Origin of the sequence: Treponema sp. UBA7567 (assembly GCF_002476655.1) — a bacterium.
Taxonomy (GTDB): domain Bacteria; phylum Spirochaetota; class Spirochaetia; order Treponematales; family Treponemataceae; genus Treponema_D.
Map to the genome: position 1 here is coordinate 1 of NZ_DLLH01000049.1, position 57,671 is coordinate 57,671.

Sequence of the window (57,671 nt, forward strand, 5' to 3'; positions counted from 1 at the left end):
TGCTTGACACGGCAATCTTGCAAAAAAAGTGCAATAGATTATCGGGTCAAGCCCGATAACGACATAAAATCATAAAACTCGAAGTTTGGGCTAAATAAGTTTTTCTGCAACCTTTAAAAAAAATTCGTGTCTAACTAGGAGGATGCACATTAAATATAATTTTAGGACTAAAAATGAACTTTTACAAAGATTTCGTTCAGGACGAAACAGTATACAGTAATTACGAGGATTTAAAGAAAAATTTTAAACTTAAAATTCCTGCAAATTTCAATTTTGCCTACGATATTGTAGACCGCTATGCGCAAACTGTTCCTTCAAAACTGGCAATGGTTTGGTGCGACGACACTCTAAAAAGCCATTACTTTACTTTCAGCCAAATTTCGGAACGTTCAAAGCAAACTGCTGATTTTTTGAAGTTCCACGGAATCAAAAAAGGCGACACAGTTATGCTTATTCTGCGCCGCCGCTACGAATTCTGGTTCTTTCTGCTTGCTCTGCACAGAATCGGAGCAATTGCCGTTCCTGCAACAAACCAGCTTTTAACAAAAGACATTGAGTACCGAACAAATGCCGCCGAAATCAAAATGATAGTTTCGTACGAAGATGAGGAGGTTCAGACAAGAATTGAATCTGCCCTCAAAAATTCACCGACAGTCAAAAATGTTGTAACAGTCGGAAAAAATCGCGACGGCTGGCTCAATTATTATGACGAAATTGAAAATTTTAAGGCCAGAGATTTTGATTCAGAAAACACCCGCCCGACAGAAAACAGCGACACAATGCTCGTTTACTTTACTTCCGGCACAAGCGGAAACCCAAAAATGGTTCAGCACAACTTTACCTACCCTCTTGGACACATTGTTACTGCTAAATACTGGCAGAACGTTATGGACGGAGGACTTCATCTTTCGGTCGCAGAAACCGGCTGGGCAAAGGCTATGTGGGGAAAACTCTACGGACAGTGGATCTGCGGTTCTGCGGTAATGGTTTACGATATGGCAACTTTTTCGCCATCAAAAACAATCGAAATTATTTCAAAATACCGCGTTACAACTTTCTGTGCGCCTCCGACAACTTTCCGCTTTATGGTTAAAGCCGACATAAAAAAATACGACTTGTCAGCCTTAAAGCACATTGTGACGGCAGGCGAAGCCCTTCCTCCAGAACTTTACGAGAAAGTATATNNNCGAAATGCACGAGGCATTTGGCCAGACAGAAACCACCGTTCTTGCAGGAAATTTTCCCGGAATGAAAATAAAACCAGGCTCAATGGGCAAGCCTGCTCCTGGCTATGATTTGGAAATTGTCAGGTCAGACGGAACAAAATGCCCTCCAAACGAAGAAGGCTCTATTGTCATCCATCTGCACGGTCAGCGCCCGACAGGACTTTTTTCCGGCTACTATAAAAATGAAGAACAGACAAAAAAAGCATTTAACGGAGACGACTATTACACTGGCGACGTTGCATATTACGATGAAGACGGCTACATTTGGTTTATAGNNNACTACAGAATAAGTCCTTTTGAAGTAGAAAGCGCAATTCTTTTGCATCCAGCGATTCTGGAATGTGCAGTAACTGGCATTCCAGATGAAAAACGCGGCCAGGCAATAAAAGCAACCGTTGTTTTAAACAAAGGCTTTGAACCTACAAAAGAGCTAAAACTCGAGCTTTTTGAGTTTATAAAGTCAAAAACGGCGGCATACAAACATCCCCGCATAATCGAATTTGCCGAAACCCTTCCAAAAACAATTTCTGGCAAAATCCGTCGTGTAGAACTGCGAGAGAAAAACTGATTTTAAGCGGCGTGCAGAAAAAAACAGCACAGGCTTTTCCTGCTACGTCTATTTAATGTCTTGTTTAATTGAATAAGAACTTTTTTTATGATAAAATTAGTGCCGTTTGTGAGAACCCTTGCAGAGGCGACACAAATTTAGTTTTTTGTTTTGCAGGAGCTTTTTATGAAGGTCGTTGTAATTGGTGCCCAGTGGGGTGATGAAGGAAAAGGCAAAATCGTTGATTACCTTGCCGAAGATGCTGAATACGTTGTTCGCTACGCAGGCGGTCCAAATGCAGGTCATACAATCGTAGTTGACGGAAAACAGTTTGCGCTTCATCAAGTTCCGAGCGGAATTCTTTATCCAAACAAATCTGTATTTTTAGGCGCTGGAATGGTCATCGATCCAGAAGCACTTTTTAACGAACTCCAGATGCTCAAAGACAACGGAATCAACTGGGAAGGACGTGTTTTTATTTCTGACCGTGCACACATTATTCTTCCACGCTACCGCCAAATGGACAAAGATCGCGATTCTCAGCGCAAACGCCCGATTGGAACAACAGGCCGCGGAATTGGAATCGCCTATTCAGAAAAAGCACAGCGCGACGGCATTCGTCTTGCAGACCTCGACTGGAAACAAAAAATGGATGAATTTGAGGGCGAAGATTTAGAATTCATCAACAAATACAAAGATCAGCTTATAAAAATGCGCGTTGACCTTACTCAAAAAATGTACGAATACCGCAAAAGCAACATTCTTTTTGAAGGTGCGCAGGGCGCAATGCTCGACATTGATTCAGGAACATATCCTTATGTTTCTTCTGGAGCTTCATGCTCTGCTGGCGCTGCAACAGGTTGCGGAATCGGTCCACATGATTTAGACAAAATCTTAGGCGTCTTTAAAGCTTACGAAACTCGCGTAGGAAACGGTCCAATGCCGACAGAATTCAATGATTCGGACGAAGCAGAAAGCGAGCTTTGCCGCAAAGTACGCGACACTGGACGTGAATACGGTGTAACAACAGGAAGAGCACGCCGTTGCGGTTATCTCGACCTTGTCGCATTGCGCTATGCCTGCCGTGTAAACTCAATCGACAGCCTTGTTTTGACACATCTCGATATTTACGATCCAATGGAACAGATTGAAGCCTGCATTGCCTACGACATCAACGGAAAAATCGTGACAGACTTCCCGGCAAATGTTGAAGACATGGAAAACGCAAAACCAGTTCTCCAGAAATTTACAGGATGGAAAAAATCCCTCAAAGAAATCCGCAAATATTCAAAACTTTCAAAAGAAGCGCGCGAATATGTTGAATTTATCGAAGACTACTGCAAAACTCCAGTCGGAATAATCTCCGTAGGATACGAACGCGACGAGACATTCATCCGCAAAAATCCTTGGAAAAAATAATTAAGTATTGACAAACCATAAAAAAATGGGCGTCCAAAGATAGAAATTGTCTTTAGACGCCCATTTTCGTTTTAAATACCCTTAATTTCGAGTTTTATAATTTAATGCCATCATCGGGCTTGAGCCGATAATCTTCTATTGAAAAGTTCCGACAAATTCCTAACCGAGTTTGCTACGTAAATATCGCAGTGTCGCAGCACGGAAATGGCTCTTAAATGACTGTTCCTTTCAAAATTCGACATTCTGGCTAAATCATCAAAAATCTTAATTACAAAAAACTTACAGAATATATTTTTCTATAAAATCTGCAACACCGTCATCATTGTTTGTTTTTTCCGTCACAAAATCCGCAATACTTTTTATGTGCTCGTTTCCGTTCACCATTGCAACTCCGTAACCGCATTTTTCAATCATGCTTTCGTCATTCATGCTGTCGCCAAAGGCAAGAGTCGTGCTGTGGTCAATGCCTATAAAAGAAGAAAGCCATTCAATCGCCTCGCCTTTTCCACAATCCGGCGGCAAAATTTCCAAAAAATAAGGTTTGCTCGTAAAAATTACAGCTTTTTCACCAAGGCTGGCCTTCAATTTTTTTTGCAGTTCCTGAATTTTTTCAGGTTCTCCAGGAATCAGCATTTTAAAAAATGAATTCTGGTTCTCAAGCAAAAATTTTTCAAAATCTGGAGCTTCCTCTCCATTTAATCCGCACATTCTGACATCGCGCAAGGTCCAGTCCGTCTCCTTGCTGTAAAAAACCTTGCCGTCAGAATAAACTTCTGTTTCAAAACCTTCTTCAACAGCAATTTTATGCGCTTCCAAAAGGACTTCGCCACTCACAGTTTTTTTGTAAATCTGAATACGCTTGTGCATGTCAAAAATAGAGCAACCGTTTATTGCAATTACATATTTTCCGCTTTCCAAGGCAGCAATATTCAGTCTGCTTACAAAAGGCTTGATTCCGTCTTCTGCCCTGCCAGAACACAAAACAACGTAAATTCCGCGCTGGGCGCATCGCTTTAAGATTTCTGCATTTCTGTCACTTATCTTGCGCTCGTCGTTTAAAAGAGTGTCGTCCAAATCAAGGGCGATAAGATTTACATGCAGTTTTCCAGTATTTTTCATGGCTATTTTTTTTCTCCAGGACTTGTATTCCGTCTATATAAAAATCTCGCGGACTTTCGCCTTAAACTGATTTCCGCGATCAAATTCGTTCATAAACATTCCAAAACTCGTAGAGCCCGGACTAAAAACCACAACTTTTTCACCGGAACAATTCTTTGACAAAATATCGGTTTTTAGAGACTTGAGCATTTCGTCAAGATTTTTAAAAGGTCCGTTAAACGAAATATTCGCCCTGTTAAAATCGCAGATCATCTTGTCGCTGGCGCTTCCTTCAAGCATATAAATCGAAGAAGGTTTAAAAGCCGTACTTTTAGAAATCGCATCGGCAACAGGACTTAAATCAAGCCCCTTGTCCGTTCCGCCAGTCAAAAAAACAACAGGTTTTCCAAAAGCCTGGGTTGCTTCCGCCGCCGCCTCAGGCACAGTCGCCGCGCTGTCGTTGTAAAACCTAAAGACACAGGAATTTCCCGACTTATATTTGACCGTGTACGAATGAAAAAATTCAAGACGGTGTTCAATTCCGTGCCATTTTCCCAAAATCTCGACAGTCTGCTCAGGAGCAACACCCATAAGCTCAAGAACAAGGGCGGCGTTTAAAACATTAAGACGCATATGTTTGCCAGGAACAACAAGCTCCTTCAAAATTGTATCGGTTGTTTTTCCGTGTCCTTGCGCATAACGGCTCAAAAGTTTTTCCGGCAGACGGCAGATTCCATTTCCATTCTTATCCTGCCATACGCCAAAAACGCCTTCCGGCAATTTTGACTTAGAATATCTCAAAACCTGGGCCTTTGTCTCTTTTGCAAAAATATTTCCCCAGTTGTCAATCAAAGTTCCGCCGTCACAAGCCGCATCATCATCAAAATCAAGAATCGTAAAGTCCTTCTTAGTCTGGTCAGCATAAATCAGCTTTTTGTCAGCGACATAGGCAAGCATCGAATGATAAAAATTCTGATGGTCAGGCATAATTTTCGTAATAATCGCAATGTGCGGTTTTAGAGCTTTTCTTCCGTGCAAGTCGGCAAGCTGCCAGCTCGAAAGCTCAAGCACAACAGGAGTAGTTCCGCTCGTTTTTTCAAGAAAAGTCAGCGGACTTACAGTAATATTTCCGCCAAGAAACGCCTCAAAACCAGCTTCCCTCAAACCATAGTAAATCGCGCTCACAGTCGAGCTTTTTCCCTTAGAACCGGTAACCGCAATAATCGGCGCCTTAGTAAAATGCAAAAACAGGCTGATGTCCGTTTCAATCGCCTTTGCAGCAGCCAAAAATTTATTTCCGTCGTATTTTACGCCAGGATTTTTAATTACACAGTCCGCATTTTCAAAATCTTCGATTTTATGCTCGCCAAGACGGTAGGTCAGCCGGTTTTTATCAAGTTCCCGGTCTTCCGAAATCGATTTTATTGTCGGAGCAAGCTGTTCAGCCGTCTTCATGTCCGTAACAAGAACGTAAGCCCCATGTTTAAGCAAAAAACGCACGCTCGCTTCGCCGCCACCGTTGAGCCCAAGTCCCATAACAACAACGTGCTTTCCGGCAATGTCCTCGATTTTGTCAAAAAAACAGCCTTCCGGATAAATTTTCGGAACAGGAGGAAGAGGTTCATTCAAATCAGCCATTTTTTGTCTCCAATAAAATTTTTAAGACGGGCGTTTCCTGCCAGTTTTGGCAGGCCGCGTGTTGCGTGGTTTCATTCCGGCGCAAAGCCCCGGAACGGCACAGCCGCCACTCCACCCGCTAACGCAGAATTTTTTCTAAAAAAATCAGCGCGATGTCTTTAATTTAGAAGCCGCTTCAAATTTTGACAGAGCTTCGTTCATCAAAAGTTCAGTCAGCGCAGTAAAATCAAGCCCAAATTTTGCGCACATCTTCGGGAACATCGAAATTTGCGTAAAACCAGGCATTGTATTTATTTCGTTCAAATAAATTTCAGAAGAATCCTTGTCCATAAAAAAATCAACACGGCTCAATCCGCACAAATCAAGCGCAGCATACGCTTTTTTTGCCAAACTCCGAATTTCTTCCAGCTTATCTTCTTCGAGCCGCGCAGGAATCAAAAGCTCAGCGCCGTCAGGGTCATTGTACTTTGCGTCATAATCATAAAAATCATGCTTAGGAGCAATTTCTCCAGGGCCATAAGCCGTCAAAACCTCAAAACTTTTCTGTCCATCACAGATTGTAGGATTTCCAGTTACAGAACATTCAATTTCGCGGGCATTTACAGCCTTTTCAATAAGAATTTTATCGTCCCAATCAAAAGCATCAATAATTGCGCTGTTCAAATGACGCAGGTCAACGGCAAGATTAGCTCCGTCAGAAGAACCTGCAGAACAAGGCTTCACAAACATCGGAAAACCAAGCTTTTTTTGGGCGTTCTCCAAAATTTCATCGTATTTTTTCCAGTCAGCAAGGTCGCTTCTTCTTACGCAAATTCCAGGAACAACAGGAATTCCGGCATTTTCAAGCACAGCTTTTGTTTTTTCTTTGTCCATCGTAATTGCAGAACCCAAAGGACTGCATCCGACATAAGGAACGCCTATCATTTCAAAAAGCCCCTGAATCGTTCCGTCTTCGCCAAAAGTTCCGTGCAAAACCGGAAAAACCACATCGCACGGAATTTCGCATCCGTTTACGACAAAGGCTCTTTGTTTTCCACCGCCAGGAATTGCAAAAACCTCATTTATTTTGTCTTCGGTTATTTCAAAATGAGATTTTTCATCGTTTCTGATTCTTTCAAGCTCAGTTTCCGGCTGCAAAAACCATTTTCCGGTCTTTGTAATTGCAATCAGGGTGATTTTATGTTTTTTGTCGATATTTCTAGCAACAGAAGCCGCAGAAACCAGAGAAACCTCGTGTTCGCCAGACTTTCCGCCGTAAATAACAGTCACATTCATTTTATTTTTTATCTCCCATAATTCGCATTGTAGCCCATTTCTGCAAGGGCCTTTTTTGCTTCAGAAATTTCATCGTAAGGATGAGGTCCGTCTTTATAAATGATTGAATTTTCATGGCTTTTTCCAAGCAAAAGAACAATATCATTTTTTTTAGCCATTTTAAAAGCCTGACGAATTGCCGACGGACGGTCAGCAGTTATAAACAAATCCTTATTCAAAACTTTGCCCTCTTTTTTTGCACCAACAGCAATCTGCTCAAGAAGAGCAACACTGTCTTCACCTCTCGGATCTTCATCAGTCAAAATCACAACGTCGCAAAAACGAGCGGCAATAGCGCCCTGCAAAGGACGTTTTTTTAAATCGCGTTCGCCGCCAGAACCAAAAAGACTTATAATCTTTCCAGAAGCGCGTCTTTTTAACGGCGGAAAAATAGTTTCAAAACTAGAAGGAGTGTGGGCGTAATCCACGATAACTTCAAAAGGCTGGCCTTCGTCAATTTCCGTCATACGGCCTTTTACAGGCACAAGTTCAGAAACTTTTTCTGCAACTTTTTCGAGCGGGGTCGAAGTCAGACGGCTAACGGCAATCAAAGACGCCATAATATTGTATGCGTTAAAAGCACCAGGAAGAGAAGCCTTGATATGGATTACGCCTGCGGCAACAGGTTTTGAATTTTTATCGACAAGATTCGGCTCAACAATGCTAAACGAAAGCCCATAAGCCGCGCTCGCAATGTTACGGCCAACAAGATAAGGAATAGAAGGAGGAACTGGAGGAAGCGGCTTTTGTTCTTCAAGACCAGCGACAGCCTGTTTTCCGGCCTTGCCTTCCGTTGTAAAGCCAATAACCGGCTGTTTTGTAGCTTTTATAAAGAAAGAGGCAGATTCGTCCTCGAGATTTACAATTCCAAAAGAAGGAACAGCAACTTTTTTTCCTAGAATAGTTTTTTGGTGAGAATTTTCGTCAAGTTTTCTAAAAAGATTAGCCTTGTCGTCGCGATACTGCTCAAAAGTTTTATGAAATTCAAGATGCTCGAGAGTAACATTCATAAAAACACCACAGTCAAAATCAATATTTCCAGTACGGTTGAGCTTAGGAGAAAGACCATGGCTTGAAGTTTCGATTACAGCGTATTCACAGCCGTTCTGAACCATTTGAGCAAGATAATTTTGAATTACAGGAGCTTCAGGAGTTGTAGTATGCTGAGGATTAGCAAGGGCTTCACCGCCAACAGAATACTGAACGGTAGAAATAAAGCCAGTCTTATGACCGTTAAGACGCAAAAGCTGCCAGATAAAACTTACAGTTGAAGATTTGCCTTCAGTGCCAGTAACACCGATAACACCGAGTTTTTGAGAAGGATAATCAAAAAAACAGGCTGCAACAGGCGCCATAACCTTACGGCTGTCCTTTACGCGTAAAAAAACAGGTTTATTCTTGGAATTTTGAAGGGCATTCTGAATTTCCAAAGCCGTTTTTTCATCAAAATCGTCCTGAAAAATAACAGCCGCCGCACCTTTTTTAATGCAGTCACTGATAAAAATATTACCAGTAGTATGAGTTCCCGGAAGCGCAAAAAAAAGCGACCCCACAGAAACATCGCGACTGTCAAAAGCAAGGTTAGAAATTACACAGTCCGAAGAAAGGATACATCCAGTTTTTCCGTCACCTTCCACGGAAATATAGTCAAAAGAGCCCAAAAGCTCCGAAAGATTCTTAGCCATAATATTTTTATTTTACCGCTAAGAAATGGTTTCTTCAATGGGAAAAATAAAGTTGAAAACCAAAGAAATGCGTGTGCAAAAAAACGGCTTCGGCAACAAAATGTTACCAAAGCCGTTGAGTTACAAATAATATCAAGAATCCAAATTGAAATCAGTACTGTACGACAGTTTCTTGTTAAGAAGAGTCAGTATTATAATTACTAAAATCACAAAATAAACCAGAACCACGAGAAATAATATCGGCATCTTAATCAAATTAAAAGCAGTAAGACCTCTAAGATAAAAGCGACTATATACAATAGCCAGCAAAAAGTTAATCGCAATATCGCAAAACATCGACTGTTCTTGAAAAATTGCCTGTTTACATTCAGAGAATTTTTTATATGCAAATTCATTATTTTTCCGCTCTGCAATTCTTATAGCATTTTCAACAGAAAGATTTTCTTTTGCATTAGAAATATATTCTTTTTTCCAATGTGCCAAAGCAATCCTGCAAATTCCACCTATTATGATTTTTACACAAAAACATATAAGCGTCCCTAAAAACACTAATCTGACTAATGATTCAACACATTCTATTCTATGTTTATCAAATGAAAAATAAAACAAAATCAAATTTTCTTGAGCAGCAAGGACTGAACTAATGTCAAAAACTATGGCTATCGAAAGAAATTTGATAAGATAAACAGGTTTATTAAAAACGTCTTTTATATTGTTAAAAAGGTCGGTTATTTCCAAAAATATTTTCTCCTTAAATCTACTCTTCTATTGCTGATAGAATCGGCAACATAATATAAAAAGAAATCAAAATGCCATCAAAAATCACTTTTCAAATATCAAAAGTATTTTATTTGTGTCATTAACGGAAAATCCATTTTTTTTATAAAAATTTATTAGTCTTTCAAAGTTTAATGCACAATTTCCACAAGGTATAGCTTCACCCGCAATATATCTAATTTTTCTTAAATATTTTAACATCTGATACGACTCTGTTTCTATAAATTTGTTATACTCGATAATGATATCCACAATGCAGCCCCTGCAAATCCTTTGTGTTGATATTCTACCGGAGTTTCCAGCATAACAAGTTTACAATAGCCACATATCAAACTAAAACTAAAGCAATAATTATCTTTAGCAGTACAAGTTTCCAATTACCATTTTTTAATATTTTTATCCCGTCCAAAGTTTCAACTATAAAAGAAGGATGAATACAATCATTTTTTGAATAATCAGGATATATAGGCAATATGCAAGTCATATAAAAAGAAAATGATTTTCCACTATATTTTTTTATCAATTTCAACTGAACACTAGACGACAGCGGCTCAAGAACAAGTTTTCTATATGCATATTCATTTGAACTATGTTTTAAATTATTATAATTACCGACTTCAACCAAAATATTTTATGATTTATTTCTCCCAAAGATTTTCATCAAACAACCATCTAATACAATAAAAGAAAACAACAATTAAATATATAAAAAAGGCTTCGGTAACTAAACAATATCGAAGCCTTTTACTTTTATTTTGCTAAAAAAAATGATGTTTACTTTCGCACCTTTCCATGCAGAAAGTCGTCATAACTGATTTCAATTCCCTTGCGGACCTCGACTTTTGCCTTCCAGCCGAGGTTGTTCAGGCGGGTTACATCGCAGAGTTTTCTTGGAGTTCCGTTCGGTTTTGAGGAATTCCACTCAATCCGGCAAGTTCTTCCGTCTTTTGCGACATCAGCATAAACAACCGCTCGGATTGTCTCGGCAAGCTCCCTGATTGTCAGCTCCTTTCCGGTTCCAACATTCACGAAGTCTCCAGTCGGAGTTCGCAAATCTTCTGCGTTCTTGTTTTCCATAAGGTAGACAACCGCATCCGCCAAGTCGCCTGCAAAAAGGAATTCGCGCAACGGAGAGCCGTCGCCCCAAAGGTGAACGACATCCTCGCCGCTCGCCTTTGCCTCGTGAAATTTCCTAATCATCGCAGGGAAAACGTGGCTTCCAGCAAGCTCATAATTGTCGCCGATTCCATAAAGATTCGTCGGCATCACAGAAAGGAAGTTTGTTCCGAACTGCTTGTTGTACGCCGTGCAGAGCTTTATCACGCTGATTTTTGCAAGAGCGTAAGCGTCATTCGTAGGCTCAAGCGGACCTGTAAGAAGAGACTCTTCCTTTATCGGCTGCTCAGCCATTTTAGGATAGATGCAGGTCGAGCCGAGGTTCATCAGCTTTTTTACGCCGTTTTTGCGCGCCGCCTCAACGACATTGAATCCAATCACCATGTTCTGATAGATAAAATCCGCAGGATAAGCTGAATTCGCCCCGATTCCGCCAACATGAGCCGCAGCAAGAAAAACGTACTCCGGTTTTTCTTCCTCAAAGAATCTGTTAACATCCGCCTGATTCAGAAGGTCAAGCTCGCTGTGAGTTCTTGTAATGATATTCGTATAGCCGCGCGCCTGAAGTTCACGGAGAATCGCACCGCCGACCAGTCCGCGATGTCCCGCTACGTAAATTTTTGATGATTTTTGCATTTTTATTAATCCTGATAAGCTTTATTAAAATCCGAACAAAGACTTTTCAAGTTTTGAAGCCCTGATTATAGAATAAAGTGTTCCGATAGGCAGCTGATTATTTCCGTGGCAAGGCACAATTGTTGTCGCGCCAAGTTCCGCATTATGCCACTTCTGATGCGAGCCTTTTTGTCCGATTAATACAAATCCATTGTCCTTCAAGATACGGACAATTTCTTTTGAAGACAGTCTGACCGGCATCTAAATAACCATCTGCAGCACTTTTGATTCGGCAGGCACTTGAAAATCTGACGGTTCAAAGAAAAGTTCCGCAGCTTCCTTGAAATTTTCAGAAGCTTCCTCCAAAGTCGCTCCGCATGAATTTATTCCAGGAAGCTCCGGGCAATATGCCGCCCAAGAATTAACAGCGTCGTCGTATTCCAACACAACCCTTAATGTCATTTTTAGCCTCCTATTTTTCATTAATATTAACATGCGGAAAACGAAATGACAAGAATTACCTTTTGTGCAGAGTCCTTTCCTTTTCAACGTAATCAAGGTCGTGCTGCATCATTATGTGCACAAGCTCCCTGAACGATGTCTTTGTAGGATTCCAGCCGAGGGTTTTCTTTGCCTTTGTCGGGTCGCCAAGAAGTGTCTCAACTTCCGCCGGGCGGAAATATTTCGGGTCAACTTCTATAAGACATTCGCCTGTAGCCTTGTTATAGCCCTTCTCGTTAACACCTTCGCCCTTGAACTCAATCTCGATTCCAGCCTCTGCAAAAGCGCACTTGCAGAATTCTCGGACAGAATGCTGCTCGCCTGTCGCAACAACAAAATCATCCGGCTTTTCCTGCTGAAGAATCAGCCACATACATTCAACGTAATCCCTTGCGTATCCCCAGTCGCGGAGCGCGTTCAGGTTGCCAAGATAAAGACGCTTCTGGTATCCCTTTGCAATACGGCTTGCGGCAAGAGTGATTTTTCTTGTGACAAAAGTTTCTCCGCGGCGTTCCGACTCATGATTGAAAAGAATTCCGTTTGAACAGAACATTCCGTAGCTTTCACGGTAGTTTTTCATAATCCAGAATCCGTACAGTTTTGCAACGGCATAAGGCGAGCGCGGATAAAACGGCGTGGTCTCTTTCTGCGGAACTTCTTGAACAAGCCCGAACAGCTCGGATGTAGAAGCCTGATAAATCCTGCAAGTTTTTTCCATTCCAAGGAAATGAACCGCCTCAAGAATGCGAAGAACGCCTGTCGCGTCAGTGTCCGCAGTAAATTCCGGTACCTCAAAAGAAACCTGAACATGGCTTTGAGCTGCAAGATTGTAGATTTCATCCGGCTTGATTTCACGGATAAGACGTATCATGCTCTCGCTGTCGGTAAGGTCGCCGTAGTGAAGATAAACCTTGCGGTTCTTGTGCATATCCTCAATCAGGTCGTCAATGTAAAGATGCTCAATCCGGCCTGTGTTAAACGACGAGGAACGGCGGATAATTCCGTGAACCTCATAACCTTTGTCCAAAAGGAATTCCGCAAGAAACGAGCCGTCCTGCCCGGTAATCCCAGTGATAAGCGCTTTTTTCATTTTATTCTCCTATGAAAAATGAGATGTGTATTTCTAAAAATTAGCTGACGACAACAAAAATGACCTGCCGGAAATGTGGCAGGTGAATGGGAGAGAGAAAAAATTATTTTTTGTGTAAAAATTTACAAGTTAATGTTTATTTTCAAAACAAATCGGAGTGAGAACCTATTGCATTTTGTAAAACAGAGGTGAAACTTTATTCCTTCTTTATAAGAAAATCCAATAACATTTTTGGTGAAAATATCAAGGGATTCTCTATATCTGCTTCCAAAAAGTCTTTGTCTCCCGAAAGAATTATATCTGCGTTATTAAATATTGCATCGCTCAGAACTGGAATATCTTTTTTATCCCTTAAAGTTCCAAACTGTTTTTCTGTACTTTTACAGAATTTTATTGGCAATGTATGATACAGTTCATAAATTGTGCTTGCCTTATCTGGCCACTTTAATTCGAGTTTATCTTTGAATTCCTTGTCAACATATTCAGAAACAAGAAGCTCAAATTCATTATCAAACAACAATTCAAAAAGTTTACCAGCCGTACCGCCAAAAACAAAGGCTGAAACAAGGACATTTGTATCAATAAAAATTTTCACTTCGCCCTGCTCTGTCTGAACTGTCTCATATCCTCAATCATTTCTGATTCGGAGTTCCATCCTTTATCTTCTTCAAAAAGAGATTGAATCTTTTTCAATGTGGCAGAAGGCGATGTTTTCGACAAAACAATGTTATTAGAAAACTGTCCGGGATTAGAAGTATTCTTTCTCAGAAGAAAATCAATAAAATCATTCACTTCTGATTTTAACTCATCTGTCAGAATATTATACTTCTCTAAAATTGCATAAGACATAAAAGCACCTCCTGTAAGACAAGAGCAATTAAAAGATAGCACAAAGTTTTTACCAAAGCAACGAAATGCTATTCTATTTACCAAACAAATCGGAGTGAGAGCCAGTTTCAACCAATACCAGAGTAAGCGTGCTTTTTGTCTTTCGATAGCAAAAAGCTTTTCTTTGCCAGCTTATATGATCTTTTGAACTGACTAGTCCAGATCACTTCATAAATCACTTGTCCAAGTCCGCCCACATTTTTTCCATGTCAGTATAGCGAGTTGTTTCTTTTGAATTCTCCAATTTTTTTGCCTCCTCAACAGCTGAAAGCAGTTCCTTGGAATNNGGATATTCAACTTTGAACGGAAGCCCATTACGCAAAACAGACTGGCGGAGAAAAAGAGTTATAGCCTGAGACAAAGAAAGCCCCAATCCTTCAAAAAGAGGAATAACCTCAGATTTTAACTGTGAATCAATTCTTATGTTTGTCGCTGTTGTACTCATATTAAACAAAATAATACAAAAAGTTGCATTTGTAAAGCAAATATGAAATAAAAATTAACTACTCGCAGCTGAAAGTATGCCCCTGCACTTTCTTCACGAACTCATAGTCAATCGTGCGACGCAAGCCTTCTTCAAGTTCAACCGGGGCGACAAAGCCTGTCTTTGGAACTCTTGACGACTTGAAGTAAGTGTTCGTGCAAACAAGTTTGCCTACAGAATTTCTTTACACGGATTGAGTTGATTGCGAACTTTTTGTGCAGGATGAACGCAAGCAGATCGAAACATTTTCCGCCGAAGTATGCAAGGCCAGTACGGAAAATGCACAAGATGCTTTTTTGGCTTTCCAAGGTGCTTGTAGCAGTCAAGGACAAGGTGGTTCATATCGTAGAATTTCATTCAATTTGAGAGTCAATATCATTATAGATTTTTTGAAATATTTGTCTTTCTTGATTTCTAAAACATTTATTAAAAATAGCTTCATTTAAATTGTTTGCTTCATTTATTCCATGTATATTTGCATAACATAAAAAATATGAATCAGGATATTTTCTTAATTTATCGATATATGCTAAAAACTCTTTTTTATGATATTCATATCGTTTTATAATATCAAAAGCAGTTGCTTCTTTTTCGAATAAAATTGACTTTTTCTCATCAAGTTTTTCAAATTCGATATCAAAAGAATCCTTCATTTCTGAAAATGAAAAACTCTTTGTGGCTTGCTGATATAATATTTTCTTTGGAATTATTCTGAATCTTAAATAATCAATATATTTATAATTTTCATTGGATGGGAACAACGTCTCCAATTGTTCTTCATTGCATTCCTTGTAATATTCACCAGCCTGTTTTATTCTTGAATTACATACTTGGCAACTTGGCACAAAATTATATAAGCTCAAGGAAAACAATGGGCATCTTGATTTAGGAATAAAATGATCAATATCAAACTGACTTTTTTTCATATTCCCAATTTCATATGAATTTATATAAGTTTTATTGCAATAAAAGCAAGTATTGATATTTATTATTTTTTCATTATCCGGCAGTGTAAAAAATTGTGCGATACTTCTAGAAAATTTTGAAAAATCTAAGAGAAGGTGTTTTCCATTTTTTGCACCGTAAACCATTCCAAATTCTTTATCGACAGTCTTTCTAAAGTTTTCATTCTTCTTATATGCTATATATATTGAAGCAATTTCTCTTGGTGATAATATTAATAATTTTTCAAAGTTTTCAGGAAAATCAGAAACATAACTTCCAAAGTTTTCATAAATTCTTTTAATTTTGGAATCTATTAAACTATATAATTTTACCAATTTCGCATTTTTTCGTGATTTTACATGAATCTTTTTCGCAATTTCTTTTATTAGAGAAAAATACCTTTCTTCAAATTTTCTTCTTTGTCCTATATCTTTATAAAACAAATCTATATATACTCTAAACATTGATAAATTCTTTCCTCTTCTTGTTCAGCATATAAGTTAATGTATTTTTAAAATATGAATCTCCCAAATTGTTTATGATAGAATCATATATTCGAATTTTTTCTTCTATATCCTCATGACTTGTTTCATTTTTACAAAAAGAAATAATCTCATTTATTCTATTTTTTGCAATTTCCCCAATAGGTGCTGTCATAAAAAATTGCTTTTGCAATAAATCATATATATTAGCAGCAAAAGTTTGGTCTTCAAACAAATTTTTTGTCTGAATCTCTCCATTATCCAACAAGAGAACATTCTGAAGCGGAACATCACTTAATATATAAGGAGAATGCGTTGCTATAAGAATTTGAATTTGTGTTTTAGTATTAAAATTACAATTATTTATCATTTCAATAAGTCTATATAAAAATAACCTTTGATACTCTGGATGCATATATAGTTCCGCTTCATCAAAAATTAGAAAAAAATTTTTATAATTGGGATAATCAATGTTATTTTTATTTGTTAATTCAGTTTTATCACATTCAAGATTTTTTAAATGATAAAGAACATAACTAAAACTATTCAGCAGCTGCAATTCTCCACTGCTAAATGATGACAAATTTATTTCTTTTTTTGTAAATTCATCTTCAAATATTAAATCTGTTTCAAAAATTGACGGTGGTAACTGCAAAAAATAATCATCAATACATTTCTCTTCACCACAAGAAATTTCTGCTATTTTCTTATAATTAGTTTCATACAAACCATTTTCATATCTATAATCTAAAGAGAAGAAATTAAAACACTGCCTAAGTTTTAAGGTAATGAATGTATTATCTTTTAATATTTCGTCTAATACTTCATCTGCAAATTGTTCATTTTTTCTAAAATTAATATATTTTATAAATAATCCATAATGAGCACAAGTTTTTAATGTCTTAAAAGCCAAATAATGCAGCAGAGTATCTACCATCTCTTTATCAATATCAAATTCCGAAAAATCTTTTTTCTCATTTTTTTGTAAAATTCTTTTTGCCCAAGAATTCTTTAGAGAATTAAAATATTCATCATATTTTAGTTGATTGCAAATTAAGTTTTTTCCATATTTCTCCATAGTTTTTAAATCAGTATTTAAAAAATCATTTATTTTATTTTGTAATTCTTCGAACAATACCTTAATTTCTTCCGCGCCATGATTCTCAATGTAAGTTTTATCAAATCGATAAGATACTTTTAATGGTATTTTATTTTTAATAATTTTATGATTTCCATTCTGGTAATTATATAAAAAAATTTGAAGTGCAATATTTCTTTGTCTTGCTAAGTCTCGTTCATTATCTATTAAAATTACTCCATTAGAATCCCTATAAGGTAATAAAACTATTGGAGTTATATAAGCGTCGTTTTTATGAAAAATTCCTTCCGGATAAAAATCATTAGTTTCAAAATCTTCAGGATTAAAAGAGTGCATACTATAATTAGTTACAATTGTATAAAATAAATCTTGTAATTTTGACAAAGAAAAGTTTTCACCATTGAGACTAGAGGCAACATTAAAAATACCTTTGTTATTTTTGACTGATATTTCTAATTCCTTTTCTTTTGGAAGTTTCACAATAAGTTTTTTACTATCAATATTTTTTATATATCCGACATACTCTTTTCCATCATCTTGCAAAATCGAAAAATATAAAGCAGCAGAAAATCCTGAAGAATATATTAAATCACAGCCATTATATGGAAATATAGACTTAATACAAAACGCGAAATTATTTATAATTCTATAAAGAACATCTAATAATGTTGATTTTCCAGAACCATTTTTTCCAACAATACAACTTATATTTATATTTGTATTGGAGTTCTTAAATTTATAAAAATTATCTGATACATAAAATACGATATGAGAATCAATTTTTGGAGGTTTCTCGCAAGAATCATAACCACAAAATGAATACCATCCGTTAAAATTTGAGTTCTTATGCTTTAAATTCTTAAAAATATTTTTTTTATCGTTTAATAATTCTATACCAATAATATGCATATCTTAAAAGCTCCTCATTTTTATGTTCTATCTATTTGCAACTTTTCTCATTAGCTTCAAGCCCTTTTATCTCTCCCAACGCCCTCTCATTCATATTGGCAACTTTTTATCTAAAACAAAAAATTGCGGAGTCTTTCTTAACTTTTTCAAAATCACTGTATACCAATGCTTTTTTAGACCGTTTACTTTCCATGCTAATGAGTCGTTTTTTATTCCGGCAACTCTTGATTTTATTCCATTATTGCTTGTGCCGCCGGCTTCCATGCAGGTTATGATTTTATCTAGCCAGAATGAAGAGAGTTTTTCTTTTTCAAAAAAGCGGAGCATAAGCTCGTAGTCGGCATTTATTCCGCAGTCGAGCCTGAAAACTCCGTTATTTTTATAGACTTCAGCTTTTACAAACAGAGCAGGATGAGGCGGCATCCAGCCAAATTTAAATGTTCTTGGCTTTCCGCTCTTCCAATAGCGATACGGTTTATTATTCTTCACATAAAGAAGATTTCCAAACACCATCTCAACATTGTTCTGTTCAAATACACTTATAATAGACGAAAGTGAATCAGTTGATGCATAATAATCATCAGAATTCAAAATTCCGACAACATCTCCAGTCGCCATAGAAATTCCTTTGTTCATGGCATCATAAATTCCCCTGTCCTTTTCGCTTACAAAGTGTATGCAAGGATTTTTTTCCGCATAGTTTTTTATAATGCCAAGCGTTCCGTCCTTTGAAGCTCCGTCAATAATAAGATATTCAAGGTCGATATTTTTTTGCGCAAGAACGGATTTTATCGTCCGCTCGATTGTTGCCTCGCTATTGAAGCAGACTGTGATGATTGAGATTTTCATGATTTTTTTAGAGTCCTGTTTGTATAAAATTTGTTTTTAATATCTATATGTTTTTTAGAATTATTATTCTGTCAGATATTCTTGAAAGCAGTTTTCGATGGCTGTGTTCGGATGTTATGCTTGCATTATTTCCATGACGGCGATAGTGAATAAGCTTGTCTTCTATAAATTTTATTCTATAGCCATTGAACGCCGCAAAGTTTCCAATATAAATGTCATGCATAGGAAGCTCTTTCGGAAAAGGCAATAAGGCTTCGCAAAGTTTTTTAGAAAAACACATACAGCACCCAAGATAGCCGTTTTTCAGAAGGTTATAGAACTTTCCTTTTTTGGTATGGTTCAGCTTGAAAAAAGATTTTGCAGTCTGAATTCCGTTTCCGTCAACAATGTCTGCATCGTGAATCAGAATGTCGCAGTCTTTAAGTTTTTCCATGCAGACTGAAACCTTGTCCACCGTCCATTCATCGTCCTGGTCAGAAAGAAAGATAAAGTCGCCTTTTGCGTTTTTCAGGGCATTTTCAAGATTGTAAACCGGAGAATGAAAAGAATTATTTTCTAGCAGATGAATGCGGCTGTCGTTGAAAGATTTTATTATCTCAACAGTTTTGTCAGTTGAAGAGTCGTCGGAAATAACAATCTCGTCATCGTTTCCAAGCTGAGAGAGAATAGACTCCAGCTGAATCCGTATGAATTTTTCGCCGTTGTAAGTCGGCATACAGACAGAAATCATAAATTTATTTGTTCCTTAGTAAAGTGAGTAGAAATGAAAGATTTTTGTGAATCAGAGAAAGTTTTATTGCTCTTGGAAAAATAACCAGTTTATAGCTTTTATCAAACCATTTTTTGTAGAAAACTTTTGCATCTTTCATATAAATGCAGAACCGTGAAAAATCCTGCTTATATGTATTTTTTGTAACTCCAGAAAAGTTCTGATTTAAAACAACTTCCTTGCATATTTTTATTTTGAATCCATTTTTTTTCGCGCTTATAACAAAATCATGGTCAACAAAATCCAAGAACATATTTTCATCATATTTTATCTTGGCAAAAACACTGCGTTTTATGCACATTCCTGAATTTATAAAAGAATAAGCAAAAATGTTCTTTTCGTTTATTTCAGAAATTGAAGCAATGTGCCTGAATTTCGTTCCGCACGCAATGCTTGGAGACATAACGCCGACAGAATCAAGAACAATGGGACAAATTATGTCAGCGTCTTTGTTTTCTGAAATAAAATTTTCATATTGAAACTGCAGATTCTGCGGAATTACAGTGTCCTGATCAAAAATCACGACAAAATCATTCGCATTTAATTTCAAATTTTCAACTGCGGAATTATAAGCCTTTGAAAGCCCTTTGTTTCCGTGCATATCAAGATAAAAAAAATTGTCATTTTTTAAATTTTCTGCAAACGAAACATTAAAGCTTTTTATTTCTGCGTCAGTAGAATTATCGCAAAAGACAATTCTTCCATTAAGCATAGAAAATTTTTCCGCAGAAATTTTCTGGTTGTAGAGTACTATTATGAAAGTGAGCATAGAATTTTTAGAGGGTTATAGATTTTTTATTGTTAGATTTTTCAATATATTTCACAGAAGATTTGTCTGAAACAAGCAAAATATAAACTGCAATTACAAGCATTCCTGTCGAATTAAAAATCAAAGGATTTGTAAACGCATTTATATAGTAAAATAAGAACGGAATAATATACTTTAAACTGATTTTTTTCTGAGGAAGAGCGATAATAAAAATAAACAGGATGCAGCCGAATATTCCCCAGTAACGCAAAATGTCAAAAAATGTGGCTTCTGTCTGCCAAACTACCCTGTTAAATCCTTTTGAATAATATGACGAGCCTGTACCTTGCCCGAACAAAAGTATAGACGGATGCTCGTTAACAAGTTCATTAAAGGATTCTATATGTCCAATCTTTACAGAGTTAGATTCTTCTTTTGTATCAAACACATTTGTACTTGCTAATAAAAAAGACAATGCAAAGGCTGCTGCAATTGTAAAAAGAAAAAAGAACTTTCTGTATGTCTTTTTATTTATATTAAAGAAGCATATCAAGTAAATTGATAAGAAAGAAAATAGAATAAGTCCTCTTGAAGCTGACAAAAGAATAGCAGCTCCTGTTAATCCAGTAAAAGCAAAGAACTTGAATTTTCTCTTGTCGCAAAAATCTATAAAATACAACGAAAATGTAATAAGCAATATCGGAGAAGTTCTGAAATGTATCATTGTAAGCCTTATTGAACCAAAGGTTCTTTCTCCAAGAAAACCGGAATTCAGTTTTAAGAACAAAACGTTTGCTCCGATACTAAGGGGCTTTGAAATGATAGGAAGTACAGCCAGTAAAATTACAGCTAAAGAAAGTATACATCCCATTATTTTTATGCATTTCACACCGTCCACCGTATCTTTTAAGAAAATGCAAAGCAAAAAAGGCAAGCAGGATGTTATCAAAAAAATAGGATTTCCGTTGCTATCAGACAATGAAAAAATTGCTCCTTCTAGTAGTATAGAAAACAACAAAAAAAATCTTTCAATATTGCAATTATTAAACTTAAAGTCTCTTTGCAAAAAAACAAAAATAATGGATATTGCAAGCAACATTGCGAACACAATTTTCTTACTGAGAATTAAATCTGCAGCAGGCAGCAATAAACAGAGAAATGTATATATGTAAAATAAAAAATTGATTATTTTTTTCATATCTTTTTAATTCAGATTTATATTTTCATTTCACACTTTTGTTTTATATCTAACTAATGATGAATGAAAAATATAGAAGAGGAGATATTATTTTTGTATTAATTTGCCTTATGTATGTCATTTTTGTAAATCACTATTTTTTTTGCAATCCCATCAATTTACAAAACTTATAATATCCATAAATTTTGTAACATTTATTATCCGAATGCGCAGAGATAACCGAAGCAATTTTATTCGGATATATACATTTTTTTCCATTTATTTTTATGTACTTTTTATAAAAATCATTAAGTTTTTCAGAATTCTGGTTTTCATAAAAATAAAAAAGATCTAAGAAATTTAAATTGCGAGAACGCTTTATATGAATAAGGTCTTTAGGCAAAATACAATTTCTCATTGTTTCATAATAATCGATTTCATAAGTGGATTTTCTATAATTTTCAAAGGCTTGTTTTGATACAGCTTCAAACAAATTATTAAAATCTTCATTTACATCACCTGTATTTTTTAAGTTTTTTTTCACTTCTTTTACATCTATTCCATAAGAACCCGAAATTATATCCATATCTTCCCTGGAGCGAATTTCAAAACTTTTCTTAATATTTTCTTCATCAAGCACTTCTTTAGTTATTTTTTGACAGAAAATTTCATCAACTTGACTTCCTGTATACTCTTTAGATAACAAAATATAGAATTGAAATGTACTGAACAATTCTATATAAGTAAACAAAAATTTATCACAATTAAACAATCTAACCAGATGAAACATAGCGTCCGTATTAGATTCCATAAAAACATCAAAAGAAGTTAATGGAATAAATGGAATTATTGTTATTTTTTCTTTTATAGTCTTATTATGAATGTCAAAAATTTCATCTAGTGCAGTCGTTGATAGACCTTTTTCTATTGCAAAATCAAATGAGATTTTCGCAAGACCTCTTTTAAATGCATTATTATCAAGATTAAATTTACACGCTAATATCTTATGTTTTTCTGGATCATATATTATAGTTTTCTTATTCTCATCAAACATTGAAGTAATTTTTCCATTCTTTATGTTTGCTTCATATATTTTTTTACTGAATTTATCAAAAACAAATCCAGAGTAACTTCCACCTTTAGTTTTTCTATCTCTATCAATTTTTACAAAGTCTTGTATCGGCTGAAATATTTTTACAAAATTACTGTCTATAGTAGTACCAAAATTACTATTACATTGCTTGCAAAAAATATTTTTGCTAGTTAACCGCCCTCCAATTGCATTTGGTATAATATGCTCAATAGAGGTATTTTCTCCTGTTAATTCAACACCACAAATACAACAATTCATAAATTCCTCCATTTAATCATCAAAAGTCCAAACAAAATCTCAAACGAGCAAATCAGTTCATAAGCTCTAACCTTGAAAGTCTGTTCTCTGCTTTGTAAAAATTCTTTCTTGGCAGCTTTTCTGTCACTATTCCGCAAATAGATATACGCTAAAACTAAATGCTCATCAAAAGCAGGAATCGTTCTATTCAGATATTTTTCTGAAAAAAAGTTCTTTATTTCCCAGTAGGACTTTTCAAAAACCAGCTGCTTTTTTATATCCTTGCTATGGCTCGCCGAATTCTCCAGCACTCTATAAACACTTGTAACTTTATCAATAAATTTTATTCTGCTTTCATGTGCGAAATACAACCACATAGGATAATCGCCCATCAGCCAGCCTTTGTCTTGCGGATATATTTCTTTCAAGTAACTGTTTAGCAAGTCTTTTCTAAAAACGGTTGTGAGTGTTGGAACTCTATTTCCATTAAAAAGCAAGTCTTCAAAATCTTTTACATAAAAGCCAAATTTTGTTCTGGAAAACTTCATTTTTTTCTGAATAAACTGTTTTGCCTTTGTGTAGCACATCCCATACTCAGGATTATTCTCCAGACAATCCACCTGCATCTGCAGCTTGTTCCCGTCAATCCAGTAGTCGTCGCCTTCGCACATTGCAATATACTTGCCTTTCGCACGCGGAAAATTCCAAGTTTCAGAAATCTCACGCTTTCCTTGCGAATACTGGTTTTCTTTCTGATAAATCGGTTTGATAATTTTTGGAAACTTTGCTTCATAGTCGCGGATAATGTCAGCGGTGTTATCTGTAGAAGCGTCATCGTGCATCAGAACCTCAAACGGAAAACTTGTTCTCTGCATCAAAAAGCCGTCAAGTGCCTGCGCGATATATGGCTCATGGTTATAAGTTATGCAGCACACGGAGACAAGCGGAATCTCTCCGTTCCAGTTCTGCATAATTTGCTCTTGAGTAGTGTCAATCATTATTAAATTCTTCCTGTTTTTTTTATTATCTAAATCATCTGAAAAATAACCGAAACTCTTGTCAATTTTTGTATTTCATTTGAATTTTTATAAGTTTTGAATTTATTTTTCTGAATGATAGTCACTGATTTTTTACCAATTACTATTTGACGTAATAATTAATCTAGTTTTATTTAATATTTCTTGCCAAAAACTTTTCTGTTGTTTATTCAATTTCTCAACTAAATTGTTTGCCAAAAATGAGTCCATAAAATTTTTTATTCCAATTGATTTATTGTTGTCTCTTCTATAATCATCATTATTGTATGGAGAAGATAAAGCTATATCTATTGAGTTAATAGCTTCAAAAATATTATCCTTATTGACATAGTTTTCAGCCTTACAAATATCACAATAGATAGTTGCAAAAGTATATTGAATATGAGCAAGAGTAATAGAAAGATTTTCATTTCGGGAATTTTCCAATATGACTTCAACTTGACTTTGCGAAACTTTTACATTATTTAGAGCAATCTGCAAATATTTCAATTTATCAGAATTATTCTTTAAGGTTCTGCTATAATGCAGGCAACTTTTTGCATACTGATGCATATATTGATAATCTTCTGCAACAATATCTTTTAAGTTTCCATAAATTTCCATAATAAATTCTGCAAAATCATGTCTTTTTGTATTGGTATTTTGTAAAAATGTATTATTTATTACATCAAATAAAATGAAGTCTTTGTATTTTTTCGCAGCATCAATTTTATCATTAGATTTATTAACACATTGCCATACCAAATACCTATAAGAATTTATAACAAGCTCTTTTCTTCCTATACTATCTACAAAAGTGCCCAATTCTCTCGTTAACCAATATTTTGAATTTATAACTATTTTTGATTGTGAATTCGAAGATGCTTTTTTCTCAAAATTAAATTCATCACAAACTTCAAATATCATTTGATATTTTGATATAAACAAATATGCTTCTTGTGCTATATCAAAAAAAACTAAATCATAACTTGTAATTTTTTCTTTGGCAGCAATAATTATTAGAAATGTCATTACTTTTTCAGAATTACATTTAAGAACCTCTGAATTAAATTTACTTTTTTTATTCATTATATCTGCGACAATAATCAAATTGTCAAGAATAGTCTTCTTAAAAGAAAAATTAGGAATAGTCAATTTTGATAATTTTGTATTAATCAAATAAGTTTCTTTATCAGATAATTTATTCGAAATTTCATAACGTTGAATTGCACTATCATTTAATTTGTTTTTCATAATAAGCATCTTTAGAACGCCGAAGAAATCAGAAGAATTATTTCCTAAAATTACCACTATATTAGTTTCATTCTGATGTATATTGCCGTAGAAATTTATAAGCTTTTTGAACTGTTCCCGTGTTATAGAGTTTATATCAAAAAGCACAATAGAATTTTTGAGTTTTAAAAGATAGTTAAACGCCTCTTCATTCAATGAAGAAAATCCATTAAATATAAAAACCTTTTTTGATGAATAAAAATCATTATAAATATCAAATAATAAATAACTTCTCCCAGATATTTTATTTCCACACACCAAATGTATTGTATTACTTTTAAAATTTTTTACAATTTTTTGTTTTATTTCGCGATTTATAAAGTAAGCAGGAATAGTTATTTCATTATACTTATTATCATATAAATTTTTACCAAAATAAAAATATTTCTCATTCTCGTCATTCTGAACTTCACTAATTTTTATATTAGGGTATTTAAAAATATCTGTAGACGATGTTTTTTTTGATTCAATATAAGCCTCATAAATATCTCTATAAAAATCATCATAACTTTTTGAAATTATTACATCAGTTATATTATATTGTTCTAATTCTGTTTTTCTATATTCATCAGGTTCAGAATCGGATATAAAAATCCTCTTAACATTTAAATATTTTTTATCGTCAGGTATCACATTTTGAATAGATAATAAATCAAGCTCATCATCAAAACTACAACCAAGTATAATAAAATTACAATAAAACCAATCATGTTTTAATTTTGTAAGAAGTAAATCATTTTTTTTCAAACTAGATAAATATTCTTCAGAAGTGAAAACTTTTAGACTTTCACCATCTTTATATTTTATGTAATCAGAAACATCACCATGAAGCTTAATTACACATTTCTCCTCATCAAAAATTTGAGAATAAACTTTTCTGTTTGCAACTACAACTTCCTTAAATTCACTACTATTTTCAATAGCATCGTCAAAATTCAAAGAATAGATATAAGACCAATCTATTTTCAAAAAATTTGTATAAGGTTCTTTCAACAGAACACCTTTAAAATTCTCTCTCAAAATTTTACGTTTTACTTCATCTGTTATCTTCTTACACCCTTCATAGAAAGTGCAAACTTTTGAAAATTTATCATTATTAAGTTTTTTTAATGTTTCACAGGTAAAAGCAGATTCTTCTTTTAATTTATTTAGCATTATAGTTTTATATTCTGTTCCAGAAGGAACTTTTCCATTACTTCTAGTTTCTGCTCCTTTTGAAAATCCAGAGCCTAGTAATGGAAGAAGTTTTTTATTTCTAAGACAATCCACTATTTCATCTTTTAAGTCAGAAAACGTACAAACATTCAATTTAGAACCTCTTTTGTCTTATTTTTTTTATATTTGCAAATAACAACAAAATAACAGTAAAGATGTCATCACATATCAAGACTACAAGTGCTCTTATGTTTCAGTATTTTGTTACTACCTCAGCACTTTTTTTCATGGAATTTTCAAATTTTTATCTTGTTTATCAAAAACTTTTTAAGAATTACTTAAAATTCTTCAAAAGAATTTCTTTCAGGAACTTCATATAGTTAATTTTTTATCAGCTGATAATTTTTCTCATATGATGACTTTGGAATTCTGTTCTCTTACCAATAAATACAAATCCATTTTTTTTATAAAAACTAATTGCCTTTTCATTTTCATCATCAACTTCAAGTTCTATCGCAACTCTATTTGTTTTCTTTGCAATTTCAACACATTTGTCTAACAAATTTTGACCGACACCTTTTCCTTGAAATCTTTCTTTTACAGCTAATTGAGAAATATAAGCAGTTTTTGAATCATCATCATTGTTATAAAAACAAATAAAGCCACAAATTTCACCGTCTAAAACTGAATAATACACATTTGCAAATTTTTCTAATTTTTCTGCATATTCTGACAAATTTGAAATTCTAGTAGTTAAAGGAGGACTAAAAACATTCTTCATCTCTTCAAGAAGATGTTCTATTTCTTCTTTTTTAGATACTAGTTCTATCATTGTTTTTGTCCACCATAACTTTTATATAATCATCCATATCTTCTATCATTTCAAACATTTGCGTAGTATTTTCATACTTAACTATCAATTCCCCTATACAGTCCTGTGCATCCCGAAATTTATGAACTTTATCTCCTGCCTTTATATCAGTTACATATTCAACAAGATTATTTCTCTTAAATTTTTCATCAACCCAAACATCCCTAAACCTTCCTGTTGTATTTGAATGAACCATATAATTTGACCAGCATCCATGAGCTTCTTTCATTTTTAACTCAGAGCAATCCTCTCCCATGGCAGCTTTTATGACATATGTAACCATATTTACACCTGTTGCATATTCTGTAATCTGGGGAATCAAACTGCCTCCACTTCTAGCTCCCAGTTCCAATATATAAACCTTGTCATCTTGCCCGACAATTGCTTCAACATTATACGCATTTGATTTCATATTTAGGCTAGAAATAAGCCTTTGAAGATCTTGTTCAAGAATATCAATATACTTTTTGTCCATCATAAAAGGCCAACATTCACCCAACGGGGCAAAATTTTTGCTTACATTATTACTGTAATATTCATTTCCAAAACAATGAAATACAAGTTTTCCGTCAACGCTAAAAGCATCTCCTGATATTTGATAGCCTTTTTTTTCGATAAATTCTTCAATCAAAAAACGTTTATCACGAGAATAACTAAGCGCATCATCAACAAATGTTCTTAGTTGAGTCCAATCTGTAAGTTTGTTAATACCTTTGCTGCCAGAAGAATCTACAGGTTTCACCATCACAGGAAGCTTAAAATTATCAATATCCGCTAATGCATCCTCATATTTTGTATATCCTCTTGCTTTAGGGACATTAAATCCATTTTCTGTTAGATATTTTCTAAAAAGGTCTTTTTTAGAAAGAATTTCAACCGACTTAAATGGACTTGTTGGCAATCCGAGCTGTTCACAAACATATGCGGCAGTAGGAGCAGCTGGATCAGAAGCATATGCGACAACTCCGTCAACTTTTAGTTTTTTTGCTAATGCTAACACAGCATCTTTATCTGTTGTACTTACATTATAGTATTCGTTAGCAAATTTATGTCCAGGATTATTAGGCAAGTAGTCACATGTGATAACATAATAGCCAAGACGAACAGCCTCCTTTATTGCATATGTTTGGTATAAAGAACCTCCAAGCATCAAAATTTTTTTCATTTTTTATTCTCCAAAAAGGCAACCATAAAACTATTTATTCTTTTCAGCCCTTCTTCAATTTTTTCTGCCTCAAGAGTAAAGGCAATTCTTACATAGCCATCACAATTTTTCCCGTAAGCAATTCCAGGAACAACTGCAACATGAACACTTTCTAGAAGCCTTTCAGCAAAATCAATTGAATTCATATTTGTTTTAGAAATATCAACCATAAGATAAAAAGTTGCTTCAGGAGTTATACAGGACAGTCCAGAAATTTTATTAATACCATAAACCAATTGATTTCTTCTCAGAGAGAAAATTTTCTTCATGTTTTCAGAATAATCTGTTTTGCTACTAAACGCCTCAATTGCAGCGTATTGAGATGGCAAAGGAGCACAAGCACAAATGTTTTCTTGAAGCTTTACCATTGCATCAATAATCTCATGAGGTGCCAAAACATAACCAATTCTATAGCCTGTCATACAAAATTCTTTAGAAAAACTGTTGACAAGAATTGTTCTCTCTCTCATTCCTTCATATGAAACAATGCTTTTGAAAGAACAATTATCATATATTAAGCACTTATACACTTCATCAGAAATTACAACTAAATCATTTTCTATAGCTAATTCAGCTATTTTCTTTATTTTTTCCTGAGAAACAACTTTTCCAGACGGATTTGCTGGAGAATTCAAGATAATTGCTTTTGTTTTCGGGGTAATCGCCCTTTTTATTTTTTCTATATCAATTTCTAATTTATTATCAGATTCTTCTCCTGTAATAACAGGAACACCACGACATAACTGAACCATCTGAACATAGTTGACGTAATACGGAGCAGGTATAACAACTTCGTCCCCATTATCAAGCAATGCCAACAAAGCTAAAAACAACCCCTCCATAGCTCCAACTGTAACTATGCACTCTGAATTTGGATCATATTTTAAACCTTCTCTGCTTTTATACTTTTTACAAATAGCCTGTCTAAGCTCTAATAATCCTGCATTTTGTGAATATCTAGTCTTGCCATTGTTTATAGCAGTACAGGCAGCTTTTTTTATAGCGTCGTTAGGCTGGACATCGGGATCTCCTAATGTAAAATCAATGACATCAGGATAGTTTTTAGCTAAATTAAAGAGTCTCCGAGTAAGTGACGGAGCTACAGAATTCGCTATTGTCGATAATTTCATGCGGTCCTCCTGACAGGAAGGCCGCACATCTTTGTCCGCAGAAAGTTTACTCTACAGTTGTACCCCCCCGTCAAATTTCCGTTTATTTTGTGTTGTCCGGATTTCAGGCGTTCCCTTCACATAGGAATTGTCCGGAATATCCTGAACAACCGTGCTTCCTATTGTCACAAAGCAGTTGCCGCCGATTTTTGTATGCGGCTTTACGCAGCACATCGCGCCGAAGAAAGTTCCGCTTCCTACAGAGACATAGCCTGTAAGACGTGTTCCTGTGCTGAGCGTCACAAAATCTTCTATATAATTGTCATGCCCGATGTAGCCGTCCACGGTGACAAAACCGCCCACACTTGCATTCGCGCCGATTTTTGAGAAAGGGCAGACAATGCAGCCCTCTCCGATTTCTGCATATTCACTTATGACAGCAGAAGGATGAATCAGGGTTGCGAACCTTGCGCCTTTTGCCTTCAGCTTTCCTGCAAGAACATATTTTGCCGCAGGCTCGGCGGCTCCCATCAGGAATTCCTCGTTCTTATCCGGAACCCATCCGTCAACTGTTCCAAGAATGTCATATTCGCCGTCCGTAAGCTTTTTTATGTCGACACCGCTGTCCGCGATGAATCCTTTTATGATGAACGTCGGCGAGACTTTGTTTATGTCTTTCACGAACTGCAGGTAGTCACGCGCCGCGCTGCCTGCTCCCACGATTATAAGGTCTCTCATTTTCCGCACCTCACACATTCAATAACCCTCTCCACGTCCGAATCTTCCATGAACGCGTACATCGGAAGGCATATCACGCTTGATGCGAGCCTGTGCGCGACCGGAAGATTCTCAGGAGCGGCGGACTCAAGCCCGCGGTATGTGCTGAATTCGCTTATAAGAGGATAGAAGTATCTTCTGCCCAAAATGTTGTGCTCCTTGAGCCTTGCATAAAGCTCGTCGCGGCTCATTCCAAACTTCTCCTCATCCACAAAAAGCGGAAAGTAGCTATAGTTGTGGCGCACGCCGTCAATGTCACAAAGCCAGCGCAGCCCAGGAACATCTTTAAGGCCGTCGCGGTATTTATTCGCAGTGCTTTTCCGGCTTTCAATCGCCCTGTCCGCCTGCCTCAGGTTCAGAAGCCCGTAGGCGGCGCGGATCTCGTCCATCTTGCTGTTTATTCCCGGGGCAACGACCGTAACCTCGTCCGCAAAGCCGAAGTTCTTAAGATAGTCAATGCGTCTCTTTGTCGCCTCGTCGCGGCAGACCAGGGCGCCGCCCTCGACCGTGTTGTAGACCTTTGTGGCGTGGAAGCTGAGCGTGGAGATGTCGCCCTCCTCAAGAATTGATTTTCCGTTCACCTTTACGCCGAATGCGTGCGCCGCATCATAAATCACCTTGAGGCCGTACTTGTCCGCAATCTCCTTTATCCGCTTTGTGTCGCACGGAGTTCCGTAGACGTGGACAGGCATGATGGCAGTCGTCCTCGGAGTGATTGCCGCCTCGATTTTTTCCGGGTCGATATTTCCGGTCTCCTCGTCAACATCGACAAAGACAGGCTTTATTCCGTTCCACCAGATTGAGTGTGTAGTCGCCACAAAGCTGTACGGTGTCGTAATCACCTCGCCTGTGATGCGCAGGGCCTGCAGAGCCGTAATGAGCGGCAGAGTTCCGTTAGTAAAAAGGCTCAGGTACGGAACCCCTAGATACCCAGAAAGAGCCTTCTCCAGCTCCCTGTGGTAGAAGCCGTTGTTCGTGAGCCACTTGCGGCTCCAGATGTCCTCAAGATATTTCTCAAATTCCTTCAAATCCGGCAAAAGCGGACTTGTTACGGTTATTGTTTTTTCCTCACTCACTTTTGAGCTTCCTCTATAATTATAAAAATCTATTTACTAAAAATGCGAAAAATTCTGTCTGTAAAAAATTTTCTGACTATATCAATGCTTACGCAGGCAATATAAACAACGAACGTACAGCAGACTGCATGAAAAATAAAAACATCTTTTGAAAAGACAACAGTATTCTTGCACACATCTTGCCAAAGCCAGCGACGCATTGTATCGCTTGAGGCATGAATCATAAGAACACCAAAAGTTGACGCCGCCAGTTTGTTTATAAGTTTGTTTGAACCAATGTTTATATTCTTAAAAAACAAGAACAAAGATATTGCCGTTGCTATGGCAAGAACCTTATTCGAGTCTGCCACAAAATAGTAATATGGAAGATTTCTATTTATTTTCTCTGCCACAAAACGAATGCAAATCACGCTAAACCAAGAAAATGCTAAACTACAACCACAAAGCAAACCTGTAATGCGACGGCTACTCATCCAGTTCATCTCATAAAGCCGCAGATAACTTCCAATAAGATAAACTGTCACATACCAGCCGATATATTCAAAAGATGTATTAAACAGGAACGTTGAAAATCCAGTAAAAAATACAAGCAATACACAGATAAGTTTTTCAAGCTCCTTTTTATCCAACACAGAAAGTAGCTTGTTTATAAACGGAACAAGAATATACAATCCCACGAACGACGAGGAGAATCCCAAGCCAAAATCATAAGGAATCACAAGAATCGTTTTTGCAAATTCTTTTAAGCTAAAACTTTCATATCCGCTTACAAGGAAACTTCCGTATATTATCCAACGGTACAGAACGATTTCCAGAGCAAGAAAAACAACCTTTCTCCACTTGAACTGCTGTCGGCACATAAAATAGCCGGTAATCAGTACAAAAACATTTATCGCAGTCTTTCCACCCCAGCCAAACACCAATGCAAAATAAACGTTAAACCTATTTATCTGTAATGAATGGGGGGGGGAGAAACTATACACTGAATTACGCCACTGTTCACAATATAATGATGTGCGATAATGACAAGCATCATAAGGATTCTCAATAACTCAATATTCGAATTCCGCTGTTTTTTCAAGAGTTTTTCCATCTGTCTGTTGTTTGTTTTTAATGTTTATTTATGAAGAAATTTCTTTGCAAGAATGTTTTCGATATAATAGAAAGAATCTAATCTGAAAAGTTTTGAGCCAAGGATATAGACCGCAATTCCTACGACAATCTGAATAACAAGCTGAACACCTTTTACCACAGGAATATACGTTCCAAATGAAACTACAATTCCCATAACAACTGCCATAATTATTCCCGGAAAAATATCTTTTAGCTGCTCAATATATCCGTAGCCAAGCAATTTTTTATTTGGCCAAGTATTTATTATCTGGCTTGCAACACTTGTAAAAAGCAGGCTATAAGCCATAACTTTTACACCAAACCACATTGTTAAAAAAAGGACTGAAAGTCCAACAATTTTCTTTGCGATTTCAAGTTTAAGGAACAAATCGCTTCTTCCCATTGCTTTAATCGCATTAAGATTTGCTGTATGAATCGGATAAAACATATAAGTTATGCAGAAAATCACAAGATACGGAGCGGCAGGAAGCCATTTATCTGTAAGCAAAATAGAAATAACGTTATGTGAACAGCCTGCGAGTCCCATCATTAACGGGGCAATGCAGAACGAGCTTGTCTTTATCGCGCGACGTGTCATCTGTTTAACACGTTCTTTATTATCCTGCTCGCTCGCCATCGTTGGAAGCAGAACACTGTCAATCGCATTGTTTATATTTCCAACAACCGCTTTAGGGAACAGCTCTCCCTTTGTGTAAAAAGCTAAATCATTCGCCGAATATTTCTTGCCTATTACAAGGTTGTAAAGATTCGTATAAAATGTATCGAGCAAGGCAGAAACAAGAAGTTTCCAGCCATAACTGAACAGGCTCTTCAACCTCTTAAATGAAAATACAAGTTCAGGCCGCCACTTTACAGTTATCCACAAAATGATTGTATCCATAGAAAGATTTGTAACCTGCTGTGCAACCAGTGCCCAAACTCCAAATCCATGATATGCCATCCATATTCCGGCAACAGCGGCAATAATTGTTCCAGCCAAAGTTGAAAAAAAGAATTTTCTAAACTGCAATGTCCTCGAAACATAGGCCTGCTGAATATTTTTTACACCAGAAACAAGTATTGTAATACTCAAAACCCTTATAATCGATGCAAGCTCCGGTCTGTTATAAAACTCAGCAAGAAACGGAGAAAAGACGAACATCAAAATATACAAAGCGATACAAAAAACTACATTTGTATAAAAAACAGTAGAAAAATCAGTATTATCAGCGTCTTTTTTCTGAATCAACGCACTTCCAAGTCCGCTGTCAACAAACACGTTCAGAATATTTATAAAAACAGTTATGAGTGCAATCGTTCCATAGTCTTCCGGCGAAAGAATTCTCGCAAGAAAAATTGAAACAACTAACGCAACAAACTGCGCCCCGGTTCGTTCCAAAAAACGCCAGATTAAATTTGAAAAGATTTTTTCTTTTGAAAATGACAAGAATAGATTCTCTTAAAATGGATTTTTCTTAAACAAAAGGACAAAAAAAATCAGCCTGCCTTACATTTTTCCGCAATGCCTACACCCTCTCCCTTTCTGGCAAGCCGTGTTTTTCCAAACCGAAGCTTCCATAGCGGAACAGTTCTCTCACTCTTGTTCCCGGAGTTTGTAGACATTGCTCTTATTTATGGGCCGAACGCCCCTCGTAAACAGCCTGCAATTTGATATTGATAAGATTTTATTATGCAAAGTTTTATCTGTCAAGATGTTCAAAAATAAAACAATCCTCGCATTTCACCTACTTTTCGATCACCTGAACGCACTCGAATGCCAAATCTATTTTCTTTCCATCTGGATTTAAGGTTGTAATTATTGTAACTCGGCCTCGCTTTTTGTTCACTTTGTAAATTTTACCTTCCAGTCCCATAAGAGGTCCGGAAATTACCCGAATTTTTTTTTCTGGCATAAATTCAACTTTTGAAATACCCCAATGCTCGCCATTTCCGATAAACAGTCTTAATTCTTCCAGCTGTGTTCCTAAAATTTCTATCGGATTTATATTATCAAGGAGAATTCTTATAAAACCGTCAATTTTTTTTAATGTTTGTATAATCTGAGGTGTCAAACTTTCTGTCTGAAAGAACAAGTATCCCGGAAAAAGAGGTTTTTCATACGGTTTTCCCTGATTTGTTTTTAGAGTACGTTGAAAATAATACAGTTCCGCCGTACAAGCCTGCTCACAAAATGCTTTCTGCGCCTTCTTTTTAAATTCTTCCTCTTCGCCGGTTCTTACCATTAAGCAATAGTATTCCATAAAACTCCCTGTAAAAAAAAATCCTAAAAACTTTTCTTTAAAAAACCTTATCTTCGGACGAGTTTGTCTGTATCATTTCCAGAATATCCGTACAGCCTGCCTTTAAAAGCCTTTCTTTTGTTTCTTTATCATTCATTTCACCGGCAAGGGCATATTCGTTGTTTTTTATCTCATGCTCTTTTAATCCAGACACTTTTTCAAATTCAATTTTATTCTTTGTACAGGCGTATTCCAGAAGAAACTTTACATAGCTTTCTCCGTAAAGCACAACCTTCGTTTTTCCATGCTTTTTTGCAAGCGCAACTTCGTCTGTCATTATTTGATTATACGAATTTGCAATTTTAAAAGTTTTTTCTACAAAAATCTTTCCGCGTTCCCGAAGTTCTCTCATTCCTTCGCTTGTCAAAGCATAAGCGAATTTTCTTTTATTCACGTTTGTAAGCATTATCCAGCCACGTTCGGCAAACCGCCCCAAAATCGCATTCATCATTCCCAACGATACATTTGTTTTTTTTGCCAAAACCCGCTGACTTGCGTTCGGATCTTCTTTGAGCGTATTAGAAATAAGCTGTAATGTAGCAAGGTCTTGTTCCATAATTTTTCTCCGCGAGCAAAATTTCAAAATCCATTTTATTAAAAAACACAGAATTGTTGAATACAAAATTTTTCGCGAATATTCGTAAATATCAGCAGACTTTTTGAATAAAATTTAAAATTACAAAAAAAAGCCCGAATTCGACAGTTTTTATATGACGAACCGGGCTTTTGACTAGCATATATTCAACTAAAAAGAAAAATTTAGTTTTGAACGCTTGTTGTATTTCTTACAGTCACATCGTGAGCTGAACCTTCCTGAATTGTAACTGGCGAAACAAGTGTAATTTTTGCTTTTTCCTGCAATTCTGGAATAGAAAGCGCTCCACAGTTGCACATTGTGTGCACAACCTTGCTCAGAGTCATTCCAACTCCGTCGTGCAAATGTCCAGCATAAGGAACGTAAGAATCCACGCCTTCTTCAAACGCCATGCCTTTTTTGCCGCCAAGGTCGTATCTCTGCCAGTTGCGCGCGCGGTTTGACCCCTCGCCCCAATATTCTTTTACATAGTTTCCGTTGATTACGAGTTTGTTTGAAGGAGATTCATCAAAACGTGCAAAATAGCGTCCGAGCATTACAAAATCTGCGCCCATTGCAAGAGCCAAAGTTACATGATAATCGTGAACAATTCCGCCGTCAGAACAAACAGGAACGTAAATTCCAGTCTTCTTAAAATACTCATCGCGCGCTTTTGCCACTTCGATTGTTGCAGTCGCCTGTCCGCGGCCAATTCCTTTCTGTTCGCGTGTAATACAGATTGATCCGCCGCCAATACCGATTTTTACAAAATCCGCTCCAGCATCTGCCAAAAAGTTAAAGCCTTCCGCATCAACAACGTTTCCAGCGCCAACTTTAATTCCAGGAAAAGCCGCATGCAAATCCTTGAGAGCGCGGGCCTGCCACTCAGAAAAACCTTCCGAAGAATCAAGAACAAAAACGTCTGCCCCTGCCTTGAGAAGTTCTGGAACGCGTTCCATGTAGTCGCGTGTATTAATTCCCGCGCCAACAATGTAACGCTGTTTAGAATCAAGAAGCTCGTTCGGATGTTCTGCGTGAGTTGAATAATCCTTGCGGAAAACAAGGCTCACAAGATTTCCATTTTTATCAACAATCGGGAGCTGGTTTACTTTTTTCTCCCAAATAATATTGTTTGCTTCTGAAAGATCAATTCCCTCTTTGCCAGTCGCCAAATCTTCAAGACCTGTCATGTAGTCTTTTACCTTTGAACCTGCCGGACAATGGCCAATTCTAAAATCTTTTGAAGTAATAATTCCAAGAAGTTTTCCGTTCGGGCTTCCGTCTTCTGTAACAGCGACAGTTGAATGGCCTGTTCTTGCGCTCAATTCTACAACTTCTTCCAAAGTCTGCTCCGGACGAATATTTGAGTCAGAAGTTACAAAACCTGCCTTGTAAGCCTTTACGCGTGCGACCATAGCAGCCTGATTTTCGATTGTCTGGCTTCCAAAAATAAAACTGATTCCGCCCTCTTTCGCAAGCGCAATTGCAAGCTTGTCGTCAGAAACAGCCTGCATTACGGCAGAAACCATTGGAATATTCATTGTAAGCGGACAAGTCTCGCCAGCTTTTTTGTTGAATTTTACAACCGGAGTCTTTAATGAAACTCTGTCTGGAGTACATTCCGCAGAAGAATAGCCAGGAACCAAAAGATATTCGCCAAAAGTGTGCGAAGGTTCTTCAAAATAATAAGCCATTTTAAATCCCCTAAAAAAATCAATTAAATTTTTGTGTAATTTATCTATTATACAAATTCAGAAAAGCAATTTCAATACTGATTGTATTGAATAATTTAGGAAAATGTGCTACTCTTTACTCATGGGGATATAGCTCAGTTGGTAGAGCATCTGGTTCGCAATCAGAGGGTCACCGGTTCGAATCCGGCTATCTCCACTTTTTTTTGGGCACATTTTTGCAAGAATCTTGCAAAAACCAAGCTTTCCGTGGCTACGGCGTCTAACGCGCCTCCGGTGCTTCGCACCCGCCTTGCGGCCACTCCAATCTTTTGTGCGTTTACAGTTTTTCCTTAATTTCTTCCAGAACTTTCAAATCAGCAGTCGCCTCTTTCAACGGACTTAAAAGCGGCATTTTTCCGTCCAAAAAATCAACTGCGTTTTCCACCATTCCAGAAAAATACTGAGTTTTTTTAGGCAGCCTTGCTTTCTGTTTTTCAAGCGAATAAAATCCTGTATAAAGCTTGCTCTGTTTTCTCAAATAAAAATCGGCAATTCCGTTTCCAATGCAGATTTTCCCTTCTGTTCCCAAAATTTCAATTCTAAATTCAAAAAATTTTGAACGTCCGCTCATTTTTATGCAAATTTCAGGAATTTCTCCAAATTTTTCGCTTTTGCAAAAACTGTAATGCGCGCAAAAATTCCGCACAATTTTTTTCTCGTCCTTAAAAACGCCTGTAATCACGGGTTTTTCAAGTTCAGTTCCGCACAAAAACCGCACAATATCAACAAGATGAGTTCCATCGTGCAAGAGGCTGTAAGTTCCGTCTTTTTCAAATTCTTTTGCGTAAATGCGCAGTCCAGAATCCAGTTCGGCTTCAACCCTTTGAATTTTCCCGATTTTTTCCATCCATTGCATTGCAAGCGCATAATTTTTGTCAAAACGGCGCTCGTGGTTCACCATAACAGGAACTTTGTTTTTTTCCGCACAGTCCGCAATTTTTTGCGCCTCAAAAGAATTCAAGGCAACAGGTTTTTCAAGAATCACAAGTTTCGGCCGTGCCTCAATCGCGCGGATACATTCTTCCAAATGCGCGCTTTCATTTACGGCAACCACCGCAATATCAATTTTTTTTATACTTTTGTAAAGCTCGCCGCCCGATTCAAAAACAAGCCCTTCAGAGCCATGGCTTTTTACGTATTTTTGCCAAATTTTTAACCGCTCCAAGTCAGTGTCGCAGCCAGCACAAAGTTCAATTTTTTTATTTTTTAAAAGCGCCATAGTGTGGCTTGCCGGCTGTTCACGTTTTTTATCAAATCCGAGCAAAAATCCAATCCGGCCTGTTCCAATCAAAACGGTTTTATATTTTTTATTTTCCATAACTTAATAATTATCGGAACAAAAAATCAGGAAGAAAACGCTATAGCAAACAAAAAAATATTCTATTACAATGGTCAGACATATTTTTTAGAATGATTACAAACAAAGAGGCAAATACATGTCAGAAGAAGGCTGCTCTCACAATTGTTCAACCTGCAGTTCAAACTGCAAATCAAAAGATTTAAAATTTCATCTGCATCCAAAAAGCACAGTCAAACACGTAATCGGTGTAGTTTCTGGCAAAGGCGGAGTTGGAAAATCCCTCGTAACCTCGCTTTTGGCGTCAAAAACCGCAAAAAAAGGACTTAGAGCCGCAATCTTAGACGCAGACATCACAGGCCCTTCAATTCCGACTAGTTTTGGGTCGAACGGCGAGAGAGTCTACTGCGACGAAACCGGCCTTATCGCTCCGGAAACGACAGAATCCGGAATCCAGCTTATGAGCATGAATTTCCTGCTCAAAAACGAAAACGATCCTGTCTTGTGGCGCGGCTCAATGATAAACGGCTTTGTAAAAAAGTTCTGGGAAGAAGTTTTCTGGGACAACGTTGACTATATGTTTGTCGATATGCCTCCAGGAACAGGCGATGTTCCTCTTACGGTTTTTCAGAGCATTCCTCTCGACGGAATCATAATCGTTTCAAGTCCGCAGCAGCTTGTCCGTGTAATCGTCGAAAAAGCCGTAAAAATGGCGCAGACAATGAAAATTCCTGTTTATGGACTAATCGAAAACATGAGTTATGTCCAGTGTCCGGACTGCGGCAAAAAGATAAAAGTTTTTGGAGACAGCCACGTCGAGCAGATTTCCCAGGAATTCCACATTCCGCTCCTTGCAAAAATCCCGATTGACCCAAAAATAAGCCAGGCAGTCGACAGCGGAAAAATAGAAACTCTCGAAGCAGAATTTCTGGACGCCGCCCTTGCGATAATCCAAAGTTAAAGGGGCACCACCCGCATCCGCGGGCCGCTATGTCCACCCTTCCGCTTCCGCTCCATTGCAGCGGCAATTTCATTACCGCCGCAACTTCGGGGTTCCCAGCGCTGGTGCGTTCAGTTTTTTCAAAAAAAAGGACATTTTACTTTTATGGACAAAAAATTTTTACTTGCTCCAATGGCAACTCTCAGCCACGAAGCATTCCGACGCAGCGTACAAAAATTCGGTGGCTGCGATGAATATTTCAACGAGATGATAAACGCTCCGTCGCTTCTGCACAAAGGCCGGTTTGAAAAATTCTACACGATTACCGGCGACACTCCAGAGTCCCAAAAACTTGTCTGGCAAATTACAGGAACTACCGCAGAGCCAATGGCTCAGGCAGCGCAAATTCTTTCTGAGCTTCCAGGCATTGGAATCGACATAAACATGGGCTGTTCCGCTCCGCAAATCGCAAACACTGGAGCAGGAATTTCTTGGATGCTAAAACCAATAGCAGAAACTCAAAACATGGTCAGAAAAGTAAAGTCCGCACTCGAAAACTGTGCAAAAGACGGAAAACCCACATCGCGGCTTTCAGTCAAGCTTAGGCTCGGAGCAGACAACTTTACCGAAAGCGGATTTTTTAATTTTACGGATATGCTGGTTTCTGAAGGAGTTCAGCAGCTAACCTTGCACCCGCGCACCCAAAAAGAAAAATTTGCGCGTGCTCTTCCACGCTACGAATACGCAGAAAAACTTTCTCTGCGCTATCCTCAAATTCCAATAATCGTAAACGGCGAAATAAAAGACAAAAAAAGCCTTGATTACGCCATAAAATGCGCTCCTCACGTAAACGGAGTCATGATTGGCAGGGCGGCAGCTTCACAGCCATGGATTTTTGCAAAATTAAAAGGCATTCTGCCAGAAGAAAAGCTCGATATGCTCAATTTTGCGCTTGATTTTATTTCCGACATCGAAAAGTTTCAGCCGCCAGAATTTTTTCAAACACGTCTCCAAAGATTTTTTTCATATTATTGTCAAAATTTTAGTTTTGCCGGTTATTTTAAAACACAAATGCTAAATGCAAAAAACAACGAAGACGCGCGGGAAAGACTTTTTCAATATTTTGAAAAATGCCCGGAAGACAGATTTAAAAAAATCTAAAATAAAAGTTCGCAATTTTATTTTTTTGGTATATAATAAAAATCTGTTAGAACGTCAAATTTAAAAAAGTTAAATCGAGGATTTTATTTGAAAACTGTTTACATGACTCTTTCGAGCATTTTTATAGTGCTTATTGGAGTTTATTGCGTTTACTTAAAGCAAAACAAAAGTCCGCTGTCAAAAAGTCTTTTCAATCTTCACTGCGGGGTTATTGCGTCCACAGTTTTTTACAATATTTCTCTCCTTACAACTACACTTTGGTTCGCCTATTTTATAATCAGTCTTTACCATATAAGCATTCATTTTCTGATAGTTCTTCTGGCTGATTTTATATTTATCTTTACAGAAATGCCGTCATCTCCAAAACACAAAAAATTTATCACGGTTTTCAAGAAAATTTGGCTTTATGTTTTTTTAGTTGACGCTTTTATTTTAATCATCAATCCGTTTTTTCATCATGAATTTGAACTTTCAGACCTTTATATAAATCACAACATTTTTTTGTGCTGGACCGCAAAATATTTTTTTGTGTTCTATATTCACCTTTGCCTCTGCATTTTGCTTTCGGCAGTAATTTTTGCAATTCTTCTAAAAAAAATAATTCAAACCAACAGATTTTATAAATCAAAATACATTTTGGTTTTTGCAGTTTTCCTTATTACATTTGTCGTAAACATCATTTTTCTAAAATCCAAAAGTTATCTTGATTTTTCAGTTCTTTTTTATTCAATTTTTTCGATTATCTGCTCATATTTTACACTTTTTTCTATTCCGCGAAACATTCAGAACGAAATGCTCAAGCAGCTGTCCGACAACATCAACATTGGAATTTTTTGCTTTAACCTTGAACGGAAATGCATTTATTCAAATAATACAGCGAAAAAATTCTTTTTGGCAAAAAATGAAATTCTAAATGAACTAAAATCTCTCCTCGCTCTCCGCAAAGATTTTGTAAAACGCAATATAGAAATAAAGCAGAACAATAAAACTCTTACACTGTCAGAAGAGTTCAGCTATCTTCTCGACAGCCAGAAAAAAGCTTATGGCTATATTTTAAAATTGAGCGACATTACGGAAGAACTAAACAAGGCGGCTAAAGAACTTTTCGATTCGACACACGATGCTTTGACAGGGCTTTTAACAAGAGAAGCGTTTTATGCAGAAACAGAAAAAATCTTAAAAAGCAATCCAGATTCTCCTTATTATATGATTTGTACGAATATTAAAAACTTTAAACTTGTAAACGACCTTTTTGGTTCAGAAAAAGGAGATGAGTTTTTAAGAAAATTTGCCCAAGCTCTTCAAAAAAGCCAGTATAAAGCTGTTTTGACAGGAAGAATTACAGGCGACCGTTTTGCAATTCTTATGAACAAAACTGAAGTTGACGAACTAAACGCCTTGCAAAAAATCAAGGAACTTGAAAAACTTACTGATTCTTTAAACTACAAACTTCATATTTTTGTAGGGATTTACAAAATCACTGATAATAACGAAAAAGTCAGCTCAATGTTTGACAAAGCAGTTTTGGCAATAAAAAATATTTCCGAAAACTATTCGGCAAACGTTGCCTACTACGACAACGACCTGCTTTCAAATTTGAAAAAAAATCGTGACGTAATAAACGCATTTAACAACGCCCTGGCAAACAAACACTTAAAAATGTATCTTCAGCCACAGGTTAGATGCTCAGACGAAAAAGTTGTTGGAGCAGAGGCTCTTGTTCGCTGGGAAACAGAAAACGGCGCAATTCATTCTCCAAATTCGTTTATAAAAATTCTTGAAGACAACGGGCTAATTCACAATCTCGACAAGTTTATTTGGGAACAAGCTGTTCAGCTTCTTCAAAAATGGCAATTTTTAGGAATCGACTATCATATTTCGGTAAATGTAAGCGCAAAGGATTTTTATCTTATAGATTTATACAAAACTTTTACTTCTCTTGTAATAAAATACGGAATTCCGCCTCAGAAACTCAAGCTTGAAATTACAGAAACTGCATTGGTTCACGATTTAAAGCTTCATAAACAAATTATTACAGAACTGCAAAAATTCGGCTTTATAATCGAAATGGACGATTTTGGCACTGGCTATTCTTCTCTGACAATTCTAAAAAACATCAGCATAAATATTCTAAAAATCGATATGATGTTCCTGTCAAAAACAAAACATGAAGAACGGAGCAAAAAAATTCTCGAAGCCGTTATAAAAATGGCTCAAAAGCTCGGAATTAAAATTATTGTCGAAGGAGTTGAAGATAAAGAACAAGCCGAATTTTTAAAAAATCTCAATTGCGATTTTTTTCAGGGCTATCTTTACTCAAAACCGATTTCTGTTGCAGATTTTGAAAGCAATTATATTTCAAAAACAAATACGCTCGGAGGCACAAAATGAATTTATACATATTCTTTAAAATCTTCAGTGCCTTTTCATTTCTTTCGGCAATTTTTCTGCTTCGCTTTGTCCGTGCAATTTCAAAAGCGCAGACTGACGCAAAAGAACCGACAATTTTTGTAATATGCGCAATTTCTGCAATGCTGTTCACCTATTCGCTGTTTTTGATGTCGGAATTCCACACAAAAGCTCTCATTTTATTCTGTGCTTTTAAAGTATGCTCAATTTGGACATACTATCTGACATTTTCTTTTAATCATGCATTTACAAACACGACAAAAAAAATCGGCTTTCTAAAAGAACTGTACTTTATTTTGTGCTTTATCGACAGCGTTCTGCTTCTTGCAAATGCCAGAGTCCAGATTATTTTTGACCTTATTCCAGCACGCACGAAGGCAGGATTTTTTTATTGGGGAATTGAATTCACTTCAAAATTTGGATTTCATAAACTACTCTGCGCAATTTTAAGTTTTTCTTCGGTTGCCCTTTTAATTTCAAGCATTGTAAAAGCGCCTTCGTATAACAAAGTAAAATACATTGCAATTTTAACAAGCGAAAGCTTAGTTTTAATTGCAAATTATATTTTTAATTCGCTGAATTTGCCGCTAAACTTTTCTCTTTTAATGCTCGTTGCAAGTTCAATTTTTATAGCAAGTTACGTGAACAAGGATTTTTCTTCTCCTGTTTTAATCGGGCCTCTAAGCGCCATAACAGAATCCATAAAAGACATTATTTTTTGCTACGACTCTTCGGAAAATTTAATCTATGCAAATTCTGCCGCAAAAAACGTCTTAAAAAAATCCAATGACAACCTTGAAAATTTTGCAAAGGAATTCCGGCAGAACTTTTTAAAAACCCGCCCTTCAGAACTTTCCCTAAAACTCGACAACGGGGAAGAACGGTATTACGTTACCGAATACAAGGATTTTTTCATTTCAAATTCAAACATCGGCTCATACCTAAGGCTTCAGGACAAAACAAAAGAAACGCTGGAATCCAGACGCAAAAATTACATTGCAAATCACGACCTGCTCACAGGACTTTTAAATCGTTCCGGCTTTTTCAAAAAAATGCAGGAAGCCTTGAACCAAAACACTTACAAAAACCCGATTTTACTCTGTACAAACATAAAAGATTTTAAACTTATAAACACAATTTACAGCGAAAAAGTCGGCGATTCTGTTTTGCAAAATCAAACCGAAGTTATAAAAAGGCTCTGTTACAAGAAAAGCATAATTGGACGCATCGCAGACGATAAATTTGCAATTTTTATGGAAAAACAGAATTTTGACAAAGATATTTTCGAGGAAGCATTTAACGAAGTTAGTTGCATAATCGAAAAAACTCTTTACAACATTCAAATTGTGGCAGGAATTTACGAAATTTACGATAAAAAAGAAACCGTTCAGTCCATTTACGACAAAGCAAAAATTTCAGTTGATACAATCAAAGATTCTGACAACCAAATTTTTTCATTTTATAATTCATCGATGATGGAAAAAATGCTCATGGAAAAAGACATTGTAAACGATTTTGAAAAATCACTGAACGAAAAACAGTTTTCGATTCAGCTTCAGCCGATTATGGACAAAGACGGAAATGTGCTCGGAGCTGAATCTGTCGTACGCTGGAACCACCCTAAATATGAAAATTTAACGCCAAGCTCTTTTTTGGATGTTCTTGAACGAACAAGTTTAATCTACAAACTCGATGTCTACGTCTGGGAACTTGCAGCAAAAAAATTGCACGAATGGAAAAAAAGAGGATTTTCTGACCTTTTTATTTCTGTAAACGCTTCGAGCAAAGACAAATTTTTTATAGACATAACAAAAACCTTTTCCGGCCTCATAAAAAAATACGACATTTCGCCTCAAAATTTCAAAGCCGAAATTAAGGAAACAGCAATGGTTGAAAATCCTGAAAAAACAATCGAAATTTTTTCTGAGTTAAAAAAACTCGGCATAAAAGTCTACATCGACAATTTTGGAACAGGCTTTTCTTCGCTCAACGTACTAAAAGACTTTATTGCCGATGGAATAAAAATGGACACTTCGTTTCTGACAGAATCAAAAGTTTCTGGAAAAAATAAAATAATTCTACAGACGATGATTTCTATGTCAAACACATTAGGAATGGAATTTATTGCAAAAGGTGTAGAATCAGAAAACCAGATGCTCGCCCTCTCAAAAATGGACTGCAAGCTTTTTCAAGGTTTTTACTTTTCTACACCGCTTCCAGTCAAAACATACGAAGCAAAATATCTGCAGAATTCCTCTCAGGCAAAAAAATAACGGAAACCAGGAGATTTTCCCAAATTTCCGTTATATATGAAGTCAAACGCTGTGATTATTTTTCAATCGTAATCGACTGGTCAGCGGTAAAACTTTTTCCAGGCTCAAGAGAAATCAAGCCTGCCTTTTCTTCCCACTCATGTCCGGTATTTTCAGCATCGGCAGTTCCGTACCAAGGTTCAATGCAGTTAAAACCGTTACCAGCAGCGCCTTCTTCGCCTTTTCCGCCCTGCCAAACCATAACGTACGGATAACCTTTGCAATTAACTTTTACAAGGCTTCCGTCTTTTTTGTTGCGAAGGCCAACCCAGTCAGAAGTAATTTTTGTAAAGAAATGTCCATTTCCAAAACCTTTTGCGTCAATCGGAATTATTCCATTTTCTTTTTCGCCGTAAAGTTTTGTGCAAGGAGAAGTTCCTTCTTCGTCAACAGCAAGCTGGGCTGCGTCGTTGAGCAAAACAGTCGTCAAAGGTTCTTTCTTTTCAAATTCATACTGATAATCAGAATTTACAGTGCCGGCTGGATCTGTGTTGCGCGGACAGCAGAAAGCGGTGTGGCTTCCGATAGAAAACAGCATTGCAGAAGAATCAGTATTCGTTACTGTCGTTGTAAAAATAAGTCCGTCGTCCTTAAGCTCATAATGAGTTTTAAGGCTAAATTTCCACGGAAATTTGTCAGCAGTTTCCGCACTGTCTGTCAATTCAAAAGTTGCAGCCGTTTCTGACTGCTCAATTATCTTATGTTCCAGATCGCGGCTCATTCCGTTGTTTACAAGATGATATTCCTTGCCGTTGTATGTATAAAAGCCGTCTTTTATGCGTCCAACTTGCGGAAACAAAACCGGCGCATGGAATTTCCAAACAGATTCCGGTCCTTCAAAAACATACTTTGTGCCGTCAGCTCCGCGGAAAGAATTGATTTCTGCTCCGTGAGTATTGAGCACGACTTCGTAATTAGAATTTTTTAAAGTTATTGTCATAATTACACAATTTTACAGTCTTTTTATTTTTATGGCAAATTTAAATGAGACGTAGTTTTCTTAAGAATAAACATTTTATTCTCTTTTGCAAAAAAATGTGCTATATTACTAGAATGTACGAAATTGAACTAAAAGCCCACGTCTTAGACCGAAAATCTGTAATTCAAAATCTCGAAAAATTTGCATCTTTTTCTGGAGCGGTCGAAAAAGACGACACTTACTATTCAAATACAATAAACGGAAAATCAATCAAGGTGCGCATTAGAAAAGAAACTCCGTTTTCCACACAGGAAGTTCCAAACGCGCCGCAGACAACTTCTCAAAAATCGGTAATTTTTACTTATAAACGCAAAGAAATTCTCAAAAAAGAAGGAGCCTCCATCGAAGTAAACGACGAAAAAGAACTTTTTCTCTCAGATGCAGATGCAATCGAAGCCTTTCTTTTTGACACAGGATTTAAAACAACCCTAAAAAAGCAAAAAAACGTGCTCAGCTGGCACTACGACGGCGCAAATCTTGAACTTTGCCATGTTGCAAAACTCGGCGATTTTTTGGAAATTGAAATTCTTTCTGAGAACAACAGCGAAAAAACAGTATCTCAATCACGTGAAAAGCTTTTAAAAATGCTTTCAAAATGCGGCATTTCGGAAGACAAAATCGAAAACCGTTACTATTCGCAAATGCTTGGAGAATAATATGTTTAACAGAAAACTTTATAAACAGACTGCAAAAAAACAGCTTGCCGGCAGAAGGACTGTCCCAGTTCTTGCAACATTGATTACCACATTCATACTGCTGTTTTTGGGCACAAGCTCCGAAATTCATACTTCACAAACAGCAGACAATTCAGCCTACGCACAAACTGCTTCCTGGATTTACGAAACGGAAGACGATTTTGCGGACGATTATGCTTTTAGCGTTTCTACAATTTCTGACTCTGGCATAAGCCTGCTTTTTTCGATTTTGACAATTTCTATCACAGGAATTTTAATTCTTGCGCAGTGCCATCTTTACAATGAATATTTTAAAACTTTGGAAAAAATCTCGTTCTCCGAATATTTGCGTGGTTTTACGCACTGGTTTAAAGGCGCGCTTGCAGGTCTTTGGTTTATGCTTTGGGTCGTGCTTTGGAGTTTTCTGTTTTTTATTCCTGGAATCGTAAAGGCTTTTTCTTACTCGCAGATGTTTTTTGTACTTGCCGAAAATCCAAAAATTGGAGTTGCAAAAGCAATGCAAATAAGCAAAACGCTTACAAAAGGTTTTAAGGCAGACATTTTTGTCATGTGCATAAGTTTTTTTGGGTGGCACTTTCTTTCTGCCCTTACATTTGGAATTTTGCAGCTGTGGATTCAGCCTTATGAATATATGTCTTTTACAAATGCATACAAAAGTTTAAAAATGCACGCGCTTCGCACAGGAATTCTTACAGAAAGTGACTTTATTTAAGCTGGAGCATACAAAATGAACAAAAAAAACACAAAATACGGACTTGCCGTTTTGCTGACAATTACATTGATTTCAATCTTGATGGGAGTTTTTAAGGTTTCCTCAACGGATCTTTTTTCTATTTCAAAAAAATCAAAAGAACCTGAACAGCAGACGCAAAACAGTTTTTCTTACAACAAAGATTCGAATTATTACATTGCAGTCGTTAATATTTCGGGTGTAATTCAGGAAAAAGGAAGCGAGTACAGCCAAAAATGGCTTTTGAATACGATTCGCTCACTCAAAAATGACAAAAAAAATGCAGGAATTCTCCTATACGTAAATTCTCCAGGCGGAACAGTTTACCATGCCGACGAAGCATATCTTGAACTTTTAAAATACAAGGAAACCGGGAAAAAAATCTATGCGTATTTTGCAGAAATGGCAACTTCCGGAGGCTATTACATTGGCTGCGCTGCAGATAAAATTTATGCAAACCGCAACACGATTACAGGTTCAATCGGAGTAATAAGCGCAAGTTCAATCGATGCAACGGACTTTCTCGAGAAAATAGGCATAAAGTCGATTACGATTCATACCGGCAAGAACAAAAATATGCTTAACTACAACGAAAAGCCGACCGAAGAACAGATTCAGATTATGCAGAGCCTTTCCGACGAGGCATACGAGCAGTTTACACAGATTGTAAGCGAAAGCCGCAATATGAATATAAAAGATGTCCAGAAAATAGCGGACGGACGCATTTATTCGGCAAAACAGGCAAAAGAAAACGGTCTTATTGACGAAATTTTTACTTTTGATGAAGCAAAAAAATCCATAAAAACAGATTTTGAGTCAGACAATATTTCGTTCAAGAATTTTAGATACGAAAAAAGCGAAAGCCTGCGTTCTATTCTTTTGGAAGGTTTTTCTTCAATAAAAAATCCGGCTTCCGCCTTTGGACAGACCCCGCTTCTTTCATACGGAAAATTCTAACTAAGAATTTTCATCAAGAATCTGGGCAAGCTCAATCAAGTTTAGAGGTTTTTTGAAAAAATAATTTACGCCGAGTTCTTTTACACGTTTTTCGGACTCGGCATCTTCAAGAGCCGTCACAACAAAAATCATCGGCTTTCCGAAATTTTCATTTTCACGAATTTTTTTACAAAGGCTAAATCCGTCAACGCCCGGCAAATCAAGATCGAGAATTAAAATTTTCGGATGTTTTTCTGTCATTAAAACTCCGGCTTCAAAACCGTCAAAAGCCTGAAAAATTTCAACTCCAAAAGATTCATATTTTTTCTGCAAGAATTTTGCAATTACGCAGTTTAAGCCCTTATCATCATCAACAATAAGAATATCGCCGTGTTCATAAAAGTTTCCTGCACATTTTTTAGCAAGATGCTCAGGAATTCTCATTTCGCGACTTTTCATAAAAGAAGCCAAATCATCGGGATAAACGCGGTATTGTCCGCCTGGCGTGGTAAAAGCCTTTAAATGACCGCCTTTTATCCAGTTTATCGCAGTCTGATTTACAACACCGCAGATATTTGCAACTTCAAGTGCCGAAAAAACTTCCGGTTTGTCAGTTTTTTTTAACATCTCAAGCCTCTTTTCCTTTTTACAAAATAAGTTATTCTTCGTCTGCAACAGAAAGTATCAGTTTATAGGAAAAACCAGAATCCATTAAGTATTTTATGAGTTTTTCATCTTTTTTTCCATTTTTTAACGCTTTTTTATACGCTCTGCGGCAAAGTTGAATTTCATCATTCACCTTAAAAAAATCATCAACGGCTTTTTTTGCATCGCCTGTTTTTATTCCACGCGAAATAAGCTCACTCAAAAGCCTTATCCGTCCCTGAGGTTTTGCAACAGCATGATTTCTAAGCCAGATTTCAGAAAAACGAAGATCGTTGAGAAGATTTTTTTCCTCAAGATAATCCAAGGCCTGTTTTATTGACTGCTTTGAATGTGATTTTTGAAAAAGTTTTTTTTCAAGTCCAGCCCTGCACTGCTCACAGCGGGCAAGATACTCTTCCGCCTTGCATTCCGCAACAAAAGCTAAAGCGGCGTCTACAATTTCCATTTCCCTGTCTTCAAAAAATTCTGCGCCAACAAAAAATTCTTCTGGTTTGACAGAATAGAGAAAAGCAAACCTTACAAAAAAAACAGACCCGCCGTCCGTTGCAATTTCTACAATGTCCGATGAAGTCTGTTTTATAGCACTTATGCGCATTTGTGTTCCGAAAGCTTTTTCGCTTCCGGCTGTTCCACAAAAAGAAAAACCAAAAGCGAAATTTTGTACATATTGTACAGAATAAAAACTAACGTTTTGAGAACTGGAAGCGACGGCGAGCACCGCGCTGACCATACTTTTTGCGTTCAACCATGCGGCTGTCGCGAGTAAGGAATCCGTTAGCTTTAAGCGATGTGCGGGCATCAGGATCAACCTGAAGCAAGGCGCGTGAAAGTCCGTGAAGACAAGCATCTGCCTGGCCGTTCAATCCGCCGCCAACAACGTTAATCAAAACGTCAAATTTATTTTCGTTGCTTGTAACAAGAAGCGGCTGATGTACTCTGCGTACCTGTTCTTCTGAATCAAAGTATTCAGCAACATCTTTTCCGTTTACAACGATTTTTCCACTACCGTCACGGAGAAATACACGTGCAGTAGCTGTCTTTCTTCTACCTGTTCCAATTGCAATATTCTTAACCATCATAGACTCCTGACTTAAACTTCAAGCGGTTTTGGATTCTGAGCCTTATGTGGGTAGTCAGAACCTGCATAAATCTTTACACTGTCCATCATTTTGCGTCCAAGACGTCCATTTGGAAGCATGCCTGCAATTGTGCGTGAAAGAGGTTCGGTTGGGTTTCTTTCGATAAGCTTTTCGAACGAATACTCACGAAGACCGCCAACATAGCCTGTGTAATGGCGATAAAGCATGTCAGATGCTTTGTTTCCAGAAACAACAACTTTGTCAGCGTTGATAACAACAACAAAGTCACCCATTGCCTGGTTTGGAGTGTAAGAAGCCTTGTTCTTACCACGAACAACTGCTGCAACTTTTGCTGCAACGCGTCCGAGCGGTTTGCCGGCAGCATCGATGATGTACCAGTCGCGTTTCTGCTCGTAATCTTTTACGAATAAAGTTTTCATTTGTATATACCTTGTACTAAAAAGTCTCTTGTGTTCATTTTGATTGCATCTTCAAAAATCACACTCCGCAGATATTGAAGCTTTTATCTGCGCATATACGGGGATATAAATATTAAAATTTTTATTGATTTTGGTCAATAAAAACGAGAACGAAAACTCTCTAAAAAGCCATTAAAACAACAATTTTTAAGAAAATCGTCTTTTATAAAGCTAATCGTTTTCTTCAGATTTTTTTGCTTCTTCAAAGGCTTCTTTTTCTTCTCTGCGGGCTTCTTTTTTGTCCTGAATGTCGGCAAAACCTATAAAAAAGGCGGCAACACCGGCAAGAACAGCAACCAAAGGGCCAACGCCTTTTAGCGCGGAAATTATAAAATCTCCCCAGCCTAAACCTTGCGGCAAGGCAGCACATACAAAAAACGAAATAAGCAAAAGTCCAAAAATAATCGCAGTCATTTTTAGAGATTTCCTCCAGCTCAAACTTTTCAAAAAATTCTAGCATACAAAACATATTTTATCAAACAGTAAAAAGTGCTATACTCGCCTCTATGTTAAAAAAAGACAGCATTTGCAAAGGCGCAAAACTTACGCTTCCTATTTTTTTTGGTTATATTTCTATTGGAATTCCTTTTGGATTGATGGTTGTAAACAACGGTTACCCGTGGTGGCTTGCCCTTTTTATGGGAATGACAATTTTTTCCGGAACAGGGCAATATATCGGAATAAGCCTTATGGCAGCAGGCGCTCCGCTTCCAGCATTTCTGGTAACACAGTTTTTTGTAGGAATCAGGCATATTGTCTACGGACTTTCGCTTCTAAAAAAATATGACAAAAGGCGTGTCGGAAAATGGAAGCCTTTTTTGATTTTTGCTCTTACTGACGAAACTTATGCGCTCATCACAACAAGCAAGGTTCCGCTTGGAGAAAAAGACGGTGAATTTTACAGTCTTATTGCCGCTCTCGACTGGTCTTACTGGCTTTTGGGCAGCGTAATCGGAGCTCTTTTAGGAACTTTTTTGCCTTTCGACTTTACAGGCGTTGATTTTGCGCTCAACTCGCTTTTTATTGTGCTTATGATTGAACAGATTAAACAAAGCAAAGACCTTTTTCCTTCTCTCTGCGGAATCTGCACGGCAATAGCGGCAATCGTCCTTTCAAAATTCGGTTATCTTCCATCGCAGCAGATTTTGATCGTAGCTCTTTCGCTTGGAATTGCAGTTTTGATTTTAGTGCGCGGAATTACTGTAATAAAACATACAAAAACAACAGAAGAATCAAGCTCAACGGAGGAAAAATAAATGCGACTTACACTTTCAGAGGCACTTATTGCAACACTTGTAACCGCAGCCCTTATGTATCTGCTGAGGGCTTTTCCGTTTATTCTTTTCAGCAGAAAAAAGCCGCCTAAGGTTCTTTCGTTTATTGAAAAATATATTCCTGCAATGGTAATCGGTGTTTTAATCATCTATTGCCTTGCCGATCCAAAATACATGACCTTTAGCTCTTCACCATGGGGAATTCCTGCAATCGCCGGAGTTTTGGCAACAATTATTTTACATCTATGGAAAGGCAACAGCATGATAAGCATTTTTGGCGGAACCATTTTATTTATGGCTCTTGAACGGCTGCTGTAAAATTTCAATAGATTATCGNNTATCGGGTCAAGCCAGATAATAACATGGGACAAGTTCAGTAATGACATTAAACTGTAAAGCTCGAAGTCTGTGTAAAATAAAAAATAAAATTTATAAAACTTTTAAAAAATGTGTAGACAATTTGGGCTAATAATCATATTTTAATTTTTATGCAGTTTTTCTGTTATTCATCAAAACCCCCAGAAGTCGGGCTGTAAAAAAAAGAGGTACTCACATTGAACGGTAGTCAGGTAAAGATTGACCACGTATCGAAAGAATTTGGCGATTTTATTGCGCTGAATGACATTAATTTTACGATTAATCAAGGTGAATTTTTCACTTTGCTAGGTCCATCAGGTTGTGGTAAAACGACACTTCTACGGATTATTGCAGGATTTGAAAATCCTGATGACGGTGCCGTTCTTTTTGATGATACAAACGTCGTAGGACTTCCGCCAAACAAAAGGCAGTCTAATACGGTTTTTCAGTCTTATGCGCTTTTTCCGCATATGACAGTTTTTGAAAACGTTGCATTTTCTCTCCGCTTAAAAAAAATCGACAATGCTACTGTTGAAGAAAAAGTCCTCAAATATCTGTCATTGGTTCAGCTTGAGGAACACATGTACAAAAAGCCGAATCAGCTTTCTGGCGGACAAAGGCAGCGTGTTGCTATTGCCAGAGCTCTCATAAACGAACCGAAAGTGCTTTTGCTCGACGAGCCTCTTTCTGCCCTCGACGCAAAACTGCGTTCAAGCCTTCTTGTTGAGCTTGACCGTCTGCACGACAAAATCGGAATCACCTTTATCTTTGTAACCCACGACCAGAGCGAAGCGCTTGCAGTTTCTGACCGCATTGCAATCATGAACAAGGGAAATGTGCTTCAGATTGGAACTCCTTTTGAAATTTACGAAAGTCCGGCTACTCAGTTTGTTGCCCAGTTTATCGGCGAAACAAACCTTTTTGAGTCAACTGTCGTAAAATGCGAAGGCTACAAGGCAAAAACCGGCGAGGAATACATGGTAACTCTCAACACTCCAGCCCTCGGACTGCAGGCTCAGCTTACAGGCGACACTCAGGCAACAAAAGAAGAAGACAAAAATATTCTTGTAACTGATTACGAGCACACAGACGAAGGCCAGAAAGTCGCCTTTACTATCCGCCCGGAAAAAATCAGAATTACTCTCGAAGAACCAAATGTAAACGGCCGCAAAGACATCAACGTGTTTAAAGGTGTGGTTGAAGAGCCGGTTTACACAGGTTTCCAGTCAAAATTCTATATCAAACTGGAAAAAACAGGCACAATCGTAAAAGTCTTTAAGCAGCATACAAACTATCTTGATGACGGCCCGGAAATTCAATGGAAAGACACTGTTTACATTTCGTGGTCGGCAGAAGACGGATATATTGTTGAAGATATTGAAAAATAATTTTTAATATCTTCATATCCGCATTTTTTCTATCATTTCTATCGATAAAAAAAGACAAAAGGACAAGTTTGTAATGAAAAAAGAAAAAGAAAGTCCGCAGCTGGCATTTGCAAAGGCTGCAAGAGACAAAAAATATAAAAAGATGAATCCAGGACCAGTTTATGCATGGCCAATGGGATTTTGGTTCAGTCTGTTTTTTGTAATCCCGCTCATAATTATCGTTGCATATTCTCTTATGAAGCGCGATGTTTATGGCTCGGTTATTGCTGAGTTCAGTTTAAAAGCCTACAAACAGATGCTTACTCCGGCGTATGGAATTATTTTTCTGCGCACACTGTGGATTACGGCTCTTTCAACTTTTATTACGATTCTGATTGCTCTTCCATGCGGTTATGCCATGGCAAGAAGCAAACGTCAGACATTGCTTTTAATTCTTATAATCATTCCATTTTTGACAAACTCGCTCATAAGAATTTTTGCATGGATTACAATTCTTGGCGACAATGGAATTTTAAATATGTTTTTGAGTTCTATTGTAAATTTTTGGCATAAAATAACCGGGAATTCTGCCGGGTTTGAGCCTGTAAAGTTTATGTACACAAAAGGCGCAGTTATAGTTTTAAGCATTTATATGTATCTGCCTTATGCGATTCTGCCGATTTTTACTGCTGTTGACCGTTTTGACTTTTCGCTTTTGGAAGCAGCCCGCGACCTTGGAGCAACAAAACCTCAGTCAATGCTAAAAGTTCTGCTTCCAGGAATCCGCAGCGGAATTATTTCGGCCTTGATTTTTACTTTTATCCCGATTTTTGGCTCTTACACAGTTCCGAATATTGTCGGCGGAAAAGACAGTTATATGATTGGAAATATAATCGTTGATCAGGTTCAGAAAACACGAAACTGGCCTCTAGCTTCTGCATTCTCAATGGTTTTGACACTTCTTTCCATGGCAGGCATTTTGTGGATGCTTTATTCCAGCAAAAAAGACGCTGAGCTCAAAAAAGTCTCTACAAAAGAAGACACTACAGGAATTGGAGGTGTAAAATAATGAAACACAATCCGTTTAACCTTATAAAACAAAACCGCGGAAAACAGAGCGAAAACTTCCGCCATGCAAAACGCGGCTGGAAAAAACGCGCTCCGCAGTTTAGTTTTTCAAAAACAGTGCTTTTTTTGTGTCTTTTGTTCTTGTTTTTGCCGCTTCTGGTAATCATTTTTTATTCGTTCAATGCATCTAAAGACACGGAATTTACAGGTTTTTCGTTTGTATGGTATCAAAAGCTGATTTTTGACTCTGCTCCTCTTTGGCATTCGCTATTGAACAGTTTTATAGTTGCAATTTCGTCTTCTGTCGTTGCAACGGTCTTGGGCTCGCTGGCCGCAATCGGAGTAAGCTGGTATAAATTTACGGGCAAAGGCTATATTCAGACAATAAGCTTTTTGCCGATGGTTTTGCCAGAAGTAATCATGGGCCTTTCGCTTTTGATTTTTTTTAGCGCCGTAAAAATGAGCCTTGGCCTGGTTACGATTTTTATTGCCCATACAACTTTCTGTCTGCCTTTTGTTTTTTTAATGGTTACTGCGCGTGTTGATGATTTTGACACCTCGATTATCGAAGCAAGCCATGACCTCGGAGCAAATGAAATTCAGACGCTCACAAAGGTTATCATTCCTGCGATTATGCCTGGAATTATTTCCGGCTTTATGATGAGCATTACAATGTCTCTTGAAGACTATGTAATTACTTTTTTAGTAAGCGGGCCTGGAAGCACAACCCTGCCGCTATACGTTTACTCGATGATTCGTTTTGGAGTAAGCCCGGTTATCAACTCGCTTTCGTTTGTTTTAATCGTTGCAATCGGAATTTTGACCTTCTCCTTGAGAAAAGGCTTGAAAGGCTTTGCCGCGGCGCGCTAGAAGGCTTTTCTGTTTTTTATGTAAAAAAACGCTCTGTGTGAGCGGTTTATTTAATGTTTTCCCGGTTGCAATGGGGCATCCGGGTTTTGGAGTTAAGCGTTATGAAAATCGCCTCTAAAATTGCAGTTGCGGCTTTTGGTGCATTTGCCGCTATGGGTCTCTTTACTTCTTGTGGAGATGACGGAAAAACTCTTTACCTGTACAACTGGACTTATTACACTCCAGACGAAGTTCTTCGCGACTTTGAAAAAGAATTCAACTGTAAGGTAAAAGTAGACAGCTATGCCTCTAACGAAGAAATGTATGCAAAGCTCAAGGCAGGCGCAAAAGGCTACGACATTGTTGTTCCTTCGCAGGACTATGCTTCAATCATGATTTCACAGGGAATGCTGCAAAAACTCGATCCGTCAAAGCAGACAAATAACTCAAAACTAAATCCCCTGCTTTCAAAAATGGCAACTTATGATCCAAATTTTGAATACGCAAGTCCATACTATCTTGGAGCGGCAGGCGTAAGCGTAAATAAAACAAAAGTTCAGGCCGGAACTTACGAAAAAAACTGGAATATTTTTGCTGACAAAAAGTTTGCAGGCCATGCCACAATGATGGACGACATGCGTGAAGTTGTAGGCGACGCGCTAACTGTTCTGGGCTACGACATTAACACGACAGACGAAGGCGAGCTTGCAAAAGCAAAAGAACTTATCGTAAATAAATGGAAGCCAAACCTTGTAAAATTTGACGCAGAAGGCTTTGGAAAGTCATTTGCCTCTGGAGATTTCTGGCTCTGCCAGGGATATGCAGAAGTAGTTTACGGTGAAGTTCCGGAAGAAAAATGGGAAGAAACAATCGACTTTTTTATTCCTGAAGAAGGCGGCCCGTCTTATCTGGACAGCATGTGCATCTTAAAGACTGCAAAGCACGCTGAGCTTGCAAATGAATTTATAAATTACATTCACCGTCCAGAAGTTTATGCAAAGTTTCTTGACGCATTCCACTTTCCTTGCTTTGTAGTTCCTGAGGCGGCGCAGTTTACGACTAAAAAACCAATGTACGAAGCAAGCCAGATGAATAACTGCAAGCTTAAGCTCGACATTGGCGAAAACCTGGACAAATACAACAATATTTGGCAGGAAATCCGCTACACAGACTAAAAATTTTTATTTTCTAAATTGGTGCGGTACTCTATGTACCGCACTTTTTTTTCCTCAACGCATTTTTTTATTTCTTTTTCGCGCTTTGAAAGCTGGCTTGTCCCGTTTTTTACTTCAATAAATAAAATTTCTTTTACCTCGCCATCATTTTCTGTGCTAAAAGCGACAAAATCCACAGGTTTTCCGACAAAACGGCAGTCGGCAGGATTGCATGGAAAATCCGGCAAAAAAGGAGCAATCTGCTCGGCTGCAAGTCCGGAAAGAACCGCTTTTGAACGGTTTACAGCATCTGCGCGCTCAGTTTTTAAGACACGGCGGAATTTTAACTCGGCAGAAATTCTTCCGGCTTTCCAGGAGATAAAAACAATTAAAATGAATATAATTATTCCGAAAATAAATAAAAGCGCGGGATTGTGAATAAAACGCTCAAGTAAAATGCTCATAAAGTGATTATACCATACTTTTTATATTGCATTGCAGCCCGATGGCTTGCGTGCGGTGCACGCTGCAACTTTTGCTTTGCAAAACTTGTTTTATATAACTGTGAGCTAAAGCTCGCCCGGGCTTTGCAGCCCGATGTGGAAGGGCGCGTGCGCGTGCAAAGCACCGAGGGCACCGAAGCCTGCAACAGCGGTTAGAGGGCCTCTTGTGCGTCCCAAATTTTATTATGGAGAATTTTTATGAAGAAAACGATTTTTTTTGCCGGATTTTTTATTTTTGCCGCAAATTTGTTTTTTGCTGCTGACGAAGGCAGAAAATTTGAGTTTAAATACAGCGAAGGCGACAATTTTGGCTTGATCTCTACTGTTGACGAGACTGTCAAAGTGAACGGCAGGCTGAACCACCGCGCAAAAATCGTAAGCCGTGTTACAGAAAGAGTCGAAAAAGTTGATGAAAACGGACGCGGCTGGATATGCGGAAATTTTATGACGAGCGAGCAGTCTCATTCTGCGGACAATAACGGCGGAAGC

The 57,671-nt window shown here is 37.2% G+C and carries 55 protein-coding genes, 1 tRNA gene and 1 pseudogene (1 of these 57 running past the window's edge); 18 read left to right on the forward strand and 39 right to left on the reverse strand.

Going from position 1 to position 57,671, the window contains the following annotated elements; translation table 11 throughout:
• Positions 1–173 precede the first annotated feature (173 nt).
• Both B3Y13_RS06055 and purA read left to right on the forward strand, forming a co-directional pair.
• Positions 174–1,794 (forward strand): annotated as a pseudogene (locus B3Y13_RS06055) (AMP-binding protein).
• A 165-nt stretch (positions 1,795–1,959) separates the two neighbouring features.
• Complete coding sequence (gene purA, locus B3Y13_RS06060) at positions 1,960–3,192, forward strand: adenylosuccinate synthase (RefSeq protein ID WP_296693322.1); 1,233 nt, start codon at positions 1,960–1,962, stop codon at positions 3,190–3,192.
• 279 nt (positions 3,193–3,471) lie between these two features.
• Here the strand turns inward: purA and B3Y13_RS06065 are convergent, their stop codons facing one another.
• The 18 genes from B3Y13_RS06065 to B3Y13_RS06150 all read right to left on the reverse strand — a co-directional run bounded on the left by B3Y13_RS06065 (position 3,472) and on the right by B3Y13_RS06150 (position 20,647).
• Positions 3,472–4,311 carry a Cof-type HAD-IIB family hydrolase gene (locus B3Y13_RS06065; protein ID WP_296669024.1) on the reverse strand — a complete coding sequence of 280 codons (840 nt, stop codon included), beginning with the start codon at positions 4,309–4,311 and terminating at the stop codon, positions 3,472–3,474.
• 33 nt (positions 4,312–4,344) lie between these two features.
• A complete protein-coding gene (gene murD / locus B3Y13_RS06070; protein WP_296693324.1) occupies positions 4,345–5,928 on the reverse strand; it encodes a UDP-N-acetylmuramoyl-L-alanine--D-glutamate ligase in 1,584 nt (527 codons plus the stop codon).
• Between the two features lie 144 nt (positions 5,929–6,072).
• Positions 6,073–7,203 carry a D-alanine--D-alanine ligase family protein gene (locus B3Y13_RS06075; RefSeq protein ID WP_296669021.1) on the reverse strand — a complete coding sequence of 377 codons (1,131 nt, stop codon included), beginning with the start codon at positions 7,201–7,203 and terminating at the stop codon, positions 6,073–6,075.
• 8 nt (positions 7,204–7,211) lie between these two features.
• Positions 7,212–8,927, reverse strand: a complete 1,716-nt coding sequence (locus B3Y13_RS06080; RefSeq protein WP_296693326.1) for a Mur ligase family protein — start codon at positions 8,925–8,927, stop codon at positions 7,212–7,214.
• Between the two features lie 132 nt (positions 8,928–9,059).
• On the reverse strand, positions 9,060–9,665 hold the full coding sequence (locus B3Y13_RS06085) for a hypothetical protein (RefSeq protein ID WP_296669018.1): 606 nt from the start codon (positions 9,663–9,665) through the stop codon (positions 9,060–9,062).
• Between the two features lie 813 nt (positions 9,666–10,478).
• Entirely contained in the window at positions 10,479–11,456 is a 978-nt protein-coding gene (locus B3Y13_RS06090) for a GDP-L-fucose synthase family protein (RefSeq protein ID WP_296693329.1), read from the reverse strand.
• Positions 11,457–11,480: 24 nt separating this feature from the next.
• Entirely contained in the window at positions 11,481–11,696 is a 216-nt protein-coding gene (locus B3Y13_RS06095; RefSeq protein ID WP_296693331.1) for a type II toxin-antitoxin system HicA family toxin, read from the reverse strand.
• Positions 11,697–11,897 carry a type II toxin-antitoxin system HicB family antitoxin gene (locus B3Y13_RS06100; protein WP_296021693.1) on the reverse strand — a complete coding sequence of 67 codons (201 nt, stop codon included), beginning with the start codon at positions 11,895–11,897 and terminating at the stop codon, positions 11,697–11,699.
• Between the two features lie 55 nt (positions 11,898–11,952).
• Complete coding sequence (gene gmd, locus B3Y13_RS06105) at positions 11,953–13,026, reverse strand: GDP-mannose 4,6-dehydratase (protein WP_296693334.1); 1,074 nt, start codon at positions 13,024–13,026, stop codon at positions 11,953–11,955.
• Between the two features lie 196 nt (positions 13,027–13,222).
• Positions 13,223–13,621: a putative toxin-antitoxin system toxin component, PIN family gene (locus tag B3Y13_RS06110; protein WP_296689700.1), complete on the reverse strand. Its 399-nt coding sequence runs from the start codon at positions 13,619–13,621 to the stop codon at positions 13,223–13,225.
• On the reverse strand, positions 13,618–13,875 hold the full coding sequence (locus B3Y13_RS06115) for a hypothetical protein (protein WP_296021713.1): 258 nt from the start codon (positions 13,873–13,875) through the stop codon (positions 13,618–13,620). The genes B3Y13_RS06110 and B3Y13_RS06115 overlap by 4 nt, the downstream gene beginning before the upstream one ends.
• Before the next feature lie 214 nt (positions 13,876–14,089).
• On the reverse strand, positions 14,090–14,359 hold the full coding sequence (locus B3Y13_RS06120) for a type II toxin-antitoxin system RelB/DinJ family antitoxin (RefSeq protein WP_296693336.1): 270 nt from the start codon (positions 14,357–14,359) through the stop codon (positions 14,090–14,092).
• A 392-nt stretch (positions 14,360–14,751) separates the two neighbouring features.
• Positions 14,752–15,786, reverse strand: a complete 1,035-nt coding sequence (locus tag B3Y13_RS06125; protein ID WP_296693340.1) for an HNH endonuclease — start codon at positions 15,784–15,786, stop codon at positions 14,752–14,754.
• A gap of 13 nt (positions 15,787–15,799) precedes the next feature.
• Positions 15,800–17,833: an AAA family ATPase gene (locus B3Y13_RS06130; RefSeq protein WP_296693341.1), complete on the reverse strand. Its 2,034-nt coding sequence runs from the start codon at positions 17,831–17,833 to the stop codon at positions 15,800–15,802.
• Between the two features lie 90 nt (positions 17,834–17,923).
• Complete coding sequence (locus B3Y13_RS06135) at positions 17,924–18,682, reverse strand: glycosyltransferase family 2 protein (protein ID WP_296693343.1); 759 nt, start codon at positions 18,680–18,682, stop codon at positions 17,924–17,926.
• Between the two features lie 43 nt (positions 18,683–18,725).
• Positions 18,726–19,412 carry a glycosyltransferase family 2 protein gene (locus tag B3Y13_RS06140; RefSeq protein ID WP_296693346.1) on the reverse strand — a complete coding sequence of 229 codons (687 nt, stop codon included), beginning with the start codon at positions 19,410–19,412 and terminating at the stop codon, positions 18,726–18,728.
• 4 nt (positions 19,413–19,416) lie between these two features.
• Entirely contained in the window at positions 19,417–20,220 is an 804-nt protein-coding gene (locus tag B3Y13_RS06145) for a glycosyltransferase (protein WP_296693350.1), read from the reverse strand.
• Positions 20,221–20,227: 7 nt separating this feature from the next.
• Positions 20,228–20,647: a hypothetical protein gene (locus tag B3Y13_RS06150; RefSeq protein ID WP_296693353.1), complete on the reverse strand. Its 420-nt coding sequence runs from the start codon at positions 20,645–20,647 to the stop codon at positions 20,228–20,230.
• 370 nt (positions 20,648–21,017) lie between these two features.
• Here B3Y13_RS06150 and B3Y13_RS06155 point away from each other — a divergent pair, with 370 nt between their 5' ends.
• Positions 21,018–21,371: a hypothetical protein gene (locus B3Y13_RS06155; RefSeq protein WP_296693356.1), complete on the forward strand. Its 354-nt coding sequence runs from the start codon at positions 21,018–21,020 to the stop codon at positions 21,369–21,371.
• A 159-nt stretch (positions 21,372–21,530) separates the two neighbouring features.
• Here the strand turns inward: B3Y13_RS06155 and B3Y13_RS06160 are convergent, their stop codons facing one another.
• The 13 genes from B3Y13_RS06160 to B3Y13_RS06220 form a co-directional block, all read right to left on the reverse strand.
• The gene (locus tag B3Y13_RS06160) at positions 21,531–22,727 is read right to left on the reverse strand and encodes an HNH endonuclease (protein WP_296693358.1); all 1,197 of its coding nucleotides are present in this window, start codon (positions 22,725–22,727) and stop codon (positions 21,531–21,533) included.
• A complete protein-coding gene (locus tag B3Y13_RS06165; RefSeq protein WP_296693361.1) occupies positions 22,724–23,704 on the reverse strand; it encodes a glycosyltransferase family 2 protein in 981 nt (326 codons plus the stop codon). Before B3Y13_RS06165 ends, B3Y13_RS06160 begins: the two co-directional genes overlap by 4 nt.
• Positions 23,705–23,836: 132 nt before the next feature.
• The gene (locus B3Y13_RS06170; RefSeq protein WP_296693363.1) at positions 23,837–26,323 is read right to left on the reverse strand and encodes an SIR2 family protein; all 2,487 of its coding nucleotides are present in this window, start codon (positions 26,321–26,323) and stop codon (positions 23,837–23,839) included.
• A gap of 238 nt (positions 26,324–26,561) precedes the next feature.
• The gene (locus B3Y13_RS06175; RefSeq protein ID WP_296693366.1) at positions 26,562–27,002 is read right to left on the reverse strand and encodes a GNAT family N-acetyltransferase; all 441 of its coding nucleotides are present in this window, start codon (positions 27,000–27,002) and stop codon (positions 26,562–26,564) included.
• Positions 26,983–28,206 carry an ATP-grasp domain-containing protein gene (locus B3Y13_RS06180; RefSeq protein ID WP_296693368.1) on the reverse strand — a complete coding sequence of 408 codons (1,224 nt, stop codon included), beginning with the start codon at positions 28,204–28,206 and terminating at the stop codon, positions 26,983–26,985. The genes B3Y13_RS06175 and B3Y13_RS06180 overlap by 20 nt, the downstream gene beginning before the upstream one ends.
• Positions 28,203–29,375 (reverse strand): pyridoxal phosphate-dependent aminotransferase, encoded by a 1,173-nt coding sequence (locus B3Y13_RS06185; RefSeq protein WP_296693371.1) that lies wholly within the window; start codon positions 29,373–29,375, stop codon positions 28,203–28,205. The genes B3Y13_RS06180 and B3Y13_RS06185 overlap by 4 nt, the downstream gene beginning before the upstream one ends.
• Positions 29,376–29,426: 51 nt before the next feature.
• On the reverse strand, positions 29,427–30,092 hold the full coding sequence (locus B3Y13_RS06190) for a hypothetical protein (protein WP_296693373.1): 666 nt from the start codon (positions 30,090–30,092) through the stop codon (positions 29,427–29,429).
• The gene (locus B3Y13_RS06195; protein WP_296693375.1) at positions 30,089–31,207 is read right to left on the reverse strand and encodes a DegT/DnrJ/EryC1/StrS family aminotransferase; all 1,119 of its coding nucleotides are present in this window, start codon (positions 31,205–31,207) and stop codon (positions 30,089–30,091) included. Before B3Y13_RS06195 ends, B3Y13_RS06190 begins: the two co-directional genes overlap by 4 nt.
• Before the next feature lie 29 nt (positions 31,208–31,236).
• The gene (locus tag B3Y13_RS06200; protein ID WP_349681362.1) at positions 31,237–32,190 is read right to left on the reverse strand and encodes an acyltransferase family protein; all 954 of its coding nucleotides are present in this window, start codon (positions 32,188–32,190) and stop codon (positions 31,237–31,239) included.
• A gap of 134 nt (positions 32,191–32,324) precedes the next feature.
• Positions 32,325–33,767, reverse strand: a complete 1,443-nt coding sequence (locus B3Y13_RS06205) for a lipopolysaccharide biosynthesis protein (RefSeq protein ID WP_296693380.1) — start codon at positions 33,765–33,767, stop codon at positions 32,325–32,327.
• Positions 33,768–34,065: 298 nt separating this feature from the next.
• Entirely contained in the window at positions 34,066–34,581 is a 516-nt protein-coding gene (locus tag B3Y13_RS06210; RefSeq protein ID WP_296693384.1) for a transcription termination/antitermination NusG family protein, read from the reverse strand.
• Between the two features lie 37 nt (positions 34,582–34,618).
• Positions 34,619–35,176: a winged helix-turn-helix transcriptional regulator gene (locus B3Y13_RS06215; RefSeq protein ID WP_296669128.1), complete on the reverse strand. Its 558-nt coding sequence runs from the start codon at positions 35,174–35,176 to the stop codon at positions 34,619–34,621.
• A gap of 203 nt (positions 35,177–35,379) precedes the next feature.
• Positions 35,380–36,888 (reverse strand): IMP dehydrogenase, encoded by a 1,509-nt coding sequence (locus B3Y13_RS06220; RefSeq protein ID WP_296669126.1) that lies wholly within the window; start codon positions 36,886–36,888, stop codon positions 35,380–35,382.
• 123 nt (positions 36,889–37,011) lie between these two features.
• Here B3Y13_RS06220 and B3Y13_RS06225 point away from each other — a divergent pair.
• Positions 37,012–37,084 (forward strand) — tRNA-Ala (locus tag B3Y13_RS06225).
• A gap of 120 nt (positions 37,085–37,204) precedes the next feature.
• Here the strand turns inward: B3Y13_RS06225 and B3Y13_RS06230 are convergent.
• Positions 37,205–38,245 (reverse strand): Gfo/Idh/MocA family protein, encoded by a 1,041-nt coding sequence (locus tag B3Y13_RS06230; protein WP_296693386.1) that lies wholly within the window; start codon positions 38,243–38,245, stop codon positions 37,205–37,207.
• 118 nt (positions 38,246–38,363) lie between these two features.
• Between B3Y13_RS06230 and B3Y13_RS06235 the strand changes: the two genes are divergently transcribed.
• The 4 genes from B3Y13_RS06235 (at position 38,364) to B3Y13_RS06250 (ending at position 45,007) form a co-directional block, all read left to right on the forward strand.
• Positions 38,364–39,185, forward strand: a complete 822-nt coding sequence (locus B3Y13_RS06235) for an Mrp/NBP35 family ATP-binding protein (protein WP_296023816.1) — start codon at positions 38,364–38,366, stop codon at positions 39,183–39,185.
• Positions 39,186–39,329: 144 nt separating this feature from the next.
• Positions 39,330–40,325 (forward strand): tRNA dihydrouridine synthase, encoded by a 996-nt coding sequence (locus B3Y13_RS06240; protein WP_296693389.1) that lies wholly within the window; start codon positions 39,330–39,332, stop codon positions 40,323–40,325.
• 87 nt (positions 40,326–40,412) lie between these two features.
• A complete protein-coding gene (locus tag B3Y13_RS06245) occupies positions 40,413–42,716 on the forward strand; it encodes an EAL domain-containing protein (protein ID WP_296693392.1) in 2,304 nt (767 codons plus the stop codon).
• The gene (locus B3Y13_RS06250; RefSeq protein ID WP_296693396.1) at positions 42,713–45,007 is read left to right on the forward strand and encodes a GGDEF domain-containing protein; all 2,295 of its coding nucleotides are present in this window, start codon (positions 42,713–42,715) and stop codon (positions 45,005–45,007) included. Before B3Y13_RS06245 ends, B3Y13_RS06250 begins: the two co-directional genes overlap by 4 nt.
• A 55-nt stretch (positions 45,008–45,062) precedes the next feature.
• Here B3Y13_RS06250 and B3Y13_RS06255 read toward each other — a convergent pair whose 3' ends face one another.
• A complete protein-coding gene (locus B3Y13_RS06255) occupies positions 45,063–45,986 on the reverse strand; it encodes an aldose 1-epimerase family protein (protein ID WP_296669118.1) in 924 nt (307 codons plus the stop codon).
• Positions 45,987–46,099: 113 nt separating this feature from the next.
• Between B3Y13_RS06255 and B3Y13_RS06260 the strand changes: the two genes are divergently transcribed.
• Genes B3Y13_RS06260 through sppA form a run of 3 tightly spaced genes read left to right on the forward strand, consistent with a single transcriptional unit; the run spans position 46,100 to position 48,407 of the window.
• Positions 46,100–46,681 (forward strand): CYTH domain-containing protein, encoded by a 582-nt coding sequence (locus B3Y13_RS06260; protein WP_296693398.1) that lies wholly within the window; start codon positions 46,100–46,102, stop codon positions 46,679–46,681.
• Position 46,682: 1 nt separating this feature from the next.
• Positions 46,683–47,432 (forward strand): DUF975 family protein, encoded by a 750-nt coding sequence (locus B3Y13_RS06265; RefSeq protein ID WP_296023833.1) that lies wholly within the window; start codon positions 46,683–46,685, stop codon positions 47,430–47,432.
• Positions 47,433–47,447: 15 nt separating this feature from the next.
• Positions 47,448–48,407, forward strand: coding sequence for a signal peptide peptidase SppA (sppA, locus tag B3Y13_RS06270; RefSeq protein ID WP_296669115.1), 960 nt, complete (start codon positions 47,448–47,450; stop codon positions 48,405–48,407).
• On the opposite strand, the gene B3Y13_RS06275 is transcribed toward sppA, so the two are convergent.
• From B3Y13_RS06275 to B3Y13_RS06295, 5 genes are all read right to left on the reverse strand, one after another.
• Entirely contained in the window at positions 48,408–49,013 is a 606-nt protein-coding gene (locus B3Y13_RS06275; RefSeq protein WP_296669113.1) for a response regulator, read from the reverse strand.
• Between the two features lie 31 nt (positions 49,014–49,044).
• Positions 49,045–49,647, reverse strand: a complete 603-nt coding sequence (locus tag B3Y13_RS06280; protein WP_296669112.1) for a regulatory protein RecX — start codon at positions 49,645–49,647, stop codon at positions 49,045–49,047.
• Positions 49,648–49,735: 88 nt separating this feature from the next.
• On the reverse strand, positions 49,736–50,128 hold the full coding sequence (gene rpsI, locus B3Y13_RS06285; RefSeq protein ID WP_296023987.1) for a 30S ribosomal protein S9: 393 nt from the start codon (positions 50,126–50,128) through the stop codon (positions 49,736–49,738).
• Positions 50,129–50,142: 14 nt separating this feature from the next.
• The gene (gene rplM, locus B3Y13_RS06290) at positions 50,143–50,571 is read right to left on the reverse strand and encodes a 50S ribosomal protein L13 (protein ID WP_296023845.1); all 429 of its coding nucleotides are present in this window, start codon (positions 50,569–50,571) and stop codon (positions 50,143–50,145) included.
• A gap of 210 nt (positions 50,572–50,781) precedes the next feature.
• Positions 50,782–51,024: a hypothetical protein gene (locus B3Y13_RS06295; protein WP_078930660.1), complete on the reverse strand. Its 243-nt coding sequence runs from the start codon at positions 51,022–51,024 to the stop codon at positions 50,782–50,784.
• A gap of 92 nt (positions 51,025–51,116) precedes the next feature.
• On the opposite strand from B3Y13_RS06295, the gene B3Y13_RS06300 reads away from it, so the two are divergent.
• The 6 genes from B3Y13_RS06300 to B3Y13_RS06325 all read left to right on the forward strand — a co-directional run bounded on the left by B3Y13_RS06300 (position 51,117) and on the right by B3Y13_RS06325 (position 56,700).
• The gene (locus B3Y13_RS06300) at positions 51,117–51,866 is read left to right on the forward strand and encodes an AzlC family ABC transporter permease (protein ID WP_296693401.1); all 750 of its coding nucleotides are present in this window, start codon (positions 51,117–51,119) and stop codon (positions 51,864–51,866) included.
• Positions 51,867–52,202, forward strand: coding sequence for a branched-chain amino acid transporter permease (locus B3Y13_RS06305; protein WP_296023869.1), 336 nt, complete (start codon positions 51,867–51,869; stop codon positions 52,200–52,202).
• 236 nt (positions 52,203–52,438) lie between these two features.
• Positions 52,439–53,629 (forward strand): ABC transporter ATP-binding protein, encoded by a 1,191-nt coding sequence (locus B3Y13_RS06310; RefSeq protein WP_296669106.1) that lies wholly within the window; start codon positions 52,439–52,441, stop codon positions 53,627–53,629.
• A gap of 73 nt (positions 53,630–53,702) precedes the next feature.
• Positions 53,703–54,677, forward strand: coding sequence for an ABC transporter permease (locus tag B3Y13_RS06315; RefSeq protein ID WP_414717815.1), 975 nt, complete (start codon positions 53,703–53,705; stop codon positions 54,675–54,677).
• Positions 54,677–55,546, forward strand: coding sequence for an ABC transporter permease (locus B3Y13_RS06320; protein ID WP_296023877.1), 870 nt, complete (start codon positions 54,677–54,679; stop codon positions 55,544–55,546). The genes B3Y13_RS06315 and B3Y13_RS06320 overlap by 1 nt, the downstream gene beginning before the upstream one ends.
• A 101-nt stretch (positions 55,547–55,647) precedes the next feature.
• Entirely contained in the window at positions 55,648–56,700 is a 1,053-nt protein-coding gene (locus tag B3Y13_RS06325) for an extracellular solute-binding protein (protein ID WP_296023880.1), read from the forward strand.
• Here the strand turns inward: B3Y13_RS06325 and B3Y13_RS06330 are convergent.
• Entirely contained in the window at positions 56,697–57,143 is a 447-nt protein-coding gene (locus tag B3Y13_RS06330; RefSeq protein ID WP_296693403.1) for a Holliday junction resolvase-like protein, read from the reverse strand. The genes B3Y13_RS06325 and B3Y13_RS06330 overlap by 4 nt on opposite strands.
• Positions 57,144–57,380: 237 nt before the next feature.
• Here B3Y13_RS06330 and B3Y13_RS06335 point away from each other — a divergent pair, with 237 nt between their 5' ends.
• On the forward strand, positions 57,381–57,671 hold the 5' portion of the coding sequence (locus B3Y13_RS06335; RefSeq protein ID WP_296669099.1) for an OmpA family protein. Its footprint extends 963 nt past the window's final position; only the first 291 of its 1,254 coding nucleotides appear in the window; the start codon lies at positions 57,381–57,383; its stop codon lies off the right edge, out of view.

What these genes read in the sequence shown, in the direction of transcription:
- B3Y13_RS06240 (WP_296693389.1), top strand. Translation starts at nt 39,330, where the DNA reads ATGGACAAAAAATTTTTACTTGCTCCAATGGCAACTCTCAGCCACGAA.
- murD (WP_296693324.1), bottom strand. Translation starts at nt 5,928, where the DNA reads ATGGCTGATTTGAATGAACCTCTTCCTCCTGTTCCGAAAATTTATCCG.
- B3Y13_RS06115 (WP_296021713.1), bottom strand. Translation starts at nt 13,875, where the DNA reads ATGTCTTATGCAATTTTAGAGAAGTATAATATTCTGACAGATGAGTTA.
- B3Y13_RS06325 (WP_296023880.1), top strand. Translation starts at nt 55,648, where the DNA reads ATGAAAATCGCCTCTAAAATTGCAGTTGCGGCTTTTGGTGCATTTGCC.
- B3Y13_RS06135 (WP_296693343.1), bottom strand. Translation starts at nt 18,682, where the DNA reads ATGAAAATCTCAATCATCACAGTCTGCTTCAATAGCGAGGCAACAATC.
- B3Y13_RS06100 (WP_296021693.1), bottom strand. Translation starts at nt 11,897, where the DNA reads ATGACATTAAGGGTTGTGTTGGAATACGACGACGCTGTTAATTCTTGG.
- B3Y13_RS06315 (WP_414717815.1), top strand. Translation starts at nt 53,703, where the DNA reads ATGAAAAAAGAAAAAGAAAGTCCGCAGCTGGCATTTGCAAAGGCTGCA.
- B3Y13_RS06295 (WP_078930660.1), bottom strand. Translation starts at nt 51,024, where the DNA reads ATGACTGCGATTATTTTTGGACTTTTGCTTATTTCGTTTTTTGTATGT.
- B3Y13_RS06165 (WP_296693361.1), bottom strand. Translation starts at nt 23,704, where the DNA reads ATGATTGACACTACTCAAGAGCAAATTATGCAGAACTGGAACGGAGAG.
- B3Y13_RS06305 (WP_296023869.1), top strand. Translation starts at nt 51,867, where the DNA reads ATGCGACTTACACTTTCAGAGGCACTTATTGCAACACTTGTAACCGCA.
- purA (WP_296693322.1), top strand. Translation starts at nt 1,960, where the DNA reads ATGAAGGTCGTTGTAATTGGTGCCCAGTGGGGTGATGAAGGAAAAGGC.
- B3Y13_RS06210 (WP_296693384.1), bottom strand. Translation starts at nt 34,581, where the DNA reads ATGGAATACTATTGCTTAATGGTAAGAACCGGCGAAGAGGAAGAATTT.
- B3Y13_RS06185 (WP_296693371.1), bottom strand. Translation starts at nt 29,375, where the DNA reads ATGAAATTATCGACAATAGCGAATTCTGTAGCTCCGTCACTTACTCGG.
- sppA (WP_296669115.1), top strand. Translation starts at nt 47,448, where the DNA reads ATGAACAAAAAAAACACAAAATACGGACTTGCCGTTTTGCTGACAATT.
- B3Y13_RS06255 (WP_296669118.1), bottom strand. Translation starts at nt 45,986, where the DNA reads ATGACAATAACTTTAAAAAATTCTAATTACGAAGTCGTGCTCAATACT.
- B3Y13_RS06260 (WP_296693398.1), top strand. Translation starts at nt 46,100, where the DNA reads ATGTACGAAATTGAACTAAAAGCCCACGTCTTAGACCGAAAATCTGTA.
- rpsI (WP_296023987.1), bottom strand. Translation starts at nt 50,128, where the DNA reads ATGGTTAAGAATATTGCAATTGGAACAGGTAGAAGAAAGACAGCTACT.
- B3Y13_RS06095 (WP_296693331.1), bottom strand. Translation starts at nt 11,696, where the DNA reads ATGCCGGTCAGACTGTCTTCAAAAGAAATTGTCCGTATCTTGAAGGAC.
- B3Y13_RS06180 (WP_296693368.1), bottom strand. Translation starts at nt 28,206, where the DNA reads ATGAAAAAAATTTTGATGCTTGGAGGTTCTTTATACCAAACATATGCA.
- B3Y13_RS06090 (WP_296693329.1), bottom strand. Translation starts at nt 11,456, where the DNA reads ATGCAAAAATCATCAAAAATTTACGTAGCGGGACATCGCGGACTGGTC.
- B3Y13_RS06190 (WP_296693373.1), bottom strand. Translation starts at nt 30,092, where the DNA reads ATGAGAGACCTTATAATCGTGGGAGCAGGCAGCGCGGCGCGTGACTAC.
- gmd (WP_296693334.1), bottom strand. Translation starts at nt 13,026, where the DNA reads ATGAAAAAAGCGCTTATCACTGGGATTACCGGGCAGGACGGCTCGTTT.
- B3Y13_RS06175 (WP_296693366.1), bottom strand. Translation starts at nt 27,002, where the DNA reads ATGATAGAACTAGTATCTAAAAAAGAAGAAATAGAACATCTTCTTGAA.
- B3Y13_RS06280 (WP_296669112.1), bottom strand. Translation starts at nt 49,647, where the DNA reads ATGCGCATAAGTGCTATAAAACAGACTTCATCGGACATTGTAGAAATT.
- B3Y13_RS06065 (WP_296669024.1), bottom strand. Translation starts at nt 4,311, where the DNA reads ATGAAAAATACTGGAAAACTGCATGTAAATCTTATCGCCCTTGATTTG.
- B3Y13_RS06080 (WP_296693326.1), bottom strand. Translation starts at nt 8,927, where the DNA reads ATGGCTAAGAATCTTTCGGAGCTTTTGGGCTCTTTTGACTATATTTCC.
- B3Y13_RS06140 (WP_296693346.1), bottom strand. Translation starts at nt 19,412, where the DNA reads ATGATTTCTGTCTGTATGCCGACTTACAACGGCGAAAAATTCATACGG.
- B3Y13_RS06075 (WP_296669021.1), bottom strand. Translation starts at nt 7,203, where the DNA reads ATGAATGTGACTGTTATTTACGGCGGAAAGTCTGGCGAACACGAGGTT.
- B3Y13_RS06215 (WP_296669128.1), bottom strand. Translation starts at nt 35,176, where the DNA reads ATGGAACAAGACCTTGCTACATTACAGCTTATTTCTAATACGCTCAAA.
- B3Y13_RS06220 (WP_296669126.1), bottom strand. Translation starts at nt 36,888, where the DNA reads ATGGCTTATTATTTTGAAGAACCTTCGCACACTTTTGGCGAATATCTT.
- B3Y13_RS06130 (WP_296693341.1), bottom strand. Translation starts at nt 17,833, where the DNA reads ATGCATATTATTGGTATAGAATTATTAAACGATAAAAAAAATATTTTT.
- B3Y13_RS06160 (WP_296693358.1), bottom strand. Translation starts at nt 22,727, where the DNA reads ATGAATTGTTGTATTTGTGGTGTTGAATTAACAGGAGAAAATACCTCT.
- B3Y13_RS06265 (WP_296023833.1), top strand. Translation starts at nt 46,683, where the DNA reads ATGTTTAACAGAAAACTTTATAAACAGACTGCAAAAAAACAGCTTGCC.
- B3Y13_RS06250 (WP_296693396.1), top strand. Translation starts at nt 42,713, where the DNA reads ATGAATTTATACATATTCTTTAAAATCTTCAGTGCCTTTTCATTTCTT.
- B3Y13_RS06275 (WP_296669113.1), bottom strand. Translation starts at nt 49,013, where the DNA reads ATGTTAAAAAAAACTGACAAACCGGAAGTTTTTTCGGCACTTGAAGTT.
- B3Y13_RS06235 (WP_296023816.1), top strand. Translation starts at nt 38,364, where the DNA reads ATGTCAGAAGAAGGCTGCTCTCACAATTGTTCAACCTGCAGTTCAAAC.
- B3Y13_RS06145 (WP_296693350.1), bottom strand. Translation starts at nt 20,220, where the DNA reads ATGCTCACTTTCATAATAGTACTCTACAACCAGAAAATTTCTGCGGAA.
- B3Y13_RS06330 (WP_296693403.1), bottom strand. Translation starts at nt 57,143, where the DNA reads ATGAGCATTTTACTTGAGCGTTTTATTCACAATCCCGCGCTTTTATTT.
- B3Y13_RS06230 (WP_296693386.1), bottom strand. Translation starts at nt 38,245, where the DNA reads ATGGAAAATAAAAAATATAAAACCGTTTTGATTGGAACAGGCCGGATT.
- B3Y13_RS06300 (WP_296693401.1), top strand. Translation starts at nt 51,117, where the DNA reads ATGTTAAAAAAAGACAGCATTTGCAAAGGCGCAAAACTTACGCTTCCT.
- rplM (WP_296023845.1), bottom strand. Translation starts at nt 50,571, where the DNA reads ATGAAAACTTTATTCGTAAAAGATTACGAGCAGAAACGCGACTGGTAC.
- B3Y13_RS06320 (WP_296023877.1), top strand. Translation starts at nt 54,677, where the DNA reads ATGAAACACAATCCGTTTAACCTTATAAAACAAAACCGCGGAAAACAG.
- B3Y13_RS06155 (WP_296693356.1), top strand. Translation starts at nt 21,018, where the DNA reads ATGATAGGAAGTACAGCCAGTAAAATTACAGCTAAAGAAAGTATACAT.